Raw genomic sequence first — 55,639 nt, forward strand, 5'->3', positions numbered from 1 at the left:
GGTACTGCAGGGGGGACCCTGTGGGAGAGTAGGACGCCGCCGAACAATCATTGTGAAGAACCCCCGTCGGGAAACCGACGGGGGTTCTTTGCGTTGACCGTTGACGTATCGTCAGGGCATGGACGATGGAACGGCAACAACGGGCGACACGACCGCGGTCCTCGCCTCCGACGTACTGCGGCCGGCACAGCGGGACGTGGCTCTGAAGGTCCTGGCGGAGGCCCAGGTCGCGGACGGCCGGGCGGCCGTGTCCGAGCAGGGACGGCTCCGCCTGCGCTCCCCGGAGACGGCCCGGCCCGGGGTGACCCACTTCCTCGCGCTCGCCGGCCCGGGCGGCGACACTGCGGACGTCGTCGGCTACGGCCAGCTGGAGGTTCCCGAGGGCGGCGGGAGCAACCCGGCCGCCGAGCTCCTCGTCGCCCCGGCCGCCCGGGGCCGCGGCTTCGGCCGGCCACTGGTGGACGCCGTGCTGGCCGAGGCGGGCAGGGCGGGCCGGGACCATGTCGACTTCTGGGTGCACGGCGGCCATCCGGCGGCCCGGCACCTGGCCGATGCCTATGGTGCCGAGCTGGTCCGCGAGCTGCGGCAGATGCGCCGGACCGGCCCGCAGACCGGGGAGGCCCCGCTTCCGGCCGGGATCGAGCTGCGGACCTTCCGCCCCGGTGAGGACGACGCCGAGTGGCTCCGGCTGAACGCGCTCGCGTTCGCCCATCACCCTGAGCAGGGCTCCTGGACCGGGGCGGACCTCGCCGACCGGCTGGCCGAGCCCTGGTTCGACCCGGCGGGCTTCTTCCTCGCGACCCGGGACGGCAAGCCGGTCGGCTTCCACTGGACGAAGGTGCACCCCGCCACCGCCACCGAGCCCGAGCTCGGCGAGGTGTACGTGGTCGGTGTCGATCCGGCGGAGCAGGGCGGCGGCCTGGGCCGGGCGCTGACCGCGGCCGGTCTGCGCCATCTGACGGGTCGCGACGCCGCCGCCGGCGAGCGCGGGCTCGACACGGTGCTGTTGTACGTCGACGCGGACAATCCGGCGGCGGTGCGGGTGTACGAACGGCTCGGGTTCACCGTGCATGAAATCGACCTGATGTACCGCGCCGGAACCGGGTCGGCCGGGGCCGTTCCGCCGACCCCTTCCGCGTAACGGAGAGTGACGGTTGGAAAAGGGCGCCCCGGCGCCGCCTAGCGGAGAGAACGAGGCCGCGGCAACGGTTGTGCACCCGCTGCCGCGGCACCGACCGCCTCAGCTTTCCTCCTGGCCATGCGGTGTTTACCGTGGATTCAATTAATGCCGCGAAGATCACAGGATGAAGTCCGTAGTGTCTCGCTCGTGCAGCGTCGGCCAACACGTGGCCGGTGCTGTGGCGACCGCGCCGGGTGGGTGGGCGTCGGTGACGGGCGAGGGCGACGGCCCGAAGAGTATTTCGTGTCCGGACGCCATCCTGCTGGAGGAGCTGGAGCCCATGAGCATCCCCCGCCCCGTCCCTGCCCCGCCCTCCCCTCCCGCGCGGATGTCCAGCGCGCTGGGGATACCGCCGGAGCCGACCGTCACCGACGAGCAGGATGCCGAGGAACTGCCGCAGGGCCGTTTCCTGGACCGTGAACGGAGCTGGCTCGCGTTCAACGAGCGGGTCCTGGAACTGGCCGAGGACCCGGGGATCCCGCTGCTGGAACGCACCAAGTTCCTGGCGATCTTCGCGAGCAACCTGGACGAGTTCTTCATGGTCCGGGTGGCCGGCCTCAAGCGCCGGATCGCCACCGGCGTGGCCCAGCGCAGTGCTTCGGGCCTCCAGCCGCGCGAGGTGCTGGACCTCATCTGGACCCGGTCGCGCGAGCTGATGGCCCGCCACGCCGCCGCGTTCCAGCAGGAGGTGCTGCCGGACCTCGCGGCCGAGGGCATCGAGGTGGTCCGCTGGCCGGAGCTGGCCGAGAAGGAGCAGGCGCGGCTGCACTCGCTGTTCCGGCAGAAGATCTTCCCGGTCCTCACCCCGCTGGCGGTGGACCCGGCGCACCCCTTCCCCTACATATCGGGGCTCTCCCTCAATCTGGCCGTCGTCGTGCGCAACCCGGTGTCCGGGCACAAGCACTTCGCCAGGGTGAAGGTGCCGCAGTCGCTCGCGCGCTTCCTGGAGGCGTCCCCGCAGCGGTACGTGCCGCTGGAGGACGTGATGGGGGCGCATCTGGAGGAGCTCTTCCCGGGGATGGAGGTGCTCGCCCACCACGCCTTCCGGGTCACTCGCAACGAGGACCTGGAGGTGGAGGAGGACGACACCGAGAACATCCTCAAGGCTCTGGAGAAGGAGCTGATGCGGCGGCGCTTCGGCCCGCCGGTGCGGCTGGAGGTCGAGGAGTCGATCGACCCCTACATCCTGGACCTGCTGGTGCGGGAGCTGAACATCACCGAGGCGGAGGTCTTCCCGCTGCCCGGTCCGCTCGACCTGACCGGACTGTTCGGCATCGCCGGGCTGGACCGGCCGGAGCTGAAGTACCCGAAGTTCGTGGCGGGCACCGCGCGGGGCCTGACCGACGTCGAGTCGGCCTCGCAGCCGGACATCTTCGTCGCGATGCGCGAGCGGGACGTGCTGCTGCACCACCCGTTCGACAGCTTCTCCACCTCGGTGCAGGCGTTCCTGGAACAGGCCGCCGCCGACCCGGACGTGCTGGCCATCAAGCAGACGCTGTACCGGACCTCCGGGGACTCGCCGATCGTCGACGCGCTGATCGACGCGGCGGAGTCCGGCAAGCAGGTGCTGGTCCTGGTCGAGATCAAGGCGCGCTTCGACGAGCAGGCCAACATCAAGTGGGCCCGCAAGCTGGAGGAGGCCGGCTGCCACGTGGTCTACGGCCTGGTCGGCCTGAAGACGCACTGCAAGCTGTCGCTGGTGGTCCGGCAGGAGGGTGACACCCTGCGCCGCTACTCGCACGTCGGCACCGGCAACTACCACCCGAAGACCGCCCGGCTCTACGAGGACCTCGGTCTGCTGACCTCGGACCCGCAGGTCGGCGCGGACCTCTCGGACCTCTTCAACCGACTCTCGGGCTACTCGCGCCGCGAGTCCTACCGCCGACTGCTGACCGCGCCGCGCGGGCTGCGGGACGGCCTGGTGGGGCGGATCCACAACGAGATCGCCAACCACCGGGCCGGGCGTCCGGCGCACGTGAAGCTCAAGCTCAACTCGATCGTCGACGAGGCCGTGATCGACGCGCTGTACCGGGCCTCGCAGGCCGGGGTGCAGGTGGACGTGTGGGTGCGCGGCATCTGCGCGATCCGGCCGGGGGTGCCGGGGCTGAGCGAGAACGTCCGGGTGCGCAGCATCCTGGGGCGGTTCCTGGAACACTCGCGGGTCTTCGTGTTCGGCAACAACGGCGATCCGGAGGTCTGGATCGGCAGCGCCGACATGATGCACCGCAACCTGGACCGCCGGATCGAGGCGCTGCTGCGGATCACCGACCCGGCGCACCGGGCCGAGCTGTCCGGTCTGCTCGACCTCGGGATGTCGGACGAGACTGAGTCCTGGCACCTCGGGGCGGACGGGTCCTGGACCCGGCACGCCCAGGACGCCGACGGCAAGCAGCTGCGGCACGTCCAGGACCTTCTCATCGACTCGCGTCAGCGTCGTCGGGTCGTCACGGCCAGATGACCGCGGGTCGCCGCCACGACCCCGCCGACGCCCGGACGTGACGACGTGAGCCGCGACACCGCGCGGCGTGGCCCGCACCGGACCGAACGGTGCGGGCCACGCGGCCGGGGGACGCGGCGGCACGTGATTCGACGACGCGACCGCGCGACCCACCGACGCGATCCGCTGAGCGGCAGGGACCCGCTGAGCGGTCGGCCACCAGCCCCGGGGACGGCCCCGGGGGAACGGGGATCCAGCTAGCCATGACCGAAGCGCCGATGACGGCCCAGGCGGCCTCCACCGCGACCGCCGGGGACATCCTCTCCAGCCATCTCACCGGCCTGGCGGGCGCGTTTCTGCGCGCCCTGCCGCTGGCGGTGGGCGAGGTCGGCGCGAGACCGGGTGCGGCGGCCGTCCCGGCCGCGGGCACGGGGGACCTGCTGCGGGCGGTGCGGCGGATCGGCGGGCTGCTGCACACCTTCGGCGGGTCCTTCGAGCCGGGCTGGGTGCAGGAGTCGCGCACCGAGCTGTCCTGGTTGCTGAACCTGCTGGCGCTGGAGCCGGGCCTGGTGCGGCGGTCGGCCCGGCTGCTGGGCGCGCTGGACGGGCTGAGCGGCAGCGAGACGGAGGGGCCGGGCATGCTGGCCGGTCACGCGGGGGCGCCCAAGGCGCGGGCGCTGCTGGACCGGCAGCTCACGCTGGCCCGGACCAGGGCGCACTCGACGGTGCTGCAGGAGTTGCGGTCGGCGCGGCTGCACGCCCTGGCGGACCGGATGACGCTGCTGGTGGCGGACGCGCCGCTGGCGAAGCCGGCGGAGGGCCGGGCCGGGGCGGTGCTGATGCCGCAGGCGGCGGCGGCGTTCGGGGCGCTGGCGGCGAGCACCCAGCTGCTGCCCTTGCAGCGGGCGGCGACGCCGTACGGGGGGGACGGTCTGCGCCGGCTGGGGACGGTGCCCAGTGCGCGGGGGGCGCAGGACGCGGACGCGGCGCTGGCCGCGGACGACGCGCCGTGGCACCGGACCGGGGTGCTGGTGAAGCGGGCCCGGTACGCGCTGGAGGTGTGCGGGCGGCCGTCGGCGGTGCTGGACGAGCTGGACCGGGTGCTGCTGCGGCACCAGGAGGCGTCGGAGGCGGCGGTGACGGCGGCGACGGCGGCGCGCACGCCGCGGATCACTCCGGCGACGGCGTACGTGCTGGGCGTGGTGCACGCCGATCAGCGGCTGGAGGTGGAGGCGGCGCGGTACGCCTTCGGCCGGCGCTGGCCGGAGCTGCCGCCGGGGGCGGAGGCGTGGTTGGAGTTGCCGCCGGCCGAGGGCTGGGGGTCGGCGCCGGAATCGCGGACGGCCTGAGGTGGGCGGGCGGCCGGTGCGGGTGGACCGGTGGCCGTCCGGTCGTGGGCCGGTGGTGCTGGCGGCGGGGGCGGTGCTCTGGCTGCCGGGGCGTCCGAAGCGGAGCGGGCGGCTGGGCCGGCCGCGGCTGGCGGTGATCCACCGGCCGAAGTACGACGACTGGAGCCTGCCGAAGGGGAAGCTGGACCCGGGCGAGGGCGTGGTCGAGGCGGCTCTGCGCGAGGTGCGGGAGGAGACCGGGTTCTCCTGCGTGCTGGGAGAGGAGCTGCCGACCCAGCACTATCTGGCGCAGGGCCGGCCGAAGGAGGTCCGGTACTGGGCGGCGGTGCCGACGGAGGGGGCGTTCCGGCCGAACCGGGAGGTGGACCTGCTGGAGTGGCTGCCGGCGGGGAAGGCCCGGGCCCGGCTGACCCACGAGCGGGACCGGCGGCTGGTGGACGCGCTGCTGGAGCTGTTGGGGGCCAGGCCGGTGCGTTCGCGGGGGTCCGAGTCGTGAAGGAAGAATGGAAGTGATCTCCCCGCGCTCTTGCCGTGACGCAACCGTTACTACCTGACGTAGTTTCCTGTCATCCGTCCGAGGTTCACTCTGCGTTCACTTACGACCGGCTGACGCGTCACCTGCCCGGCTTACTTTCGGTATCACCGGCGGGCCGAACGGGCCCCGGACCTCAGCAAAACCCGTGCTGCGTCGTGCTGGCCACGACCCGCGCGTCGGGCAATGCCACAGAAAGGGACACCTGTGAAGCTCCAGCGGAACGGCCGCTCCAAGGCCCTCGCGATCGGTGCCATGGCGCTCGTCAGCTCGCTGTCGCTCGCGGCCTGCGGCTCGGACGATAACAACACCACCGCATCCACCGGCAGCAGCGGCTCCTCCGCCGCCCCGGCGATCGACTGCGGCCCGAAGCAGGCCCCCCTGGTGTCTGCCGGCTCCACCGCCCAGGGCAACGCGATCGACATCCTGAAGAACAACTTCGGCGCGGCCTGCAAGGACACCACCATCAACTACGGTGGCGGCGGCTCGGGTGCCGGTGTCCAGCAGTTCAACCAGGGCAAGATCCAGTTCGCCGGCTCGGACTCGGCGCTGAAGCCGGCCGAGGTCGACGCCAGCAAGGCCGTCTGCACCGGTGGCCAGGGCATCAACCTGCCGGTCGTCGCGGGCCTGATCTCGATCGTCTACAACGTCGAGGGTGTCGACAACCTCGTCCTGGACGGCGCGACGACCGCGAAGATCTTCGACTCGCAGATCACCAAGTGGAACGACCCGGCCATCGCCGCCCTGAACCCGGGCGCCAAGCTGCCGGACGCCGACATCCAGGCGTTCCACCGCACCGACGACTCGGGCACCACCGAGAACCTGACCAAGTACTTCGCCAAGACCTCGGGCGGCGCCTGGTCCTACCCGGCCAGCAAGGCGTGGGCGGGCAAGGGCGGCCAGGGCGCCAGCGGCTCGGCCGGCGTCTCGGCCCAGGTGAAGCAGGTCAAGAACTCGATCAGCTACGCCGAGCTGTCGTTCGCCCAGACCAACAACCTGAAGAGCGCCGCCATCAACACCGGTGCCGCCAAGCCGGTCGAGGCCACCGCGGTCAACGCCGCCAACACCTTCGCCAAGGCGCAGATCGCCGGCACCGGCAGCGACCTGGCGCTGACCCTCGACTACGCGACCAAGGACGAGGGCTCGTACCCGATCGTCCTGGTCACCTACGAGATCGTCTGCGACAAGGGCAACAAGGCCGACACCCTGGACGCCCTCAAGGCGTTCCTGGGCTACTCCATCAGCGACGCCGGCCAGAAGGCGATCGGCGACGCGGGCTACGTCCCGCTGCCGAAGGAGCTGACCAGCAAGGTCACCGCCGCGGTCAAGGCCCTCGCCTGATCCAGTAGCACCTTCCGCTGGGGCGGCCCCGTGAACGAGGGGGGCCGGGGCCGTCCCCAGCGGAACGTACCGACGTACGCACCACGTCCGGGGCACCGCCGCCATGGTGCCGCCCCCTCGGGGCCGCACCACCAGACCGGAGTAGACCAATGACTTCAAACACCCCTGCCGCCCCGCCCGGCGGGGAGCGCCGCCGGCGCGACAGCCGGGTCGGCGACAAGATCTTCATGAACCTGTCCCGCGGGTCGGGCATCCTGCTGCTGGTGGTCATGGCCGCCATCGCGGGCTTCCTGACCTGGCGCTCGGGCATCGCCCTGAGCAAGAACGAGGGCAACTTCTTCACCACCTTCGAGTGGACGCCGGACGCCCCGAAGCCGGTCTTCGGCATCGCCGTCCTGGTGTTCGGCACCATCGTCAGCGCGACGATCGCGATGGCGATCGCGGTGCCGGTGGCGATCGGGATCGCGCTGTTCATCTCCCACTACGCGCCGCGCCGGATCGCCCAGCCGTTCGCCTACCTGGTGGACCTGCTGGCAGCCGTGCCCAGCATCATCTACGGCCTGTGGGGCGCGCTCTTCCTGGTGCCGCACCTGGAGGGCCTGACCAGCTGGATGGACGACTACCTCGGCTGGACGTACATCTTCGACCAGTCCCGGGCGACCACCCCGCGCAACCTGTTCACCGTCGGCATCCTGCTGGCGATCATGATCCTCCCGATCATCACCGCGGTCAGCCGTGAGATCTTCCGGCAGGTGCCGCGGATGCACGAGGAGGCCGCGCTCGCGCTCGGCGCGACCCGCTGGGAGATGATCCGCACCGCGGTGCTGCCGTTCGGCCGCCCCGGCATCATCTCGGCCTCGATGCTCGGCCTCGGCCGTGCGCTCGGCGAGACCATCGCGGTCGCCATCGTGCTCTCCTCCAGCAGCGTCCTGTCGCTGCACGTGCTCGACCCGGGCGGCGGCACCTTCGCGCAGAACATCGCGCTGAAGTTCAGCGAGGCCCAGCCCTTCGGCCGGGACGCGCTGATGGCCTCCGGTCTCGTCCTGTTCGTCATCACCTTGCTGGTGAACGGTGCCGCGCGGCTGATCGTCGCCCGCCGCAAGGAGTACTCGGGGGCCAACGCGTGAGCGAGCGCAGCCAGCGAACCATCGAAAGGCGCGGGTCGCGCGAAAGCGCCCTGACGAGCGAAGCGAGGAAGGCCGCATGAGCGCCGCTACGACGTCCGTCCCGGCGGACGCCCGTCCGCTGGGCCGTCCGCTGACCGCCAACCGGCTGCCCAAGTGGACCCCGCCCGCGGTGGCGGCCGGCTCCATCGCCCTCGGCTGCGGCATCGGCGCGGTCGGTGGCCTGGAGAGCAAGCTCCAGTGGGGCCTGATCTCCGCGATCCTCTTCGTGGTCATCAGCTACGTGCTCTCGGCGCAGGTCGAGGGCCGCCGCCAGGCCAAGGACCGGCTCGCCACCTCGGTGGTCTGGGTCGCCTTCATCCTGGCCGTGATCCCGCTGCTCGCCCTGACCATCTACACCGTCCAGCAGGGCGCCAAGGTGGTGGACGGGAACTTCCTGTCCCACTCGATGCGGGGTGTGCGGGCCTCCGGCCCCGGCGGTGGTATCTACCACGCGCTGATCGGCACCCTGCAGCAGGTCTTCCTGGCCAGCCTGATGGCCGCCCCGATCGGCCTGCTGACCGCCGTCTACCTGGTCGAGTACGGCCGGGGCAACCTGGCCAAGGCGGTCACCTTCTTCGTCGACGTCATGACGGGTGTCCCGTCGATCGTCGCCGGTCTGTTCATCCTGTCCGTCTGGAACCTCGCCCTCGGCTTCAACTACTCCGGCTTCTCGGGCAGCCTCGCGCTGGCCATCCTGATGCTGCCGGTCGTGGTCCGATCCACCGAGGAGATGCTCAAGCTCGTCCCGAACGAGCTGCGCGAGGCGTCGTACGCGCTCGGCGTGCCGAAGTGGAAGACGATCCTGCGGGTCGTCATCCCCACCGCCATCGGTGGCATCACCACCGGTGTGATGCTCGCGGTCGCCCGCATCACGGGTGAGACCGCACCGGTGATGCTGCTGGTCTTCGGCGCGGACTACATCAACAACAACCCGTTCGACGGGCCGCAGCAGTCGCTGCCGATGTACATCTGGCTGCAGTACTCCCAGGTGAACAACCAGTACGGCTACGCCCGCGCCTGGGGTGCCGCCCTGGTGCTGATCGCCTTCGTGATGGGGCTCAACCTCGTCGCCCGGGGCATCGCCCGCTGGCGTTCGCCCAAGGCCGGGCACTGAGCGACCGACTGACGTACGACACAGCATCTATCAGCGGCCCCCGGCCGCGGGCGAAAGAAGACGAACGACCATGGCCAAGCGCATCGACGTCAGCGGACTGTCCGCCTACTACAGCTCCACCAAGGCCATCGAGGACATCTCGATGGCGATCGAACCCCGCTCCGTGACGGCCTTCATCGGCCCCTCCGGCTGCGGCAAGTCCACCTTCCTGCGGACCCTCAACCGGATGCACGAGGTGATCCCGGGCGCCCGCGTCGAGGGCAAGGTGCTCCTGGACGACGAGAACCTGTACGGCAGCAGCGTCGACCCGGTCGCCGTCCGCCGTTCGGTCGGCATGGTCTTCCAGCGCCCCAACCCGTTCCCGACCATGTCGATCTACGACAACGTGGTCGCCGGCCTCAAGCTCGCGGGTGTGCGCAAGAAGTCCGTGCTGGACGGCGTGGTGGAGAAGTCCCTCCAGGGCGCCAACCTCTGGAACGAGGTCAAGGACCGGCTGAACAAGCCGGGCGCCGGCCTCTCCGGCGGTCAGCAGCAGCGTCTCTGCATCGCCCGCGCCATCGCGGTCGAGCCGCAGGTCCTGCTGATGGACGAGCCCTGCTCGGCCCTCGACCCGATCTCGACCCTCGCCATCGAGGACCTGATCGGCGAGCTGAAGTCGCAGTTCACCATCGTCATCGTGACGCACAACATGCAGCAGGCGGCCCGCGTCAGCGACCGCACCGCCTTCTTCAACCTGGCGGGCGTCGGCCAGCCGGGCAAGCTGATCGAGCTCGACGACACCCAGCGGATCTTCTCCAACCCGTCCGTGCAGGCGACCGAGGACTACATCTCGGGCCGCTTCGGCTAAACCGGCCGGACGACCGCGCGAGCAGCGCGTCACAGGCTGCTTCGTGGTGCTGCATGGCGGTGCCGCCGCGAAGCATGGACAGGGCCCGCCCCCCGAGATCTGGGGGGCGGGCCCTGTCGCGTCCGGGCGGCGGTCCGGTCAGCCCCAGAACAGGTGGACGAACCAGTACATCAGCGCCGCGACCAGGGCGGCCGCCGGCATGGTGATGAACCAGCCGAGCACGATGTTCTTGGCGACGCCCCAGCGCACCGCGCGGATCCGCTTGGTGGCACCCGCGCCCATGATCGCCGAGGTGATCACGTGGGTGGTGGAGATCGGCGCCTTGAAGACGAACGAGGTGATGTACATGACGGTCGAGGCGGTGGCCTCGGCCGCGAAGCCCTGCGGCGGGTCGAGTTCGATGATCTTCCGGCCGAGGGTGCGCATGATCCGCCAGCCGCCGGCGTAGGTGCCGAGCGAGAGCATGGCCGCGCAGGAGATCTTCACCCACACCGGGATCGGGTCGCCCTGGTCCTCGTGCCCCGAGATCACCAGGGCCAGGACCACGATGCCCATCGTCTTCTGCGCGTCCTGCAGGCCGTGCGCGAGCGCCATCGCGGCGGCCGAGGCGGTCTGCGCGACCCGGAAGTTGCGCTTGGCCCGGTGCGGGTTGGCCCGGCGGAAGATCCAGAGGATCGCCAGCATGACCAGGAAGCCGCCGACCAGGCCGACCACCGGGGAGACGATCATCGGAATGATGATCTTGTCGATGACGCCGCTCCAGATCACCTCGGTGCCGCCGGCCAGGGCCGCGCCGACCATGCCGCCGAACAGCGCGTGCGAGGAGGAGGAGGGCAGGCCGAAGTACCAGGTGACGAGGTTCCAGGCGATCGCGCCGACCAGCGCGGCGAACAGGATCGCCATCCCCTGGTTGCCGGTCGGGGTCGCGATGATGCCCTGGGAGACGGTGTGGGCCACCCCGCTGCCCAGGAACGCGCCGGCCAGGTTCATCACCGCGGCCATCGCCAGCGCCGCCCTGGGCGTCAGCGCCCGGGTGGAGACCGAGGTCGCGATCGCGTTGGCCGAGTCGTGGAAGCCGTTGGTGTAGGTGAAGAAGAACGCAACGCCGACGACGGCGATGAGTGCTGCCATGTCCACGGGGGTCAGGACTCCTTGACCGCGATGGTCTCCACCGTGTTGGCGACGTGCTCGAAGGCGTCCGCGGCCTGTTCGAGGACGTCCACGACCTGCTTGAGCTTGAGCACCTCGATCGCCTCGTACTGGCCGGAGAAGAGGTGGGCGAGCAGCTTGCGGTGGATCTGGTCGGCCTGGTTCTCCAGCCGGTTGACCTCGATCCAGTACTCGGTCAGGTTGGACATGCTCCGCAGGTTCGGCATCGCCTCGGCGGTCAGCTCGGCGGCGCGGGCCAGGACCTCGATCTGCTGCTCGATGCCCTTCGGCAGGGTCTGGATGTCATAGAGGACGACCAGGTCGACGGCCTCCTCCATGAAGTCCATGATGTCGTCCAGCGACGAGGCGAGGTTGTAGATGTCCTCGCGGTCGAAGGGCGTGATGAAGGACGAGTTCAGCTGGTGGAAGATCGCATGGGTGGTGTCGTCTCCGGCGTGCTCGGCGGCGCGCATGCGCTCGACGATCTCCGCGCGGGCCGACACGTCTGATCCCAGCAGTTCCAGCAGGAGCTTCGAGCCCACGACCAGGTTCTCCGCGGCGGCGGCGAACATGTCGTAGAAACTCGTCTCCTTCGGGGTCAGGCTAAAACGCACGGAAATCTCCGATGTGCGGGGTAGGGGACTGAACGATGCTAGGTGCAACAGCGCGTGGTCGCGCAAACGGGGTGGCCGAAAAGGAGCCGGAACCTCCCCTTCCGTTCGGCTGCCGCAGCAGTGGGTCCGATGCACCACAGGTACGGGCGTGAGTCCCCAGTCTGACGGAACCTCGCCCGGATTGCCCCTGCCGTGCGGGCGGAACGGCGGGGTGTTCCCCGGACGGGGGAACCCGGGGCCGACCGGGAGCCGACGAGGCCGCCCCCGGCCCCGTTCCCGGCTCCGGTCCCGGCCCGGGCCCGCCGTCGCCCCGCCGTCGTCCTGGTGCCGTCCTGTCGCCGTCCCGCCCCGGGCCGGTGGCGCCGGAGGAACACCACGACGGGCCCGGGTGTTGGACACTGGAGGCCGACGCAGCCACCCAGGCACCCAGACGAAGGCGGGCCGATGACCACCACGCAAGCGCGTACCGGGCCGGAGCAGGCGCCCGGGGCGGAACCGCAGGGCGAGCACGCGGTCTCCCCGGACGCGGCCGCCGCCGACGCCCACACCGGTCACGGGCCGCACGGCTACAGCGCCCAGAAGGACGCCCACCTCAAGCGGCTGCGCCGGATCGAGGGCCAGATCCGCGGCCTCCAGCGGATGGTCGACGAGGACGTCTACTGCATCGACGTGCTCACCCAGGTCTCGGCCGGAACCAAGGCGCTGCAGTCCTTCGCGCTCTCGCTGCTGGAGGAGCACCTGCGGCACTGCGTCGCGGCCGCCGCGGAGGAGGGCGGGACGGAGCTGGACGCCAAGGTCGCCGAGGCCACCGCGGCCATCGGCCGACTGCTGCGCAGCTGAGCCCGGCGCGGCCGGCGCGGCCGGTGGTGACGGTCCGGGTGCCGCGGGGCCTACGGGTTCCGCAGGTCCGGCGACGTCCGCGCGTCGGGCACGTCCCGCCCCGGCCCGTCGGTCCGCTCGCCGTCGGTCCGGTCGAGCAGCACCTCGTCGATCCGCTCGGTCGGCAGCCGGTCACCGCTGCTGGCCGTGGCGGCGATCATCAGCTCACCGGCCAGCTCGATCTCGTCGAGGGCCGCGTCGTCGTGGCCGCCGTTGCGGTCGCCCGTGGACGCCATCACCTGCACCACCCCTTCAGCGCCTCACCAGCCCGGGCGGCAGCCACCCGACGTCCAGCCTAGGCACTTCGGAGCCCGTCCACATGGCACGGACGGGCCATCTCGGCGCCGCCGAAACGGGTGGGCTCCCGGACTCCCGGGCCCACCCGGACCGGCGGCCTCCCACGCCGAGCTACTTCGGGTTCTCACCGGGCTTCATGGTGAAGATCTCCGAGGCGGCGGGCTCGGCGGCCTCCACCGGCTTGCCGAAGTCCGACAGCGTGGTGGTCGAGACCACCTTCACCTGGTCCTTCGCCTCCTTGGAACCGGCGACCCCGGCGAAGGTGAAGACCTCGACCACCTTGTGCAGCCGGCCCTGGTCGTCCAGCCAGGCGTCGTAGGGCACGTCCTTCACGGTGAAGGTCTGCGCCCCCATCCGCAGGCCGTCCCCGCCCCGGCCGCCGGTGGCGTCGGCCGCCTTGGCGAGGTCCAGGGTGCCGCGGAAGTGCTTCAGCGGCACTCCGTCGACGGTCTCGGTGCCGACCTGCTCGGCCTTCTGCGCCCCGCGCAGCGCGCCCGCGGCCGAGGCCGGGTCGGTTGCCCCGCCGCTGACCAGGTTGCCGTCCGGCAGCTGGCGGACGTCCAGCTTGACCCACTTGCCCTCCGGCACCTTGGCGCCGCTGTTCTGGAGGTAGACGGTGCCGGGCAGGAGCACCTCGACGATCTTGCCGGTGGTCGCGGCACCGGGCGGCACCTCCACCTCCAGCCGGCCGATCCGCTTCACGTAGTCGTAGCCGCCGGTGCCGGTGAAGACGGCCTTCTTGTCGGCGGACTCGGTCACCAGCTCGGTGGCGGCGCGCGCCGAGCCGGCGCGGCCGGTGATGTCCGCGGTGCCGCGGACCGCCGTCAGCGGATCGGCGGCGAGCTGGTCCGGGGTGCTGCTCGCCTGCTGGTCGGCCGAGGCACCCCCGGCGCCGTCCGGCGAGCAGCCGGCGAGTCCGGCCGTGCCGGCCAGGACGGCGGCGAGCAGTACGGCCCCCGCCGCCGGCCGCCGCCGCTCGGCCCGGCCGACCGTCCGGCCGGTGCGCTGCTGGTCGGTCATCTTCATCCTCGCGAAACCCCCTCGGGCCCGACTGCCCCGCCGGCCACCGGGGGGTGGGCAGAGCTCTTTCCGGGCAAACGAGTTGGGGTGCGAGGGGTTACGCGGGACCCGGCGCGTTCCGGACGTCGCGCGCCGGTGGTCCGGCGCGTTACCGTGAACCACGTGCACAGTGAGCTGCCGGACGTTCCCGGCACCGTCCGGATGCCCGAGCACCGCGTCGAGATCAGTGAACGCGGTTCCTTCTGCTTCGCGACCTGCAGCTGCGGCTGGTTCTCCCCGGCCCGGCGTTCGCGCGACCTGGCCCGCCGCGAGGCCGACGACCATCTGACCGGCGAGGGTGCCTCCCCGGGATAGCGGCCGCCCGGCGGGACGGGGCCGGTCCGTCGGGCGGGTCGTCCGCCGGGTCAGGCCGCCAGGTCGGACTCGGGGCGCGGTTCCTCGGTGCGGACCGGGCCGCGGGCCCCGCCGCCGCGCCGCTCCCGTCCACCGCGCCCGGGACCCCGGCCGCCGCCGGGCCCGCCGCGCCGTCCGGCCCGGATCAGCGGCGCCAGCGGGGTGCGGGTCAGGGCGTGGCAGAGCGGGACCAGTACGGCCATCGCGATCGGCGCCAGCAGCAGCACCACGGCGACGGCGAGCGCGAAGCCGCCGATCACGTCGGTGGGGTAGTGGACGCCCATGTACATCCGGCAGAAGCCCTGCAGCAGGGCCAGGCCGCCGGCGATCCAGCCGAGCCGGCGGTTCACCAGGAAGAGCGCCACCGCGATGCCCATCGACATCGTGGAGTGGTCACTGACGAAGGAGTAGGTGCCGGCCTTGCCCTCGACCAGCACCTCCAGGTCGGGGTGGTCCACGAAGGGCCGGGGGCGGTCGACGATCGCCGCGATCGGCAGGTTGGCGAGTTCGGCGATGGCGACCGACAGCGGGGCCCAGAGCAGCCCCGCGACGGCCACCGGGGCGTCCGGTCGCCGCCGGGCCTGCAGCCAGCCCGCCAGGCCCAGCAGGGCGAGGCCGATCAGGATGCCGTACTCGCCGATCCAGGAGACCAGGTGGTCCAGTCGGGCCGGGGCGTGTTTGGCCAGGCCGTTGACGGCGTAGAGCAGGCCGAGGTCGGGGTTGGTCGTGTCGGCAAGCGGCGTCGACACGCCGTACCTCCTTCTGCTCCGCTGCACCTGGGTCGTTCCGGCCGGTGGCCGTCCGCGGCCGCCCCGATCGGGGCGGCTGACGGGAAGCCAACGGACACAACGTCATGACCGACGGACAGCGTTCCACGGAAACACGCGGTTATGGAAACTTGACTCAGCGTCCACGCCGCACGCACACCGGGCGGGTGGCCGGGGATCAGTTCTTTGTGGGGGTTTGACCGGAACCCGCCGGCCCGGTGGCGGCGACCGCGGTCGGCCGGAGGGCCGGGGCCGCCTGCGCCACCTGGGCCGCCGGGGTGGACGGGGCCTGGGTCGGGGCGGGGGTCTGGGTGGGGGTCTGGGTCGGAGCCGGGTCGCCGGGGCGGCTCGGGGCGACCACGCCGCCCTCGGCGTTGCGGGTCGGCAGGGCCTCGGCGGCGTCGGAGGTCACCCGGGTGGCCCCGATGTACTCCTTGGTGTCGATCTTGTCGTAGCGGATCACCGCGCCGGTGTGCGGGGCGTTGATCATGTAGCCGCCGCCGACGTAGATGCCCACGTGGTGGATGGAGCGCGGATCGGTCAGATCGGTCGCCCAGAACACCAGGTCCCCCGGCCGCAGCTGGTCCCGGGAGGGGTGCGGGCCCGCGTACCACTGGTCGTTGGCGACCCGGGGCAGGGTGATGCCGACGCTCTCGAACGCCGCCCGGGTGAGCCCCGAGCAGTCGAACCGCCCGTTCTGCCAGGCCAGCCCGTCCCCGCCCCACAGGTACGGCGTGCCGAGCTTGCCCTGGGCGAAGTAGATGGCGCCCGCCGACTGCGCGGAGACCTCCACCGGCGCGACCGGGGCGGCGAAGCTGCGGGCCGTGGCCAGGATGTTCCGGACGTAGCCCTGGGTCTCCCGGTACGGGGGCACACCCTGGTACTTCGTCACCGCGCCCGGCCCGGCGTTGTAGGCGGCCAGCATGTTCGACTGGCGGTCGCCCGGGACCTTGCCGACGTAGGTGGCGAGCGCGCAGTCGAAGGTGGCCGCCGAGGCGATCGCGTCCAGCGGCTCCCAGGGGTCCTTCCGGCCGTCGTTGTTGCCGTCCGTGCCGTACGTCGCCCAGGTGCCCGGCATGAACTGCGCCAATCCCTCGGCCCCGACCCCGGAACGGGCCCGCGGGTCGAAACCGCTTTCCTGGTACAACTGCGCCGCGAGCAACGGAGGGGAGAGGTCGGGGCAGAGCCGGCCCCACTGTTCGATCGGCCCTTGGTACGCGGCCGGAACGGTTCCCGGGGAGAGCCCGGCGGCATTGCCCTGACGCTGCGGAGTCCCGCTCGCCGCATACGTCCCGAACGTCACCAGCCCGACAAAGCCGACCAGGACAACTCCTGCGGCAGCGGCGGCCGTAGCGCCCTTCCGGAGTACCATCAGCACCATCCCGACGAATCGTCAGTCGAAGTGTCCCGGAAGGCGTTGCTCACCGCAATCATCAGAGATACAAAGAGTGAGCGCTATCCTTCGTACGGTGGACATCCTCGCGTACATGTCCGATGCCTCACGACCAATCCGCGAGAAGCAGCCAAGTCGACATCAGATCTGGCCAAGAATAGGTACCGACCCTTCGCGCGGGCGGGGTCTGGGCCCTTGAATTTGCCTGATCGGGCGGTGAGATGGAAATGAACCAGAGCAGCGTGCACAGCATCGCGATCGGCCACCTGGCCGAGGACCCTCCAAAGAAGCCGAATATCGACACCATCATCGGTGGGATCGCACCGGACTGGGGTCCGTTCGCGAGTCTCGGCTCCGAGGCCCGGGTGATGGTCGAGGTCGTCATGGCCGTGGCCATCCTGGCCTGCCTCGGTCTCGCTGTCTGGGGTGCGGCCAAGCAGCGGATCGGCGCCACCGCGATGCGTGACAGTTTCGGTGCCGAACAGGGCAAGGGGCTGATCATCGCGGGCCTGACCGGCGTGTTCATCATTGGATCACTTGGCACTCTGTTCACCATTGTCTACGGCATGGCGATCTGACGATCGGGCAGCGCGGGCCGGACAGGCGGAGCGGACAGCCGGGGCGGAGCCGACGGTGCCCACAGGGCGGACCGTCGTGACGCACCGGCGGACGGCGCGGCCTCCTTGCCGGTCGACCTGTCCGATCGTCTGACCGTCCGACTGCCGGACTGTCCGACCGGGCAGCCGTGCATGCCCGGCGCCACGCCGGGAATCCATCCACCACCCCTTCCCTCCCGCCCGTCCACGGTCGGAGGGCCCCCGGAGCCACCCCCCGGCTCCCCGCACCAGGAGGGCCGCCGTGCCGTTGTCCGACGACCAGCCGCACACCCGAACGCGGCTGCCGGTCGGCGAACAGCCCTCGTCGCAGATGAGCGCCCGTCAGGCGCGACCACTGCGGACCCTGCTGACCGTCCTGCTGGTCGTCACCCTGCTGGTGCTGGCGATCTCCATCGCCAACCGGGGCAAACCCGACCCCGGCACCACCGCCGCCACCGGCCGTTCCGCCGACCGGGCCGCCGCGCCCAGCGCCACCTCCGGGGCGGGCCCCGCGCCCAGCGGCGACCGGCCGGCCACCGGCACCGTCAACGGCATCGCCGCCGGCTACCCGCACACCGACCAGGGTGCCCAGTCCGCCGCCGCGAACTACGCCGTGGCCATCGGCTCCGCCGACATGTTCCGCACCGACAGCCGCCACACCATCGTCACCACCATCGCCGACCCGGCGGCGGCCCAGGCCCTCCAGTCCCGGCTCGACCAGGGGTTCGGCGCCGACACCGTGGCACGCTACGGACTGGACGCCCAGGGCCGCGCGCCCAAGGGCCTCACCTTCGTCAGCCGCACCGTCCCGGTCGGCGCCAGGTCGGTCGGCTACAGCGACGCCGAGACCAAGGTCGAGGTCTGGTGCACCGGCCTGAACGGCCTGGCCGGCGAGCGCTCGGTGCAGCCGGTGGTGGCGAGCTGGTTCACGCTCACCCTCGACCTGCGCTGGACGGGTGACGACTGGAAGCTCACGGACTACGCAAGCCGGCAGGGGCCCGCGCCCATGCCGGGCGACGAACAGGCCGCCACCGCCGAGGAGATCACCGGCGCCGTCCAGCAGCTCGGGGGTTTCCGCTATGCCCGTTGACCTGACCGCCGATCCGTCGTCCGGCCGCCGAGCGGGGCGCGGGAGGGGGGCCGCCGACGGTGCCGTCCGGCCCGCCGTCCGCCGCGCGGGGACGCTGGTGGGAGCGCTGGCGACCGTGCAGCTCGCGGCCCTGCTCGCGGCACAGCGCGTCTTCGCCGAGCCGTCACCGACGGGGAGCCCGTCGCCGTCGGGGACCGCCACGCCCAACGCGAACTGTCCTGACCTCCCCATTTCCGGCAACGGGATTCTCTGCGTGGACAAGCCCGGCGGTGGGGCCTCCCTCCCCGGGAGTGGGACCGTCGGGTCCGTGACGGATCCGTTGGGGGCGTTGGCGAAGGGGTGTGCGCAGGCGGCGTCGTGGGTGGTGCGGAAGTTGTCGGGGGCGATCGACGGGACGACGGAGGTGGACTTCACCAACGCGTCGTTCCTGCAGCAGTACGCGGTGGTGTTCGCCGCCTCGACGATCGTCACGCTGGTGCTGTGGCTGCTCGCGGTGACCAAGCGGGCGGTGCGCGGGGCGCCGTTGACGACGGCGATCTCGGAGGCGATCGGGTTCCTCTGGCTGACGGTGGTGGCGTCGGCGTTCACGCCGTTGATCCTCTACACGGTGGTGAGCGCGACCGACGGGCTGACCAAGGCGATCGCGGTGGGGACGAAGTCGGACACCGGGACGTACCTGGGCGGGTTCGCGGACACCCTGGAGAAGGGTGACATCGGCGGCGGGCCGTTGATCCTGATCATCACCTCGCTGGTGGCGGTGCTGGCCGCGGCGGTGCTGTGGATCGAGCTGCTGATCCGGGCGGCGATGCTGTACGTGGGCGCGCTGCTGGGGACGGCGGTGTACGCCGGGTTGGTGGACAAGCAGCTGTGGAAGCACGTGCGCCGCTGGGCGGGGGTGATGCTGGCGGTGGATCTGGCGAAGCCGATCATCGTGATCATCCTCGGGCTGGCCGGCGCGGTGTCGGCCGGGGCGGGGGCGAGCGACGACTTCGCCCGGGTGCTGTCGGGGCTGGCGATCCTCTTCCTGTCGATCTTCGCGAGCGCGGCCGTCTACCGCTTCGTGCCGGGCTTCGGCGACGAGATCATGAACATGCGCCACGCCCGGGCGAGCGCGGTGTCGGCCGGGTCGGCGATGATCAACGGGACCGCGAACTTCATGCGGCAGGGCATCAGCACGCACGGCGACCGGGGACCGGGGGCGGGCGGCGGTGGTGGCGGGGGTGCCGGTGGTGGTTCGGTCGCTCCGGGCATCGCCGCCCACGCCTCCCGGGCGCCCTCGCCACCGCCGCAGGCGGGGCCGCCGGCCCAGTCCGCGGGTCCGGTCCGTGACAGCAATCCAGCGAAGGGAGGGTGACGTCCAGTGAGCAGCGAACCGCTCGGACAGTACGGGGCCCAGTACGCCCAGCCGTACGTGCACCAGCGCCGCACCTACCTGATCGGCAAGGCCCGCCCGAACGCGCCGATCGGCCGGAACCGGGAGTCCGGCGAGATCGTGCTGATCATCTTCGGCGCGTTCCTCGGCATGCTCTGGGGTCTGCTGATGCCGGTGCTGCCGCTGCGCATCGCCGGTCTGGTCGGTCTGCCGATGCTGGCGATCGCCGCCGTGTACGTGCCCTACCGGCGCCGGACGTTCTACAAGTGGGTGGAGATCAACCGCACCTACCGGCGGACGGTCCGCAGCGGTCGGGCGGTGTGGAAGTCGGACGCGGTCGACGCCGGGACCAGGCTGGACGGCCGTGAGGTGGAGATCGGCCCGCCGCCCGGGGTCGGGCGGCTGCGCTGGCTGTCGGCGCCGTTCGGGCCGGACGAGGTCGGGGTGCTGATGCACCTGGAGCGGCGCACGGTGACGGCGGCGATCGAGATCGAGGGCCCGGGTGTCGGGCTGCGCGACTCGGAGGACCAGGAGGCGCTGGTCGACCGGTTCGGGACGCTGCTGAAGCACGTCGCGAACGGGGACGGCTTCGTGACCCGGCTGCAGATCCTGGCCCGGACCCTGCCTGCCGACCCGGACGCGCACGCCAAGGACGTGGAGCGGCGCGGCGACCCGGGAGCGCCGAACTGGTTGAAGGACTCGTACGACCAGTTGCAGTCGATGGTGTCGACCTCGTCCGAGCAGCACCGGGCCTACCTGGTGGCGTGCATGCACTACACCCGGGACCTCGCCGCCGAGGCACACGCGATGGGGCGGACGGCCACCGACCGCAGGGCCCGGGACGACGAGGGCCTCGCCGCGGTGATGGCCCGCGAGCTGACCGACATCTGCGCCCGGCTGGCGGAGGCGGACATCCGGGTGCGGCAGCCGCTGGGCCAGGCCCGGCTCTCCTCGCTGCTGCACTCGATGTACGACCCGGACCACCCGATCGACCACATCCAGGCGATGTCGAGGCGCAACGCCTGGCCGGCCGAGCTGGACGCCACGCACCCGCAGTTCCTCCAGGCGAAGACCCGGGAGTCGGCGACCCGGGAGCCTTGGTGCCACGCCACCGCGTGGGTCAAGGAGTGGCCGCTGACCCCGGTCGGCGTCAACTTCCTGGCGCCGCTGCTGGTGCACACCCCGGACGTGATCCGGACGGTGGCGGTGACGATGGACCTGGAGCCCACCGATGTCGCCATCGAGCGGATGCTGACCGAGAAGACCAACGACGAGGCGGAGGCCAGCCGCGCCGCCAAGATGAACCGCACGGTCGACCCGCGCGACCTGGCCCACACCGGCCGGGTGGACCAGCGGGGCGACGACCTGGCGTCCGGCGCGGCCGGCGTCAACCTGGTCGGGTACATCACGGTCTCCTCGCGCAGTCCGGAGGCGCTGGCCCGGGACAAGCGGACGATCCGGGCCTCGGCCGGCAAGAGCTATCTGAAGCTGGAGTGGTGCGACCGCGAGCACCACCGCGCGTTCGTCAACACCCTGCCGTTCGCCACCGGTATCCGCCGCTGAGCGGATCCCGGCCGAGCGACTGATCTGGAGGCCCCCGTATGGCGATCGGCAACCTCACCGACGCGTTCACCAGCCTGGCGTTCGGCAAGGTGGAGACCACCCGGCTGCCGGTGCGCACCTCGACCGGGCAGGCGCAGGCGGTGTACCTGCCGACCGCCGCGCCCGGGCTGGGCGACTCCGGGGTGATCATCGGGCGCGAGGTGTACAGCGGCAAGGGGTACGTGTACGACCCGTTCCAGCTGTACGGCCAGCAGCTGCCCGCCCCGCACTGGCTGGTGCTGGGGGAGTCCGGCAACGGCAAGTCGGCGCTGGAGAAGACCTATGTGCTGCGCCAGCTGCGGTTCCGGGACCGGCAGGTGGTGGTCCTGGACGCGCAGGGCGAGGACGGGGTCGGCGAGTGGAACCTGATCGCGAACGCGCTGGGCATAAAGTCGATCCGGCTGGACCCGATGGCCGCCAGGGACGGCGGGGTGAAGTTGAACCCGCTGGACCCGGCGATCACCCAGACCGGGCAGCTGTCGCTGCTGCGGACCATCGTCGAGGTGGCGATGGGGCGCGGTCTGGAGGAGCGGGCCGGCTTCGCGCTGAAGGCCGCGCACGCGCACGTGGTGGCGACGGTGCTGGACCGCCAGCCGGTGCTGGACGACATCATCGACACCCTGCGCAGCCCCGAGCTCTCCTCGGTGGAGTCGCTCGGGGTGGCCGTGGACGAGGTGCAGTCCTGGGGCCTGGACGTGGCGCTGGTGCTGGACCGCCTGGTGGACGGTGACCTGCGGGGCATGTTCGACGGGTCGACCACCGACGGCATCGACCTGGACGCGCCGCTGATCGTCTTCGACCTGTCCCACATCGACCGCAACTCGATCGCGATGCCGATCCTGATGGCGATCGTCGGCGTGTGGCTGGAGCACACCTGGATCAGGCCGGACCGCAAGAAGCGGATCTTCCTGGTCGAGGAGGCGTGGCACATCATCAACAGCCCCTTCGTGGCGCAGCTGTTCCAGCGGCTGCTGAAGTTCGGCCGCCGGCTCGGCCTGTCCTTCGTGGCCGTGGTGCACCACCTGTCGGACGTGGTGGACGGGGCGGCGGCCAAGGAGGCGTCGGCGATCCTCAAGATGGCCTCCACCAGGACGATCTACATGCAGAAGGCCGAGGAGGCGCGGGCCACCGGGCGGGTGCTCGGCCTGCCCCGCTGGGCGGTGGAGATCATCCCCACACTTTCGCCGGGCATCGCGGTCTGGGACGTCAACGGCAACGTCCAGGTGGTGAAGCACATCATCACCGAGGCGGAGCGCCCACTGGTCTACACCGACCGGGCGATGACCGAGGACGCGGTGGCCGAACGGGTCCGTGCCGACCATCAGTTGGCGGCCGAGCCGGGGATCTGAGCGGGGGGCCGACCGGCCCGGGGCGCCGTCCCGGGCCTCCGGGTCGCCGTCTCCCGGCGCCCCGTGCGGGGGCGGAGCGGCGGACAGAGTCCGACGACGATTCGTCAGCAGGTAACCCTGTCGTTACGTCCAGGGGCCTGACAGCTACGCGCGTTGACCCTAGGCTGCACTCGCGCAACGACACTCGTCTCGCGCGCCCGGGCCTGTCCACAGCTGGGCGCTCTCACAGGTGCAGGGGACCCCCTACATGCTCTCCGTCAGAACCCGACGGTCGGCGTTGGCCGTCGTCGCCGCCGCCGGCCTCGTCGGCACGGTGGCCATGCCGTCCGCGGCCCAGGCCGCGACCGCCAAGAAGCCCAAGACCGTCAACCTCCAGTTGCTGGCCATCAACGACCTGCACGGCAACCTGGAGCCCCCGGCCGGATCCTCCGGCACCATCCGGGAGATCGACCCGGCCACCGGCCAGCCGGTCAACACCCCGGCCGGCGGCATCGAGTACCTGGCCACCGCGCTGCGCCAGGCCCGCATCCCCGCGGACGACTCGATCACCGTCGCGGCCGGCGACCTGGTCGGCGCCTCGCCGCTGACCTCCGCGCTGTTCCACGACGAGCCCACCATCGAGGCGCTCGACAAGCTCGGCCTGGACGTCACCTCGGTCGGCAACCACGAGTTCGACGAGGGCTCCGCCGAGCTGCTCCGGCTCCAGAACGGTGGCTGCCACCCGACCGACGGCTGCTACGAGGAGGGGCGCACGTTCAAGGGCGCCAACTTCAACTACCTCTCGGCCAACGTCACCAACGAGAAGACCGGCAAGCCCCTGCTGGCCCCGTACTGGGTGACCAAGTCGCAGGGCGTGAAGGTCGGCTTCATCGGCGTCACCCTGGAGGGCACGCCGAACATCGTGACCGCCGAGGGCGTCAAGGGCCTCAAGTTCGCCAACGAGGTCAGCACGATCAACAAGTACGCCGCCGAGCTGAAGGCCAAGGGCGTCAACTCGATCGTCGCGCTGATCCACGAGGGCGGCCTGCCGGCCAGCAGCACCTACAACTACGACTGCGGCGCGGCGGGCGAGGGCATCTCCGGCCCGATCGTCGACATCGCCAAGAAGATCGACCCGGCGGTCGGCGCCATCGTCACCGGCCACACCCACAACGCGTACTCCTGCACCATCCCCGACCCGCAGGGCGTGCCGCGTTCGGTGACCAGCGCGGCCTCCTTCGGCCGGCTCTACACCGAGATCGACCTGAAGCTCGACAAGACCAGCGGCGCGATCGTGCGCCCGTCGGTCAAGGCCGAGAACCACATCGTGCGCCGGACCGTCGAGAAGGCTCCGGACATGACGGAGCTGATCTCGCACTACTCCAAGCTCGCCGCCCCGATCGCCAACCGTCCGCTGGGCTACATCGCCTCGGACATCAACGGCCGTGGCAACAACGACCCGGAGAAGCCGCTCGGCGACGTCATCGCCGACGCCCAGCAGGCCGGCCTCGCGGCGCCCGACAAGGGTGGCGCGCAGGTCGCCTTCATGAACCCCGGCGGCATCCGCTCCGACCTCGTCTACAAGCAGAGCGGCAGCGAGGGCGACGGTGTGGTGACCTACGGCGAGGCGTTCACCGTCCAGCCGTTCACCAACATGATGCAGGTCAAGACGCTGACCGGGGCCCAGCTGATCCAGCTGCTGCAGCAGCAGGTGAGCGGCGCCAACGACGCCTCGCCGAAGATCCTGCAGTCGTCCAAGGGCCTCACCTACACCCTGGACATGCGCAACAAGGGTGCCGACCGGGTCGTCGTCGACTCGATCCGCCTGGGTGGCGCGCCGATCGACCCGGCCGCCAAGTACCGGGTCGCGGCCAATGAGTTCCTGGCCGGCGGCGGCGACGGCTTCCCGGCCTTCGCGGCCGGTACCGACAAGCTCGTCGGCGCCTCCGACCTGGACGTCTTCGCCGCCTACCTCGGTGCCAACAGCTCGGCCGCCGCGCCGCTGAAGGCGCCGGCGCAGGACCGCATCAAGGTCATCGGCCCGGGCGGCGTCACCGACTGAGTCGGGGGTCGCCGGCCGTGAGCCGGCCGGGGCGGGGCGCTGTCGGGGCGTCCCGCCCCTTTTTCGTGCCCGGCGGGCCCGGCCGTGCCCGACCACGGGCGCCCGGGTGCTCGGCCTCAGGAGGGGGAAGGGCCGCCGGGGAGCCGGACCGTGGCCAGCGCGCCGGGACCGCCGTCCTGGGCCGGGCCGAGCGACACCTCGCCGCCGGCCTCCCGGACGCTCTGCGCGACGATCGACAGGCCGAGGCCGGAGCCGGGGAGCTGCCGCGAGGACGGGGAGCGCCAGAACCGGTCGAAGACGTACGGCAGCTCGTCCTGAGGGATGCCCGGCCCGTGGTCGCGGACGGTCAGCACACCCTGGTCGAGCCGGACGGCGATGGTGCCGCCGGGCGGGCTGTACTTGACCGCGTTGTCCAGCAGGTTGATCACCGCTCGCTCCAGTCCGGCGGCGTCGGCGTGCACGAACCAGGGCTCGGTGGAGGTCTCGAAGACCAGCCCCGGGCCGCGCAGCTTCGCGCGCTCGACCGCCCGTTCGGCGATCTCGTGCAGGGCGACCACCGAGAGGGTGCGGACCGGTTTCGGGGAGTCCGGCCGGGAGAGCTGGAGCAGGTCGCCGATCAGCACGGTGAGCTCCTGCATCTGGGCCTTCATGTTGCCGAGCAGCTTGGTGCGGGTGGCTGGCGGGAGCGGGCGGCCGGTGTCGTCGCTGCGGATCAGCAGATCGACGTTGGTGCGCAGCGAGGTGAGCGGGGTGCGGAGCTCGTGGCCCGCGTCGGCGATCAGCCGGGTCTGCCGTTCGCGGGAGTTGGCGAGCGCGGTGCTCATGGAGTTGAACGAGGTGGAGAGCCGGGCGATCTCGTCGTCGCCCTGGACCGCGATGGTGGTGCCGACCTCCTCGGTGCGGGCGATGTGCTCGACGGCGTCGGTCAGCTGGTCGACCGGCTTGAGGGCGGAGCGGGCCACCAGCCGCCCGGCGACGGCGGCGAGGATGATGCCGCCGAGGGCGACGCCGCCGAGCAGGAAGGCGAGTTGGCGGAGGGACTCCTCGACCGGCTTGGTCGAGAGCGCGTTCAGCACGATGACCTTGTCACCGGTGTCGCGGTCGTAGTACCAGGCCACCTTGACCAGCGCGGGGGTGCCGTCGGTGTAGCTGCCCGAACGGGTCCGGGAGTCGCCGGCCTTGAGCGTGAGGATGCCCCGGTCGCCCGGAAGGAGCTCGATCGCCCGCGTCGAGGTGTTCCGCAGGCAGACCGTGGACAGGTCGGTGGTGACCACCTGGGAGTCGAAGCGCGGCGGGTCGCTGGAGACGATCGGCATGGCCTGCACCTTGGCCAGGGCCTCGCGGGGAGTCTTGCCGCAGACGAGCTTGGTGAGGGGCGGCGGGGCCGGGGGCAGCGGGGGAGCACTGGCGAGGTCCTGCTTGACCAGGTCGTACTGCTTGCGTTCGACGATGAACCAGCAGGCCAGCGCCGAAGCGGCGATCGCCACCGCGACCGCCGCCGCCGTGAGGAGGGCGAACCGGCTGCGCAGGGAGCGGGCGCGGTACCAGGTGCCGAGGCGGCCGCGGCGTCGCGGGATGCGCGGTGGGGCGAGCGGCGGCGGCGGGACGGTGGGACTCACGCCGCGGTGCCGGCGGCCGGGCGGAGCGCGTAGCCGACGCCGCGGACGGTCTGGATGACCCGGGGCAGGCCGCCCTGCTCGGTCTTGCGGCGCAGGTACATCACGTACACGTCCAGCGAGTTGGACGAGGGTTCGAAGTCGAAACCCCAGACCGCCTTGAGGATCTGCTCCCGGGTGAGCACCTGGCGGGGGTGGGCGAGGAACATCTCCAGCAGCATGAACTCGGTGCGGGTCAGTTCGACCGGGTGGCCGGACCGGGTGACCTCGCGGGTGGCGGTGTTCATCCGCAGGTCGGCGAAGGCCAGGACGTCGGTCTCCTCCTCGACGGCCGCCGCCCGGGCGGCCGCCTCGGTGGCGAGCGCGTTGCGCCGCAGCAGGGCGCGCACCCGGGCGAGCAGCTCGTCGAGTTCGAAGGGCTTGGCGAGGTAATCGTCGGCGCCGACGTCGAGTCCGGTGACCCGGTCGCCGACGGCGTCGCGGGCGGTGAGCATCAGGACCGGGACGGTGTCGCCGCGCGAGCGCATCCGGCGGACGGCGGTGAGGCCGTCCATCCGGGGCATCATGATGTCGAGCAGGACGAGGTCCGGCCGGTCGCGTTCGACGGATTCGAGGGCCTCGTAGCCGTCGGTGGCGGTGGCGACCTCGTAGCCCTCGAAGACGAGGCTGCTCTCCAGGGCGTCCCGGAGGGCGGGTTCGTCGTCGACCACGAGGAGCCGGGCGGTGGTCTGCTGCCCGGACTCGGCGGGGGTGCGGTCGTCGGCGGACGGGGTCATCGGCGGTTGCCCTTTCTGGTGGCGGGAGGCCCTGCTCGGGTCAATTGTCGGGCGTGGTCAGACGTTCTGGCCGGACTGCAGCTGAGGCAGCACCTGCTTGATGTCGTCGATCGGGATGGCGAAGCCGAGGCCGACGCTGCCGGCCGAGCCGCCGTCGGCCGTGGCGCTCGATCCGCTCGGCGAGTACATCGCCGAGTTGATGCCGATGACCTGCCCGGAGGCGTTGATCAGCGGGCCGCCGGAGTTGCCCGGGTTGAGCGCGGCGTCGGTCTGGAACGCCTGGTAGGTGGCGGTGCTGCCGCCGTTCTGCGGGGTGTTGCCGCGGAGTCCGGGCAGGTCGGGGAGGCCGAAGCCGCCGTTGCCGCTGGTGGTGCCCTCGTCGAGCTGGACGGTGACCTCGCGGTGTTCGGCGCTGATGATGCCGGAGGTGACGGTGCCGGTGAGGCCCTCGGGGTTGCCGATGGCGACGACCGGGTCGCCGACGGAGACGGCGGCGGAGTCGCCGAGCACGGCCGGGGTGAGCTGCTTGGCGCCGCTCGCGGTGATCACGGCGGCGTCCAGGCTCTTGTCGGTGCCGGTGAGGGTGGCGGTGGCGGTCGAGCCGTCGTGGAAGGTGACGGTGATCCGGCCGCCGTCGGCCGCGCCGGAGACCACGTGGTAGTTGGTGAGGATCTGGCCCCCGGCGGTGAGGACCACGCCGGTGCCGGTGGCGGTGCCGTTCGCGGTCCGGACGCTGATCTGGACGACGCTGGGGGAGACGGCGGCGGCGACGGCGGCGACGTCGGCGCTGCCGTCGGAGCGGGCGGCGACCGGGCTGGCCACGGTGCCGGTGCGGCTCACGGAACCGTGGTCCTGGGCGGCGACGACGCCGCCGGTGACCCCGCCGAGCACGGCGGCGACCGCGGCGACGGCGGTGACCAGGGCGAGCCGTCCGCGCAGCAGGCCGCGGCGGGCGCGGTGGCCGGGGCCGTCGGCGGGGGCGGCCGGCTCGGGCGGGAACGGCGGGAGCGGGGGAGGGGGCGGGGTGCCGGCGGCGGGGTGGGCGGCGCTGCCGTACCCGGTGCTGCCGTGCTCGGTGGCCGCGGCGGCCCCGGTGCCCTCGTGACCGGTGCTCTCGTACCCGGCGCGCTCGTACCGGCTGCCGCCGAGGACGGTGCCCGGAATGACCCGGTCCTCGCGGGACCCGGCCGGGGGCTCGGACGGTCCGTCGTACGGGCCGTCGGTGCGGTGCTGCCACTGCTGGTGATCGCTCATGGCCATCAAGCTCCGCCCGGTGGATGAGAATCCGGTGAGAGCGCGGTCAGAAGGATCCGAGAAGCCCGTTGACTTCTCATAAAGCCTGGTCAGACCGGGACCGGCCTCAGGCGCCGGCACCGTCCGGGGAGCAGCCGCAGGAACGCCGTACGACCAGCCGCGACGGGAATTTGCGGACCCGCTCGGTGTCCGATCCGGGCACCATCAGCGAGTCGTCCAGGACGAGGTCCACCGCGGCCCGGGCCATCGCGTCGCGGTCGGAGGCGACGGTGGTCAGCGGCGGGTCGGCCAGCGCGGCCTCCGGCACGTCGTCGAAGCCGGCCACGGCGAGGTCCTCGGGCACCCGCAGCCCCACCTCACGGGCGGCCCGCAGGACGCCGATGGCCTGGTCGTCGGTGGAGCAGAAGATCGCCGGCGGGCGGTTCTCCGAGCGCAGCACGCCGAGCGCGACGTCGTAGGCGCCGTAGCGGTGGAAGGGCGCGTCGATCAGGTGCGGTTCGGTCGGCAGGCCGTGCGCGTCCATGGCGCGCTGCCAGCCCTCGACGTGGTCGATGACCGGGTCGCCGGGGGCGGGGGACTCGACCGGGCCGCCGAAGCAGGCCACGTACGGGTGCCCGTGCACCTCCAGCAGGTGGCGGACGACGGTCTCGGCGCCGCCCACGTCGTCGGTGACGACGGCGACGTCGTCGATCGCCTCGGGGCGGCGGTGCAGCAGGACGACCTTCGCCCCCTCCATGGCGGCGAACTCCTCGGCGGCCCGCTGGGAGGGGCCCTGGCTGACCAGGATCAGACCGGAGACCCGCATGCCGAGGAAGGCGCGGACGTAGTGGACCTCGCGGTCGTCGACGTAGTCGGAGTTGCCGATCAGCACCAGCTTGCCGCGCTCGGAGGCTGCCCGTTCGACGGCGTGCGCCATCTCGGCGAAGAACGGCTGGCGGGCGTCCGGGACGACCATGCCGATGAGGTTGGTGCGGCGGGAGGCCATCGCCTGGGCGACGCTGTTCGGCCGGTAGCCGAGCTGCTCGATCGCGGCGAGCACCTTCTCCCGGGTGGCGGGAGCGACCGGCCTCGGCCCGTTGTTGATCACGTAGCTGACGACCGCGGTCGAGGTACCAGCCAGTCGGGCTACATCGTCGCGCGTCACTTTGGCCACGGGGGGAGTCTACGCGTGTGGCGTGCGGCCGGGCAGTGGGGATCGCCCCTGTCGGAGGCCGTTCCGGGGGTGGTCGGCGGACGGGGTGGGGCGAATCCGGACAGGCCGGGCCGGGCGGTGCGGGGTGGGCCCGCCCGGCCCACCGGGTCAGCTCTCCAGGACCGTCGCCGGGCGACGGACGGCCTGGTCGGGGCGCTCGCCCCGGTCGGGCTTCTCCGGGACGACGAAGCGGTAGCCGACGTTGCGGACGGTGCCGATCAGGCCCTCGTTCTCGACGCCGAGCTTGGCCCGCAGCCGCCGGACGTGCACGTCGACCGTCCGGGTGCCGCCGAAGTAGTCGTACCCCCAGACCTCCTGCAGCAACTGCGCCCGGGTGAAGACCCGGCCGGGGTGCTGGGCGAGGTACTTGAGCAGCTCGAACTCCTTGAAGGTGAGGTCGAGCACCCGGCCCTTGAGCTTGGCCGAGTAGGTGGCCTCGTCGACCGAGAGGTCGCCGTTGCGGATCTCCATCGGGCTGTCGTCGGTGGTCACCTGGAGCCGGCCGAGGGCGAGCCGCAGCCGGGCCTCGACCTCGGCCGGGCCGGAGGTGTCGAGCAGGACGTCGTCGATGCCCCACTCCGCGGTGACGGCGGCCAGGCCGCCCTCGGTCACCACCAGGATCAGCGGCGAGCCGATGCCGGTGGAGCGCAGCAGCTGGCAGAGGCTGCGGATCTGCGGCAGGTCGCGCCTGCCGTCGACCAGGATGACGTCGGCGCTGGGGGTGTCGACCAGGGCGGCACCCTCGGCGGGCGCCACCCGGACGCTGTGCAGGAGCAGGCCGAGCGCGGGCAGTACCTCCGCGGAGGGCTGCAGCGCGTTGGTGAGGAGGAGCAGAGAACTCATACCCGGTAGTCCCCTTTCCGGGTCGTCGCGGTCGCGTTCCGGCTGCCGCCACAGCCGGATGGCGCACGTGCTGGTGAGGGGGAGGAGAGGGACGCCCGGTGGGAACCGGAGGACAGGCCGACGCGGGCGGCCGAACGGGGGGCGCGCCGGGGGTCCCGCGACCCGTGATGCACCGTTTCTGCCCTGTTCATCCCGCGAACCTTCCGGTCCTGGCCCGTTCCGGGCGGCGGCCCGGAGCCGGGGTTGTCCGACGCCCCTGCCGGGAACGGCACGTCGTTGTGCCGTGTGCGGCGGGGGCGGTTCCCGCGGACCGTCGGGGGTGGGCCGACGATTCGCACGAACGTCCGTACTGGCGTCCTGAAAGCACAAAAGGACCCGGGGGCGACTCTGCCCGGATCCCTCAGGGGTCGAGGATAGCCGACCGGTCCGCGGGCCGGGAGGGCCCCGGACCGGCGGTTCGGCCCTTTTCGGGCGCGCCCCGGGTGAGCCCCGACACAGCTTCGCGACGGCGCCGCCGGGCGCCGGGCCAGGGCGATTGCCGCTCGCGCGGGCGAACACGACATCATGGGACGCACATCGGCGGCCCGGTGCGCGTACACCTTTCGGGCGAGGCGCGGCCGCCTCCGGTGGTGGACCCGGCCCGGGGTACCCGGGAACGGGCGAGGACGACGAGAAGGGGTTGCCATGGGCGCGACCACCGGGCACGACCCGGCGGCCGCCGTTCGGGTGAGCGGAACGATCCGCTACTGGGCGGCGGCGAAGTCGGAGGCCGGGTTGGCCGAGGAGCCGTACCTGGCGGCGACCCTGGCCGAGGCGCTGGCGCAGGCAAAGGAGCGGCACGCCGACCGGCCGAAGCTGGTCCTGCTGCTCGGCCACTGCTCCTACCTGGTGGACGGTTCGCCGGTGGGTGGCCGTGACCACGCGACGGTGGCGCTCAGCGAGGGCGGCAGCGTCGAGGTCCTCCCGCCGTTCGCGGGCGGGTGAGCGGCGTGACCGGGACGAACGGGGCCCCCGAGGGCCCGCCGCGGCGGCAGCAGCCGCAGCAACCGCAGTACCCGTACGGGCAGCCGCAGCAGGACCAGCAGCCGCCGCAGGGGTACCACCCCCAGCAGCCGCCGTATCCGTACGCCCCGCAGCAGGGGCACGCGCCGGATCCTTATGCGCAGCAGGGGCTCGCGGCGCAGCCGCACGCCCCCGGGGCGGGCGCGCCGCCGTACGGCGGACCGTCGGGCCAGCCGCCGGGGTACCCGCAGCAGCAGGCGTACGGGCAGCAGTCTTACGGACAGCAGCCGTACGGGCAGCAGGGCTATGGGCAGCCGCCGTACGGGGCGGGGCCGGGTGGTGCTCCGGCCGTGGACGACGCCGCGACGGCGCTGCTCCCGCCGGTGCCGCCGCAGGACGACGCCGCGACGGCGCTGCTCCCGCCGGTGCGGGTGTCCGGCGCGGTGCCGCCGGGCGTTCCGGGTGCGCCAGGTGCCCAGCCGCGGGCCCGGCACGGCAGGCCGCAGGGCCAGGCCCCGGCGGCCGGCCCGTACGGGCAGGCTCCGGCGCAGCCCCACCACCCGGGCCGTGCCCCGGCCCACGCGCAGCCGCAGGGCCCGGCGCAGGCCCACGCGCAGTCGCAGGGCCACGCCCCGGCCCACGCGCAGTCGCAGGGCCACGCCCCGGCCCACGCGCAGTCGCCCGTGCCGGACCAGGGGCAGTCGCTCGACCAGCCGACCATGACCCTGAAGCTCCCGGAGCCGCCGGCCCCGGTGCTGACCGATCCGGCCGCCGCCCGTGCGGCCAGGGCGGCCCGAGCCGCCCAGAACGCGCACCCGGCGCCCGGCGGCCGCGGCGTCCCCGCGGCTCCGGCCGTGCCGTTCACCGCCCCGGCGCCGGTCCCGGCCGGTCCGGCTCCGGCCCCCGTGCCGGCTCCGGCGCCGCCCGTCGTCCGGACCGGTTCGCCGATCAACGACCCCGGCCTCCGACCGGCTCTGATCACCGCCGGTGCCGCCGCCCTGCTGGCCGGCGGCGCGGCACTCGGCCAGATCCCGCTCGCCCTGGTGCTGGTGCTGCTCCAGGGCCTGACGGCGGCCGGCTGGTTCCGGCTGAACGGCATGTGGCCGGCCCGGCAGGGCATCGCGCTGGCCGCGCTGTCCGGTGCGGTGGCCGACGTGGCGGTGCTGCTGGCCGACGCGGACGGCGGCATCGCGGCGGTGGTCGGCACGCTCGGCGGGTTCTTCCTGCTGGTCATGGTGCTGCAGACGTTCCGGCCGGCCGATCCGAAGGAGCGCTTCTACGCGCTCACCGTGCTCGGTTCGGCGACCGTGGTGACGGCGCTCTGCACGGCGTTCCTGCTGGCCGAATGGGTGCCGGCGGCGGTCGGCGCGGTCGCGCTGGCGACGCTGCTGGCGGCCGCGCCGCTGCCCGGCCCGAAGTGGCTGGGCCCGCTGCTGGGGCTGCTCGCGGCGGTGGGTCTCGGTCTCGCGGTCGGCGCCCCGCCGGCCCTGGGCGCGGCGGCCGGCCTCGGCGCGCTGATCGGCCGCCGGGTGGCGGGGTACGACTTCCCGTCCCGGTTCGTGCACATGACGGCGGGCGTGGCGCTGCCGCTCGCGGTGTCGGCGCCGCTGGTGTGGATCGCCACGGACCTGCTCGGCTGACCGCCGCCGCCACGGCGGCCTTCCCTACGACGTCCCGTCCCGGAACCATGCTCCGGGGCGGGACGTCGTACGGTCGTGCGGAGCGGTCGTACCGGACTACCCGGGTCCGCCGCGTGCGGACCGGCCGTCGTACGAAGGCGGCGAGGGGACGGCGCACCGCAGCGAACGACAGCGAACGACAGCGACCGGCGACGACGGGGGAGAGCGATGCGCGGCTGGCTGAAGGCGACCATCGGCCTGGTGGTGCTCTCGGGGGTGCTGGTGGGCGCCGACCGGATCGCCGTGGGGGTCGCCGAGGACGAGGCGGCCGACCAGATCCTGAAGAGCGGCCGGATGAGCCAGAAGCCGCATGTGTCGATCGAGGGCTTCCCGTTCCTCACCCAGGTCGTCTCGCAGAAGCTGGACGACGTGCGGATCTCCGCGGACGGCCTGACCGTCGGCGAGGGCAAGGACAAGGTCGCGCTGCACTCCTTCGCGGCGAAGCTCTCCGGTGTCGAGGTCAGCGACAACATGAGCAGCGCCACCGTGGACACGGGGTCCGGGTCCGGTCTGATCGACTACGCGGACCTGTCGCGGCTGCTGCCGCCCGCCTCGGAGCTGGTGCCGAACGCGGGTCGGCTCTCGCTGGGCGCCAACACCAGGCTGAGCCTCTCCTACGGCGGGCCGGGCAAGGTCAAGGCTTCGCTCGGGCCGTTCCCGGTCGGTGAGGCGTCGGTGCACAACAAGGGCAACACCGTGACGGTGGACGGCTTCCGGCTGAGCTCGATGGCCTCGCTGCTGGCCGGGCTCTCGGACCAGGCCATCGACCCGATCAGCTTCACCCTCGCGGCCCTGCCCGCCGGTCTGAACCTCGCCTCGGTGGCGCCGCAGGAGGACGGCTTCCGGCTGTCCTTCGAGGGCAAGGACGTCAAGCTCATCGGCTGACCGGCCCCCGCCGTCCACCGTTCCGCTCCGCGAGACAGGCTGTCCAGCGCCGGCCGCGGAGCGGTGCTGTTCCCGCCCCCGGACCGGCTCCCGGGGCGCCGTCGTCCGGGCCGTGGCCGGTTCCCGACGCCCATGGAAGGGTCAAATCCCAACATTCGAGCCATCTGGTCTCGGTATTCGATACGCTGATGACAGCGGGCCTCGGGTGTCCCTAGCATCGTCGGCATGAAGCGACGGACGGACCTCACGAAGCGGCGGGCGGTAGACCTGTGCCGCGTGGCCGCCTGTCTGTGTCGAATGCGCTGACTCGGCGTCCTGGTGGGGCAGTTGCCGCCCGCCGCCGATTTCTCCGGTGACCTGTGCCGGCCCCTCGGGCCGGGCGCGGCCGCCCGCACCGCATCTCCCCGCCCGCTCGTACCGTGAGCCGCCGTATGTCCCATCATTCGGACAGGAATTCGGACCGGTGTCCGACGGGCGACCGCACCCCCGCTGCGCCGCAGCACCCGAAGCAGCCACCAGCACCACCTTCCGCCAACCGCCCCCGGATGGAGAACACCACCATGAGCCGCAGCGACGTCCTGGTCGACGCAGACTGGGTCCAGGCCCGCCTGGACGACCCGAAGGTCGTCATCGTCGAGGTCGACGAGGACACCTCCGCGTACGACAAGAACCACATCCGCAACGCCGTCCGGATCGACTGGAAGTCCGACCTCCAGGACCCGGTCCGCCGCGACTTCATCGACCAGGCCGGCTTCGAGGCGCTGCTCAGCGCCAAGGGCATCGCCAACGACGACACCGTGGTGCTCTACGGCGGCAACAACAACTGGTTCGCCTCCTACGCCTACTGGTACTTCAAGCTGTACGGCCACGGTGACGTCCGCCTGCTCGACGGCGGCCGCAAGAAGTGGGAGCTCGACTCCCGCGACCTGGTCTCCGAGGTGCCGCAGCGCGCCGCGACCGCGTACACCGCGCAGGCCGTCGACTCGTCGATCCGCGCCTTCCGCGACGACGTGATCGCCGCCATCGGCACCCTGAACCTGGTCGACGTCCGTTCGCCCGACGAGTTCTCCGGCAAGCTGCTCGCCCCGGCCCACCTCCCGCAGGAGCAGTCGCAGCGCCCCGGCCACGTGCCGTCCGCGCGCAACATCCCGTGGGCGAAGAACGCCAACGACGACGGCACCTTCAAGAGCGACGACGAGCTCAAGGCCCTGTACGAGGCCGAGGGCATCGACCTGGCGAAGGACACCATCGCCTACTGCCGCATCGGCGAGCGCTCCGCGCTCACCTGGTTCGTCCTGCACGAGCTGCTCGGCCAGGAGAACGTCAAGAACTACGACGGTTCCTGGACCGAGTACGGCAGCCTCGTCGGCGTGCCGATCGAGCTCGGCAACTGAGCCGCCCGCTCCACCCGTAAGGCTGAAGGGAAGACAAGACATGTGCGGTGCGAAGGCCGGTGGGCCGGACCTGGCAGGAGTTGACGTGGCGAACGAGACGATCATCCAGGGTTCCGTGACCCGCGACGGCGAGCCGGTCAACGGCTACGTCCGGCTGCTCGACGAGGGCGGCGAGTTCACGGCGGAGGTCCCCACCTCGGCGACCGGCCAGTTCCGGTTCTTCGCCCGCCCGGGCAAGTGGACCCTGCGGGCGCTCATCCCGGGCCAGACCGTGGACCGCCAGGTGGTCGCCTCCCAGGGCAACCTGACCGAGGTCGCGATCGCGGTCTGACCGTCCACGACGGATCGGCGTCACCGAGGGCCCCTGCCACGCGGGGGCCCTCGGGCATACCGTGGACTGGTGCAGGCACGCCGGCGACACCGCTACTACTTCGCCATGATGGGCGTCTGCCTCGGGCTGTTCGTGCTGGCCTGGGGCGTCGTGCGGTTCTGGTCCGTCCCGGCCGCGATCGGCATGTGCGTGGTCGCGATGGTGATCCCGCCCGCCGCCGCGGTCTTCGCCAACAAGCGGGACCCCGAGGACGACTGGTGGAACGACCCGCGCTGGGAGGACCCGAAGTGGGACGAGCCCGGCCACGACCGGGACCGCCCGGACCGGGACCGTCCCGGGGGAAACCGTCCGGACCGCCCCGACCGCGGCGACCCGCGCGGGGATCAGTAGACGAGCGCCTGCACGCCGTCGGCCATGATCTCGCTGACGAAGACCTGGGCGCCCGCGATCCGGACACCCGCGACGGTGTCCTTCTGCTCGATCCCGCGCCGCACCGCGCACTGGGTGCAGAGGGTGACCGTGCCGGCCGCCAGGACCGACTCCAGCAGCTCCGGCAGCGGCGCCGCGTGCGGCAGCTCGAACTCGGCCGCGCGCCCGGGCAGGGCGAACCAGGCCGACTCCCCGGTCAGCCAGAGCGAGACCTCGACCCCGCTGGCGACGGCGACCGCCGCCACCGTGAACGCCTGCGAGCACCGCTCCGGCGCGTCCGCTCCGGCGGTGACCTTGATGACCAGCTTCTTCGACATGCCGCCACACTAGGGCGTGCCCCGGCGTCACGGCCCCGGCGGTGATCCGCGGGACGCGCCCTGAACCGCCGAGGTGGTGGGGCTCACCGAGACCCGTCGGTGCCCTCCGGATAGAGTGAGCGGCAGCAAAATCCACACACTGTCGCCGCCCTGGGAGCCCCCCGTGTCCGGTCTGGAAATCTTCTTCGACGGTCTGCTGGCCCTCATGGCCGTGCTGATCACCTGGTTCGCCGTCTTCTCGGTGATGAAGCTGTACCAGGGCCAGCGCTGAGCGACTGCCGTACGGTTGAAGTGATCCCGCACCGACGACAGCGACCAGGAACATGATCGAGATCCCCTCTGACCTCCACAAGGACGTCGTCCCGCTGGCCTTCCTCCTCGGCACCTGGGAGGGCGCGGGCGTCTACGCCCCCCTGCCGGGCGCGGACGGCCAGGACACCGAGAAGTGCAACTTCGGCCAGGAGATCGTCATCCGCCACGACGGACGGCCCTTCCTGGAGTTCCGCTCCCGCACCTGGGTGCTGGACAACGAGGGCGAGAAGGTCCGTCCGCTGGAGAACGAGCACGCCTTCTGGCGTGTCACCAGCAACCAGCACGGCGCCAGCGGTGCCCGCGGGATCGAGATCTCCTCCGTCCGCGACGACGGCACGGTGGAGATCTGGTACGGCGAGCTGGCCGACGGCAAGCCGCAGATCGACGTCTCCACCGACGCGGTGGCCCGGATCGAGGGCTCGCCGGAGTACTCGGGCGGCAAGCGGCTCTACGGCTTCGTCAACGAGGAACTGCTCTGGGTCGGCGAGAAGGCCGCCCCGAACGTCCCGCTGCGTCCGTACATGTCCGCCCAGCTGAAGAAGGTGCTCTCGCCGGCTCAGCTGATCAAGGACATCAACGACCTGCCGGACGACGGCATCGCGTTCTTCAAGTAGGAAGCGCGCGGCGCCCGTCGCGGCGCACAGGTACGGATACAGGTGCAGGGACCGGCCCGTCGGCCGGTCCCTACACTTGTTCCAGGACCCCCGACGTTTGGCAGGGAACAGGACCGTGGCGGACACCGGCACCACCGACTGGCAGCTCTCCGGCGACTGGAAGGCCGACCTGCGCGAACGCGGCTACCGGCTCACCCCGCAGCGCCAGCTCGTCCTGGAGGCGGTCGACGCGCTCGACCACGCCACCCCGGACGACATCCTCTGCCACGTCCGGCGGACCGCCAGCGGCGTCAACATCTCCACCGTCTACCGGACCCTGGAGCTGCTGGAGGAACTCGGCCTGGTCTCGCACGCCCACCTCGGCCACGGCGCCCCGACCTACCACCTGGCCGGCCGCCACCACCATCTGCACCTGGTCTGCCGGGACTGCGAGCAGGTCACCGAGACCGGCACCGAGATCGCCCAGCCGCTGATCGACAGCCTGCGCGCCGCGCACGGCTTCGACACCGACCTCAAGCATTTCGCCATCTTCGGCCGCTGCGCCGACTGCTCCGCGAAGCGCGCCGCCGAGCGGTCGTAAGCTTGCCGGTATGACCGGTCTGAAGAGTCCGCTGCTTGCGTTGCCCGGAGCCGTTGCCGCCGAGGGAGCCGACGAGGGCGTCGCCGCCCATTACGGCGACCTCTTCCGCGAGCAACGCGACCTCGCCCGGGGGACGGGCTTCGTCGACCTCTCGCACCGCGGCGTGCTCACCGTCACCGGCGACGACCGGCTGACCTGGCTGCACCTGCTGCTCACCCAGCACGTCAGCGCGCTGCCCTCGGGGCAGGCCACCGAGGCGCTGGTGCTGTCCCCGAACGGGCACGTCGAGCACGCCCTCTACCTGGTCGACGACGGCACCACCACCTGGGCGCACGTCGAACCGGGCACCCAGCAGGCGCTGATCGCCTACCTGGAGAGCATGAAGTTCTTCTACCGGGTCGAGGTGGTCGACGCGACCGCCGACTACGCGGTGGTCCACCTGCCGGCCGGCTCGACCGCCTCCGCCGAGGGCGCGGCCGCCGTCCGCGAGCTGACCCACGGGCGGGACCTCTTCCTGCCCCGGGCCGAACTGGCCGGGCTGACCGCGGGCTACGGCCCGGCGGCCGGTGTCTGGGCGTACGAGGCGCTGCGGATCGAGGGCCACCGGCCGCGGCTCGGCTTCGAGACCGACCACCGGACCATCCCGCACGAGGTGGACTGGCTGGGCACCGCCGTCCACCTGCAGAAGGGCTGCTACCGGGGCCAGGAGACGGTGGCCCGGGTGCACAACCTGGGGCGGCCGCCGCGCCGGCTGGTCTTCCTGCACCTGGACGGCACCGAGGAGGTGCTGCCCCCGCACGGGACCGAGGTGCGGCTCGCCTCGGACCCGGACGGGCGGGCGCTGGGCTTCGTGACCTCCTCGGCGCGCCACCACGAGCTCGGGCCGGTCGCGCTGGCGGTCGTGAAGCGGAACGTGCCGGTGGACGCGGTGCTGCTGGCCGGCACGGTGCCGGGGACGCAGGACGTGATCGTCCCGCAGTAGCGCGGGCCCGGCGGGGTGCGGCGGGTCCGGCGGAGGTCCGGCGGGGTCCGGCCCCGCGGGACCGTCGGGCCTCGGGCCTTCAGACCTCGACCAGGACGGTGAACGGGCCGTCGTTCACCAGCGCCACCTTCATGTCGGCGCCGAACCGCCCGGTCCCGACCTCGGCGCCGAGCGCGCGCAACTGGGCGACCACCTCGTCCACCAGCGGCTCGGCGACGGGGCCGGGCGCGGCGGCGTTCCAGGTGGGCCGGCGGCCCTTGCGGGCGTCGCCGTAGAGCGTGAACTGGCTGATGACCAGCAGCGGCGCCGCGATGTCCGAGCACGACCGCTCGACGCCGTCCGCGCCGGCGGGCAGCAGCCGCAGGGTCCAGAGCTTGCGGGCGAGCTGGGCCGCCTTGGCGGGGGTGTCGTCATGGGTGACGCCGACCAGGGCGCAGAGCCCGGGCCCCTCGATCGCGCCGACGGTCTCCCCGGCGACCGTGACCCGGGCCTCGCTCACTCGCTGCACCACTGCTCGCATGCGGTCATTGTGCCGGAGGCGGTGGGGGCGCGAGCAGGCCCCCCATGGGCGCTCGTCGACCTGGCGCGCGCCGGGTAGCGTGCGCCTGCGCGCTCCTTGGCGCCGCTCTTGCTGCGAAAAGCTTCGGTCGTATCAGCCACCCCTCTTCGCCAGGGGGCCGTTCGGGTGCACGGGCGGTGCGGCGGCGGCGGGCGGGGTGGCACGCTGGGGGACCGTACAAGGGCGGATCCGGCCGTCCGCCGCGTCATGCGGAGGGAGCCGGACACGTCCGTGGTCCGGGGCGCCGAAGGTCCGCCGCGCCCGGGCCCGGTTCGGCCGGGCGGTCGAGCCGGTAGGTCAGGCGTTCTGGTCGTGTCGCCCCGGTGGGTGGCCGCGGCCGGGGGAGGGAACCATCGCGGGCGTCCGGGCGTGCCTCCGGACGGGAACGCGCCGACGGCGCGCGCGGCGGTGACGGGCCGGACCGGCGGCAGACGACGGGGTGCCGCGAGCGGGCGGGATCGGGACGACGGCAGGTGGGTTGGTTGATGGACGCGATCGGCACGGCACAGGACCGGTACGAGCGGGCGCCCGAGGACTCCGGGGCGGGGCCCGACCTCGGGCGGCTGGGCCTGGACCAGCTGCGGGTCCTGCGCCGGGAGACGCTGGAGCAGGAGGAGGACCTCTCCTACCTGCGGCGGCTGCTGCACGGCCGGATGGACATCCTGCTGGCCGAGCTGGACCGCCGGCCCGACGGCGGCACGGCCCGCCCGGTGGACCCGGCGGACCCGGCCGGGGCCCTGCTGGAGCGGTTGCCGGCCATCCTGACGGACGCGGCGCCGACCGTCCGCCGCTCGGCCCGGCACGTCACCCTGGGGCCGCCGCGGGGGCAGCAGTCCCAGCTGGAGGCGGACACCTTGATGGGGGACGTGCAACTGGCCGACCTGGCCGCGCACCCGGTGACGGAGCTGCTGGCGGCGCTGGAACGGCTGCGCGCCCACGAGCGCGAGGTGTCCGGGCGGCGGCAGCTGCTGCTGCGGACGGCGGACGGCTGCAACGCCGAGATCACCCGCAGGTACCGTGATGGGGAAGCACGGGTCGAGGACCTGCTCGCAGGCGGCCCGCTCTGATCGGACGAGGCACCCGGGGGCGGGGACGGGCCCGGCTCGCCCCCGGCCCACCCTCACCTCCGGAAGGCTCTTCGCCATGTCCAACCCCGCCCTGCCCGTGCTCGCCGAGGTCGTCCGCTCGGGCTTCGTCGAGGGCCGGCACCACGGCTCCCTGGTCCTGCTCGCCGCCGACGGCTCGGTCGAGTTCGCCCTGGGCACGCCCGACGCCCCGGTGTTCCCCCGCTCCTGCGCCAAGCCCTTCCAGGCGGTGGCCACCCTGCGGGCGGGGCTGGCGCTGAAGGGCGAGCTGCTGGCGCTGGCGGCGTCCAGTCACTCCGCAGAATCGTTTCACCTTGCCGGTGTGCGGCGGATACTGGCCGATGCCGGCCTGGACGAGTCCGCCCTGCGGACGCCGGCAGACCTTCCGCTGGACGCGATGGAGGCCGAACTGCACCTCCGCTGGGGCGGTGACCACGAGCCGGTGCTGATGGACTGCTCCGGCAAGCACGCCGGCTGGCTGGCCGCCTGTGTGGCCAACGACTGGCCCACCGACAGCTACCTCGACCCGGCGCACCCGATCCAGCGGCTGGCCCAGGAGGCCCTGGAGGAGGCCGTCGGCGAGACCTCCGCGCACGCCGGGGTGGACGGCTGCGGCGCGCCGCTGCTGGCCGTCAGCCTGACCGGCCTGGCCCGCGGCTACCGCTCGCTGCTGCTGGCGGAGCCCGGCACCCCGCAGCGCCGGGTGGCCGACGCGATGCGCGCGCACCCCGAGTACGTGGCCGGCACCCGCCGCGCCGACACCCGGCTGATGCGGGCGGTGCCGGGCGCGCTCGCCAAGATGGGCGCCGAGGCCGTCCAGGCGGTCGCGCTGCCGGACGGCCGGGCGCTGGCCTTCAAGATCGAGGACGGTGCGGAGCGGGCCCGCGGCCCGGTCCTGGCCGCCGCCCTGCGCCGGCTCGGGGTCACCACCGAGGACGGCACCCTCGACCGGATCGCCGCCGCGCCGCTGCTGGGCGGCGGCCTTCCGGTGGGCGAGGTCCGCGCGGCGTTCTGAGTTGTCGCCCGCTCGCCTCCGGGGCGCTTCTGCCCGGTGCCGACGGTCGCGCTCCGAGGCCCCTTCGTTCCTCAGGGACCTCCTCGCCGCTCCCTTTCGGCACCGGCGCGCCCCTTCGGCTCGGGGCGGGAGTCGCCCGCTCGTGGGTGAAGGGGCCCCGGGACGGGACGCCCGGTCCGGGGCCCCGCCCCGCTCCGTCCGGCGGTTGCCGGAGTGCGGACGGGCGGGGCCCGGTGCACGGTGGACCGGGGGCCGTCGCACAGCTGAGGGAGTCCGTCATGAGCGAGCACGTGTACCGGGTGACCGAGATCGTCGGGTCCTCGACCGAGAGCGTCGACGCCGCGATCCGCAACGGCGTGGACCGGGCCTCCCGGACCCTGCGCAACCTCGACTGGTTCGAGGTCACGCAGATCCGGGGGCATCTCGCGGACGGCGGGGTCCAGCACTTCCAGGTCGGCCTGAAGATCGGCTTCCGGCTCGACGACGAGAGCTGACGAGAGCTGACGAGAGTGGGCCGGAGACGACCGGAGCCGACGAGGGCTACCGGCGCTCCGGCAGCACCAGCGGCGCGCCCGTCCGCGGATGCGGCAGCACCTCGACCGGGTGTCCGTACACCTCGCTGAGCAGCGGCGCCCGCAGCACCTCCGACACCGGCCCGTCGGCGACGGTGGCGCCGTCGGCCAGCAGTACCACCCGGTCCGCGTAGGCCGCCGCCAGCGACAGGTCGTGCAGGACGACGACCACGCCGTCCCCGGCGGCGGCCCGGGTCCGGGCGAGGCGCAGCACGAGCTCCTGGTGCCGCAGGTCGAGCGCGGCGGTGGGTTCGTCCAGCAGCAGCAGGGCCGCGCGCTGGGCGAGCACCCGGGCCAGCGCGACCCGGGCCCGTTCGCCGCCGGAGAGGGCGGTGAACGGCCGTCCGGTGAACGCGGCGGACTCGGTGACGGCCATGGCCTCGGCGACCACCCGTTCGTCCTCCTCGGCGGCGGCGGTGCCGGCCCAGGGGGCGCGGCCCATCCGGACCACCTCGTCGGCGGGGAACGGGAAGGACAGCGCGGCCGCCTGCGGGAGCAGCGCGCGCCACCGGGCGAGGTCGAGGGGCCGGTAGTCGGCCAGCGGGCGGCCGTCCAGCCGGACTTCGCCCGCGCTCGGGACGAGGTCGCCGGCGAGCACGGAGAGCAGGGTGGACTTGCCGGCGCCGTTCGGTCCGAGCAGGGCGACCACTTCCCCGGCGGTGACCCGGACGTCCGCGCCGGCCAGCAGTTCGCGTCCGCCGAGGGTGAGTCGGACGGCCTTGGCGGTGAGCAGTTCGGTGCCCGGGGCGGGGCGTGCGGGCACCTCGGGGCGGTTGCGCGGTCCGAGCCTCATGCCCAGCCTCCCTGCTTGGTCCTGGTGCGGCGCAGCAGCCAGAAGAAGAACGGGCTGCCGATCAGCGCGGTGAGTACGCCGAGCGGGAGTTCGGCCGGTTCGGCGAGGGTGCGCGCGGCGAGGTCGGCGGCGACCAGGACGAGTGCGCCGGCCAGCGCGGAGGCGGGCAGCAGGAAGCGGTGGCCCGGTCCGGCGAGCATCCGCAGCAGGTGCGGGACGACCAGGCCGACGAAGCCGATGATGCCGCTGACCGCGACCGCGGCGGCGGTGAGCAGGGCGACGACGGTGATCAGCACCAGCCGCATCCGCTCGACGTCCACGCCGAGGTGCCGGGCGGGCCGTTCGCCGAGCGCCAGCAGGTCCAGCGAGCGGGCGTAGCGGGGGGCGACGGCGAGGCCGACGAGCGCGAACGGGAGTACGCCGAGGACCTTGCCCCAGGTGGCCTGGGAGAGCGAGCCGAGCTGCCAGAAGGTCACCTGGCTGATCGCGGCGGTGTCGGCGGTGAACAGGAACAGGCCGATCAGCGCGCCGCAGAAGGCGTTCACCGCGACGCCGGTGAGGATCAGGGTGACCACCTCGGAGCGGCCGCCGGAGCGGGACATCGCGTACACCGCGAAGACCGTCAGCAGGCCGGTGGCGAAGGCGGAGGCGGTCACCGTCCAGGTGCCGAAGGCGTCCAGGCCGAGCACGATGCACCCGACGGCGCCGACCGCGCCGCCGGAGGAGACACCGATGACGGCCGGTTCGGCGAGCGGGTTGCCGAACACGCCCTGCATCAGGGCGCCCGCGCAGCCGAGCGAGCCGCCGACCAGCAGGGCGAGTACCACCCGGGGCAGCCGGACGTTCCAGAGCACGGACTCCGGGACGCGGTCGAGCGCGTGGCCGCCGAGGCCGAGCCGGTGGCCGAAGGAGGCGAGGATGTCGCCGAGCGGGATGCGGTAGGCGCCGATCCCGGCGGCGAGCAGGGCGAAGAGCACCAGGGCGGTGGCGAGTCCGACGGTGAGCAGGGTGGTCCGGGCGGGCCGCCGCGCGGTCGTGGCGGCGCTGCCGCCGGTGGCGGCGGCGGTCACTTGGCGGTCCCGGGGTAGAGCTGTTCGGCGATCTCGCGGATCACCTGCGGGGTGCGCGGGCCGTAGCTGAGCAGCTGGCCGTCCTCGATCGAGACGATCCGGCGGTCCAGGCCGGCCGGGGTCTGGGCGACGCCGGGCAGTTTGAGCAGGCCGTCGACGCCGCCGACGGAGTCGAGGCCCTTGCTCATCACCAGGATCGCGTCGGGGGCGGCCTTGACCAGGGCCTCGCTGGTGAGCGGGGTGAAGTCGCCGCTGAGGCCGGCTGCGGTGCCGGCGTCCTCGCCGCCGACGGCGCTGATCAGCGAGCCGGCGCCGGAGGCCGGGCCGCCGAGCAGGTAGACCGAGGCGCTGCCGCGCAGGTAGAGGAAGGCGACCTTGGGGTGGCGGTCGACGGGGGGCAGGGCGGCCCGGGCCTCGGTGGTCCGCTGTTCGGTGCGTTCCTTCAACTGCCGTCCGGCGTCGGGGACTCCGAGGGCGGCGGCGACGGTGTCGATGCGCGGGCCGATGTCCTCCAGTCGCTTGGCGTCGTCCAGGACCAGGAGGGGGACGCCCGCCGCGCGGATCTGGGCGACGGCCTCGGCGGGGCCGGTGGAGCGGTCGGCGAGGACGACGGTCGGGTGCAGCGAGAGCACGCCCTCGGCGGAGACGTCGTGGGCCTGGGTGATCACGGGCAGGGCGGCGGCCTGCTGGAAGGTGGTGGAGACGTCGCGGGCGACGACCTTGGGGCCGAGGCCGAGGCTGAAGACGATCTCGGCCAGGCTGCCGTTGAGCGGGATGATCCGCTCGGTGCTGGTGACGGTGACGGTCCGGCCGTCGGCGGAAGCGGCGGTGGCGGGGAGGGCGGGGACCGGCGCCTCGGGCAGCGGTTCGACCGCGTCCGGGGTGCGTGAGGCGCCGGCCCCGGCGGCCGATCCGGCGCTGCCGGAGGCGGCGCCGCAGGCGGTCAGGGCGAGCAGCAGACCGAGGAGGAGCAGCAGGATCGCGGGCCGGCGGGCGGCCCTGGTTCGGGTGGTACTGCTGCTCAAGGTCGTTCCCTTCGATGGGAGTTGTCTCCGCCGGTGAGTGGGGTGCGGGGGTGCCCGGCGGGGCTCTTGACTCATATATTAGGTTAGCCTTACCTAAAGCTCGCAAGGGGGTCGGTCCCGTGCCGACCCCGAGTCCGCCCTGCCTTCCCCGTCGCGCCGAGGAGTGATCCGCGTGCCTCTGCCCCATCGGTTCCGCCGCCTGGCCGCCACCCTGGTGGCCGCCCTGGCGGCCCTGCTGACCGTCGTGGTCCTCCCCGGCCAGGCGGTGGCGGCCGAGGGCAAGGTGTCCGGCGGGCGGTTGGACTGGGGGATCAAGCAGTCCTTCCTCACCTACGTCACCGGTCCCATCGCCAAGGGGACCTGGGCGCTCACCGGGGGAGCGGCCACGGTGTCGGGCAGCGGCTTCCGCTTCCACTCGGCCACCGGTTCGTACGACCCGGCGAACGGCGCGCTGACGGCCGCGTTCTCGGGCGGGGTCCGGTTCACCGGGCACCAGGAGAACGGGGCGAACGCGCTCGACCTGAGCATCGGCCGGCTCACCTTCCGGGCCGCCGCGGGCGGCTCGGCCGGGCTGTACGCGGACGTCAGCAGCAAGTCCCGGGAGACCGGGCAGGTCAGCAACGCGAGCCAGGCCAAGCTGGCCGAGCTCTCGCTGGCCGGGGTCGACCTGCGCGGCGCGGCCGGGACCCTGGCGCTCAGCAACGTGCCGGCGACCCTGACCGACGCCGGGGCCAAGGCGTTCGGCGGCTTCTACACCGCCGGGACGGCCCTCGACCCGGTCAGCCTCTCGGTCAATCTCCCGGCGGCGGCTCCGAGTCAGCCGGCCCCGACGACCCCGTCGGCTCCGGCGGCCACCGCGCCCTCCCCGGCCGCGAGCACGCCCGCGGCCCCCGGCACGCCCGCCGCGCCGACCACGTCGACCGCGACGACCCCGCCCGTCACGCCGGAGAGCCCGGCCGCCACCCCGCAGGCCGCTCCCGCCGCCGAGTTCGGCAACGGCGCGCTCGACTGGGGCGTGCGCCGGACCTTCCGCGACTACGTCACCGGCTCGATCGCCCAGGGCCGTTGGGAGACCTCCGGCGGCGCGGCCGACGGCGGCGCGTTCTTCCGCTGGACGCCCGCCAAGGGCAGCTACGACCCGGCCACCGGCGCGCTCACGGCCGCCTTCACCGGCAGCGTCCGCTTCACCGGCCTGAAGAGCGGTGACGCCTTCGGCCTGGACCTCACCCTGGCCAACGCCGCGGTCACCGTGGCCGACGGCAAGGGCGTGCTGCGCGCCGACGTCTCCGGCCGCACGCCGGACGGCGGTACCCAGCAGCTCACCGGCGTCGAGCTGGGCACCTTCGACCCGGCCGGGCTGACCTCCGAGGGTGGCCTGCTCAAGGCCGTCGAACTCCCGCTCACGCTCACCGAGCCGGGCGGCAAGGCGTTCGGCGGCCTCTACCCGGCGGGCACCGCGATGGACCCGCTGAGCTTCGCCGTCGCGCTCGACCCTGCCGCCGCGCTCCCGCCGCTGCCGGACCTCGGCAGCGCCCCGGCCACCGCGCCCAGCCCCTCGGCCACGACCGCCTCGCCCGCAGCGGCGCCGGTCGCCGCCGGGACGGGCGACTCGGACGGCGTCCCGACGGCTGCCCTGGTCGGCGGGGGCCTGCTCGCCGCCGCCCTGGCCGTGGCCGCCGGCCTGTTCGTCCTCCGCCGCCGTCGCGCCACCCCCGCCGACGCGGCCTGAACCCCCCTCTCTTCCCCGCTCACCGAACGGAGTCCCCCATGTCCCGCAACCGCACCCGGATGGCCGCCCTGGCCGCCGTCACCGCCGGTCTCGGCCTGACCGCCTTCGGCGCCCCGGTGCTGGCCTTCGGCGCCGGCGCGCCGAGCAGCATCACCTACGACACCGGCGCGCTGGACTGGGGGGTCAAGGCCAGCTTCCGGAGCTACGTCACCGGGCCGGTCGGCCAGGGCGCGGTGGAGCTGAGCGGGGGCGCGACCACCAACGCCGACGGCAGCTTCCACTTCGGGCTGGCGAGCGCGAGCTACGACATGGGCACCCACGCCCTGACCTCGGCCTTCAACGGCGGGGTGCGGTTCACCGCCCACCACGGCGCGCTGGACGTGGGTCTGAGCGATCTGAAGATCACCACCGCCGGAACGACCGGCACGCTCACCGCCGACACCGCCTCCAAGGAGACGGTGGGCGCCCCCGAGGTCACCCGGCGCGACGACGTCCCGCTGGTGACCTTCACGGTCGGCCGGGACACCACCAACGGCGTGCCGACGGCGGCGAAGCTGACCGAGGAGGGCGCCAAGGCGTTCGCCGGCTTCTACGCGGGCGGCTCGGACATGGACCCGCTGTCGCTGCTGCTCAAGCAGAGCCCGGCCACGCCGTCCCCGACGGCCACGCCGACCGTGACGCAGTCGCCCACGGCCACCCCGACCGCTACCGGCTCGCCGACGGCCACCGCCTCGCCGACCGCCACCCCGACGGCCACCGGCTCGCCGACCGCCACCTCCTCGCCGACGGCCACCTCCTCCCCGTCCGCGACCTCCTCGCCGACGGCCACCGGCTCGCCGACCGCGACCAACTCGCCCTCCGCGACCGGTAGCCCGAGCACCACGCCGAGCGCCGGCGCCGGTGAGCTCGCCGTCGTCAACGGCACCCTGGACTGGCAGGTCAAGGAGAGCTTCCGCAAGTACCTGCAGAGCCCGGTGGCCAACGGCAAGGTCGAGTTCGCGGGCGGCGCGGCCGACTACCGCTTCTCCGGCGCCAAGGGTGCGTACAACACCAAGAGCCACGCGCTCTCGGCGGGCTTCGCGGGCTCGGTGCGCTTCCTCGGCCACCCGGGCGAGGGCGGCGGTTACCAGCTGGACACCACCTTCTCGAAGCTGGGCCTGAGCATCGACAAGGACGGCGCGTTCCTGACCGCCGATGTCAACGCCAAGTCCCTGGACGGCAAGACCACGACGCTGTCCGGCGCCCGGATAGCCGAGCTGGACCTCTCCAAGGCGAGCCTCGCGCCGGTCAACGGCGTGGTGACGCTGAACGCCGTCCCGGCCAAGCTGACCGCCGAGGGTGTGCCGGCCTTCGCCAACTACAAGGCGGGCGAGGCCCTCGACCCGGTCACCGTGTCGCTGGCCTTCGACAAGAACGCCCAGCTGCCCACCGGCCCGGCGGGCAGCGGCTCGGCGGGCGGCGCGGCCGGCTCCGTCGGCGGCACCGGAACGGGCACCGGCACCGGCACCGGGACGGTCGGCGGTTCCGGCGCGGGCACGGTCGGCGGCGCGTCGCTGACCACCGGCGGCTCCTCCATCGGCGGCTCCGGTGTGCTGGCCTCCACCGGTTCGGACACCCCGGTGGCCCCGATCCTGGCCACCGCGGCCGGCCTGCTGCTGCTCGGCGGCGGCGCCACCGCCCTGGCCCGCCACCGGAAGTCGCTCAGCGTCTGACACCCGGTCCGAAGTGCGCCGCGGCCCTCGCTCGGTTCCGAGCGAGGGCCGCGGCGCTGTGTGTGGGAAGTCGGCCCGGCCGACGTCCCACGCCGGGGCAGCTCGATGGGTTCGGAGAGGGCGGATGACGCTGTTTCACGTCCGTGACAGTTGCCGCACAGATCGGGGAAGCTCGGCTGAGAGGCTTCTCCCATCGCACAGAGCGCGAACAGCCGAACGGGTGGACGACAGTCCCCGGGGGGTGGTGGACACGGCTCTGGTGCGGCATCGCATCAGCACATCGTTCCCGGGGGATACACGACCATGAGCAAGGCCCTTTCGTTCCGCAAGTCCTCGTCCCGCATCGCGAAGCTCGCCGCCATCGGCGCCCTGACGGTCGGCCTCGTGGCCGCCGTCAGCCCGGCGGCCCAGGCGGCCTCTCGCGGAGCCGCGGGTCCGAAGGGGCTGAAGCACAACGTGCTGACCGTCAGCAACGGCACCCGGTACGTGCAGATCGACGGCAAGATCGTCGACTTCCGCACCGTCGTGCGGGACCTCTCCTGGTCCCCGGACGGCAACAAGGCCGTCTTCATCGACGGCTCGGGCAGCCTCAACATCTCCGACGCGGACGGCGGCAACCGGGTCGTCGTGGCCAAGAACCCCGGTGGGCAGAACTGGAACCACCCCACCTGGCAGACGGTCCCGGCCGTTCCGGCGGCGGAGGTGCCCGCCAGGAGCAGCATCACCTTCGTCGCCAGGAAGAACGGCGTCTCCCGGCTGAAGACCGTTCCCGCCGCGGCCGTCCAGGGCCAGCCGACCGATCTGAGTGTCTGGGGCGGCGAAGACGCCGCGCCCCTGCCGCAGACCGGCAACATCTGGCCGAACGCGGCCAGCAGGACCGGCACCAGCGTCTTCGCCAACGCCGACAACGGCACTGTCTACATCCGGGACGAGGTCCTGCGTTCGCAGACCGACGTGCTGGCCAAGGGTTCCGAGCCCGCGGTCTCGCCCGACGGCGACGACGTCGTGTTCGTCCGCTCGGTGCAGGGGCACGACCACCTCTTCGTGCAGGGCCGGGGCGACAGGACCGCCAAGGACCTCACCCCCAAGGCGACCACCGACTACACCGAGCCGACCTTCTCGCCGGACGGCCGGACCATCGCGGCCCGGACGCCCAAGGGCATCGTCACCGTCCCGGTCAGCGGCGCCACCAAGCCCGTCGTGGTCACCAGCCGGGTCGGCCTGCCGGCCTACCGCGGCTGAGACCGGCGAGCACGAGGACCGAGGGACCGCCCGGCCGGGTCAGTTACCGGCCAGGCGGTCCAACTCCTTTTTGAGGTCCGGGAGATGCTCGTCCGCGTTGTCGTGGGGCAGGAACTCCACCACGTCGATGAAGCGGAACAGCACCCGGGTGTCGGTGATCCCGTACTCGTAGTCGGCGAACCCCACCACGGCGCCCGTCGTGCCCCGGGCCGCGCCCCGGACGACGTGCTCTGTCATCTCTCCGGGCTGCTGGGCCGACTGCCGGCGCCGCGCGTTGGGCCGGGCCAGGTACGGGCAGACCATCGAGGCGTAGAGCATGCACGCCCGGTGGCCGGGGCCCTCCAGGGTCGGAGCGAGATTGCGGTAGGGACGGCCGGCCGCCAGCGCCTCGGCGATCGCGGCGCTCTCCGTCTCGCCGACCACCCGCCACACCGGGCCCTTGGGCATCAGCGCGTTGCAGACCGAACAGAGCCGCTCTCGCGCGCAGTCGGCGCTGCGGCCGTAGTCCGTCAGCGCGAACTGGGGCTGGTCGCCCTCCCACGGCGTGATCGCCGGAACGGGATAGCCGCGCTCGTCGCGGGGTCGGGCATCGATGGACGGGGGTATCGGGACGGTGTCGAAGCGCACGCCCCATCAGTACCAGGAATCGGCCGCTTCGCACACCGCCGGAGCCCGGTGGGCGGAAGCGAACTGTGGCCCTCGCCCGGTTTCGGGCGAGGGCCACAGTGTTGCGCGCAGGAAGTCGGACCGGTCGACTTCCTGCGCGAGGGGAAGGATCGCTGGAGCTATGCGTGGTGGTCGAGCCGGTCGGCCTTGACAGCGCGGAGGAGGCCGGCGAAGGCGGCCGGGGTGGTGTGGAGGACGACGTCGCCGTCGTCGGATTCCCGGAGTTCGACCAGGCCGTCCCCAGCGCGGACCTCGACACAGTTGGCCTGGTCGCCGCTGAAGCTGGACTTCTGCCAATCGAGCTCTGACATGTGCGCCTTCCTTAGAGGGTGTAGCGGAGATGCTGAATCAGGCCCCAGGAGTCTTGATCGACTCGGGAGCGTAGGGCGAGAGAGACATCCAGCTCCGGAAGCGCAAGGGACTTGAGGCGTTCGAACTTCGAGCGATAAGCGATGAGTGACTCTGGATCGCCATGGTACGAGGAGCCGCCCGGGTGCTCCATCAGTACTGTGTCCAGGTCGGCGTTCGGACCGTGCACAATCATGAAAGACGTGTCCGTGGATACGTACTCGGCGCAGCGGAACGGCAGGATCTGGATCGTGATGTGGGGAAGTTCGCTCGCCTCGACCAGCGAGTCCAACTGCTCCCTCATGACCTCGGGGCCGCCGAATCGAGCGTGAAGTGCCGCTTCGTGGATCACGGCATGAAAGTGAAGAGCCCCGTCAGCGCTTATGGCCTGCTGGCGGCTACGACGGAACTCCATCTTCTTCTCGTCGCCGCTGAGGATGACCTCGCTGTAACGAGGCACCTGGAGCAGTCCTGGGATCAGCAGGGTCTCGTAACTGGAGAGTGAAGTGGCGCCCGATTCGGACTCGGCCAGATCGAGGGCCGAGGCCGTGACCGACCCCTTGAAGGCGCTCCACCAGCCCTTGCCGTTGCTGAGCCCCATCTCTTGGAGAGCGGTCACATAGGTCTCATCCATGTGACCGTAGGCGTTCAGAAGCGTGGTGAGTCGGTCCGGATCCAGCCCGGTGCGTCCGGCCTCGATGTGGCTGAGTTGCGGGCCGCCCATGCCGACGAGTGCTCCAGCGTCTTTGACCGCCAGTCCGGCGCCCTCGCGCAGGCGCCTCAGCTCGGCGCCGAAGCGGCGCTGCCTCTCACTGATCTGGGTCCTGAGTGCCAAGAGGTGTCCTTCCGTGTCCGGGCAGTCTCTCGCTGTGAAGGCTCGGGATGCCACTCGCGCGAGTGAGACCTCTCGTCCCTGCCGGGCCATCTTTGCGGATCGTGTTGCACGCGTGGAACCAAATGACCTACCGTCAGTGTTGCGTCGGTCACATGACTGACCGTCATCAGTGCCTTTTTCGTGGGCAGTAGGCGCGTGCTGCCCGCTTCTTGCCGCGCATCAGCCGGGTCCGGACTGGCCTCGCTCGTGGCGTCTCTCCCGCCCTCTCCCTGCTCCTCCCCTGGAGGTCTGTCATGCGTGCCCTCAACCCGCCCGACTGCTCTCTCGCCCGTGTCGAACTCCGGGCCGCCCTCTCCTCCGCCGGCTGGCCTCCGGATGTCATCGACGATGCCGAACTCGCCTTTCAGGAGCTGTACATCAATGCCTGGCAGCACGGGGGCTGCCAGGCACCGCCCGTCCTCGTCTGCCTCCGGCCCGCCGTGCTTCGGGTCTCGGTGTGCGACGACTGCCCCGATCTGCCCTCGCCCCGGATCTCCGCCGACCCCTACGCCGTCTCCGGGCGCGGTCTCCACCTCGTGCGCGCCCTCGCCGACCGGGTCGGCGCCGACTCCACCAAGTCCGGCAAGGTCGTCTGGTTCGAGCTGGACTTCGCCGCGTGAACGCCCCCATCGGCCCCCACGACAAGATCCTCCGCACCTGCACCGAACCCGAGGTCACCGCCCTTCTGCGCGAACTCCACGAACGCGGCAAACCCCTCGGCCTCCGCTGGGGCTCCGCCCACGTCAACGGCCGAACCATCGACGGCCGCCTCCTCGTGAACTTCGGTGACGCCCCCGTCTCCACCCTTTTCAACCTCCTCGAACTGATGCGGGAGACGGCCCGGAAGTGAGCGCCTTCCTCATCGGCGCGGCCTTCGCCGTCCTCCTGGCGCTCGCCATCGCCACCGTGATCACCGGCGTCCTCACCGCCCTCAGGATCGGCCCGCCCCCGCCGCCCATCACCCGCCACGGACGCTGGGAAACCCACACCCACCCCGACGGCACCATCGAACACACCTGGACCCCCCACCAGGCCGACCCCGAGACCCCGCAACCCCACTGACCCCCAAGACCGCACCCCACCACCTCGCCTGATCCTCGATCGCACCGCAGGCGGCGGATCACGAGTGGCTGCCGCGCGCTCGGGCCGAGCGAGCGGCAGCCGGGGAACCCACCTCTCGCTTGCGCTTCCCAGCTCGCCCCTTGTGAGCGGCAGGGTCCACCGGAAGAAGAGCCCCTGGGGTGGGAAGTCGGGACCGCCGACTTCCCACCCCAGGGTGCTGTGGGGGCGCTGCTCGTTTGGGTGGTCGGCGGCGGTCGGATCGTGGAGTGGGAAGTCGGACCCGTCGTACTCCCGCTCCGGCCGATCTTCTGGTGAGCGGCTGCCAACGCTCCGACCGGGCGACCCGCGCGGACCGTGACGTGCCGATGGCCCCCTTGCGGCGGCAAGGGGGCCATCGGGAAGGACGTGCCGGACGGTGAGCCGGCCGGCACGAGCGCGGAGCGGGAAGTCGGCAGCTCCGACGTCCCGCTCCGAGAGGTTCAGGCGCTCAGCGGGTACCGGGTGTCCAGGTCCTGGAACAGCGCGCCGTTCAGCTGGAAGGCGCGCTTGCACTCCTCGACCACCCGGCGGCTCTCGACCTCGTCCAGGGCCAGCCCGGCGGCGTCCAGCTTGGCGCGGTAGTCGCGCTTGAACGCGGCCGGGTTCTCCACCTGCTCGAAGACGTAGAACCGCACGCCGTCGCCCTTGCGCTCGAAGCCCCAGGTCTTCTCGGCGATGCCGCGGATGATCTGGCCGCCCGACAGGTCGCCCAGGTAGCGGGTGTAGTGGTGCGCGATCCACCCCGCCGGCCACTGCTCGGCGAGCTCCTCCAGGCGGGCGACGTACGCGGCGGTGGCCGGCAGCGGGGCGAGGCCCTCGCGCCAGTCCGGGCCCCGCAGGTGGGCCAGGTCGCGCTCGATGGCCTCGGTGCGCAGGATCGTGCGGTCCACGAAGGGCCCGGCCACCGGGTGCTCCGCGAGTTCGTCCGCCCGCTGCTCCAGGGCGCGGTAGACGAACCACAGCTGGCCGGTGAGGTCGGCGTACGCCTCGATGCCGAGGTGTCCGCCGAGCAGGCGGCTCATGAACGAGGACTGCTCGGCGGCCTCGTGCTCGGCGGCGCTCGCCGTGCGCAGCACGGTGGAGAACGGGACGACGGGCTGCTCGGGTATGGGCATGCGGGCCTCCAAAGGTCGACTACGTCCCCGATTGCTTCGGTTAGCCTAACCTAATCCCGCATCATGCCGACAGGGTGTCGGGAAGAGTCGGCCGATCCGGGGAACGGCGAAGGCCGGGGCCCGCGGAGGAAACTCCGCGAACCCCGGCCTTCGACTGCCTCGCCTACCTCGAAGCGTCCGGGCGGACGGACCGCCGGACGAACGAGACGGGGAGGACGGCTCAGTGGCCGCCCTGGTCCGCCAGGCGCTTGATCGACGCGGTGACCTCGGCCTCGGCCTCGGCGCGGCCGACCCAGTCGGCACCCTCGACGGACTTGCCGGGCTCCAGGTCCTTGTAGACCTCGAAGAAGTGCTGGATCTCCAGACGGTCGAACTCCGACACGTGGTGGATGTCCTGCAGGTGCTCCCAGCGCGGGTCCGTCGCCGGGACGCAGAGCAGCTTGTCGTCGCCGCCGGCCTCGTCCGTCATCTTGAACATGCCGATGACACGGCACTTGATCAGGCAACCGGGGAAGGTCGGCTCGTCCAGGATGACCAGGGCGTCCAGCGGGTCACCGTCGTCCGCCAGGGTGCCCTCGACGTAGCCGTAGTCGGCCGGGTAGCGGGTCGAGGTGAAGAGCATCCGGTCGAGCCGAAGGCGACCGGTCTCGTGGTCGACCTCGTACTTGTTACGAGAGCCCTTAGGGATTTCGATAAGGACGTCGAACTCCAACGGTTCCTCCAAGGTAGGGACTGACAGAATCCAAGTGTCTCCTACGGGAGTGTGTGCTCAGGAAAGGGGCCGGGTCGGTGCGAGCAGGGGCTGGGTCGGGGCGCCGGCGCGGGGGGACGGCCGCGGGGCTGTTCGGGGCGTCGTTGCTGGTCGCCGCGACGGTGCTGGGGGCGGGCGGCGCGTCCGCGCTGCCGTCGGCGCCGCCGTCCGGATCGGCCTCGCCCTCCGGGACGGGGGCCGGCGGCGCCCGGGGCGACCAGGACGAGGGCAACGGCAGGAAGAACGACAAGCACGACAAGCACGACAAGGGCGACAGGGAGAACGGGGGAGGAAGGGGCGACCGGGACGAGGACCCGGGCCGCCCCGGGGGGCCGGGCAGCACCTCCGGCCGCCCCGCCACCACTCCGCCGTCCACCCCGCCCACCGCCTCCGGCACCTCGCCCGCCGCCACGTCGGGGTCCACACCGGCATCTCCGCCCGCGTCCGCCTCCGGGGCCGCGTCCTCGTCGCCCAAGCCCGCCGCCGCTACCGCCGCTACCGCTCGGCCGGCCCCGGCCGGGGCCGTGCTGGCCGCCGCCGAAGCCGGTCCGGGCGCCGGACTCCCGACCGCGCAGGCCCTCCAGCAGGCGCTCGCCACCGTGCTCGCCGACCGGAACCTCGGCACCGTCGGCCTCGCCGTCGCGGACGCCGCCGAGGGCCAACTCCTCTACGGCGCGGCGGAGAACACCGCCGCCACGCCCGCCTCCACCACCAAGCTCGCGACCTCGGTCGCGGCCCTCTCGCTGATCCCGGCCGACACCCGGCTGACCACCCGGGTCGTCAAGAACGCGGCGACGGGCGGGATCACCCTCGTGGGTGGTGGTGACCCGACGCTGACCGCGCTCCCCGCCGACCAGGTGCAGATCGCCGGCGTCCCGGCCGACCCGGACACCGCGCCCGCCTCGCTGGACGCGCTGGCCCGGCAGACCGCCGCCGCGCTGAAGGCCGCCGGCACCTCCACCGTCGCGCTCGACTACGACGTGTCGCTCTACACCGGCCCGCTGCTGCACAAGAACCACGACGGCGAGAACATCGCCGCGGTGACGCCGCTGATGGTGGACGAGGGCAAGACCGATCCGAAGAGTCTCGCCGACGCCCCCGCCCGGGTCACCGACCCGGCCGGCGCGGCCGCCGAGACCTTCGCCAATCTGCTCAAGGCCCAGGGCGTCACCGTCCAGGGCAAGGCGAAGGCCGCCACCGCCCCGGCCGCCGCCGACGCCCCCGTGCTCGGCCGGGTGGACTCGCCGA

General features: G+C 72.6%; 56 protein-coding genes and 1 pseudogene (1 of these 57 cut by a window edge). 36 read left to right on the forward strand and 21 right to left on the reverse strand.

Annotated elements, in window-relative coordinates:
* Positions 1–118 precede the first annotated feature (118 nt).
* From mshD to pstB, 8 genes are all read left to right on the forward strand, one after another.
* Positions 119–1,141 (forward strand): mycothiol synthase, encoded by a 1,023-nt coding sequence (mshD, locus tag ACIQ9P_RS36465; protein WP_402365992.1) that lies wholly within the window; start codon positions 119–121, stop codon positions 1,139–1,141.
* Between the two features lie 319 nt (positions 1,142–1,460).
* Positions 1,461–3,638: an RNA degradosome polyphosphate kinase gene (locus ACIQ9P_RS36470; protein WP_402365994.1), complete on the forward strand. Its 2,178-nt coding sequence runs from the start codon at positions 1,461–1,463 to the stop codon at positions 3,636–3,638.
* A gap of 242 nt (positions 3,639–3,880) precedes the next feature.
* Positions 3,881–4,966, forward strand: coding sequence for a CHAD domain-containing protein (locus tag ACIQ9P_RS36475; RefSeq protein WP_402365996.1), 1,086 nt, complete (start codon positions 3,881–3,883; stop codon positions 4,964–4,966).
* A gap of 16 nt (positions 4,967–4,982) precedes the next feature.
* A complete protein-coding gene (locus ACIQ9P_RS36480; RefSeq protein WP_402365998.1) occupies positions 4,983–5,462 on the forward strand; it encodes an NUDIX hydrolase in 480 nt (159 codons plus the stop codon).
* A gap of 243 nt (positions 5,463–5,705) precedes the next feature.
* Positions 5,706–6,839 (forward strand): phosphate ABC transporter substrate-binding protein PstS, encoded by a 1,134-nt coding sequence (gene pstS / locus ACIQ9P_RS36485; protein ID WP_402366000.1) that lies wholly within the window; start codon positions 5,706–5,708, stop codon positions 6,837–6,839.
* A gap of 149 nt (positions 6,840–6,988) precedes the next feature.
* The gene (pstC, locus tag ACIQ9P_RS36490) at positions 6,989–7,966 is read left to right on the forward strand and encodes a phosphate ABC transporter permease subunit PstC (protein WP_093861441.1); all 978 of its coding nucleotides are present in this window, start codon (positions 6,989–6,991) and stop codon (positions 7,964–7,966) included.
* A gap of 76 nt (positions 7,967–8,042) precedes the next feature.
* On the forward strand, positions 8,043–9,119 hold the full coding sequence (pstA, locus tag ACIQ9P_RS36495; protein WP_402366002.1) for a phosphate ABC transporter permease PstA: 1,077 nt from the start codon (positions 8,043–8,045) through the stop codon (positions 9,117–9,119).
* A gap of 70 nt (positions 9,120–9,189) precedes the next feature.
* Positions 9,190–9,966: a phosphate ABC transporter ATP-binding protein PstB gene (pstB, locus tag ACIQ9P_RS36500; protein WP_402366004.1), complete on the forward strand. Its 777-nt coding sequence runs from the start codon at positions 9,190–9,192 to the stop codon at positions 9,964–9,966.
* 138 nt (positions 9,967–10,104) lie between these two features.
* Here the strand turns inward: pstB and ACIQ9P_RS36505 are convergent, their stop codons facing one another.
* Both ACIQ9P_RS36505 and ACIQ9P_RS36510 read right to left on the reverse strand, forming a co-directional pair.
* Positions 10,105–11,103, reverse strand: a complete 999-nt coding sequence (locus ACIQ9P_RS36505; protein ID WP_402366006.1) for an anion permease — start codon at positions 11,101–11,103, stop codon at positions 10,105–10,107.
* A gap of 5 nt (positions 11,104–11,108) precedes the next feature.
* Positions 11,109–11,729 (reverse strand): DUF47 domain-containing protein, encoded by a 621-nt coding sequence (locus tag ACIQ9P_RS36510; protein ID WP_030312623.1) that lies wholly within the window; start codon positions 11,727–11,729, stop codon positions 11,109–11,111.
* Between the two features lie 444 nt (positions 11,730–12,173).
* Here ACIQ9P_RS36510 and ACIQ9P_RS36515 point away from each other — a divergent pair, with 444 nt between their 5' ends.
* Positions 12,174–12,569, forward strand: coding sequence for a metal-sensitive transcriptional regulator (locus ACIQ9P_RS36515; protein ID WP_402366008.1), 396 nt, complete (start codon positions 12,174–12,176; stop codon positions 12,567–12,569).
* A 50-nt stretch (positions 12,570–12,619) separates the two neighbouring features.
* Here ACIQ9P_RS36515 and ACIQ9P_RS36520 read toward each other — a convergent pair whose 3' ends face one another.
* Both ACIQ9P_RS36520 and ACIQ9P_RS36525 read right to left on the reverse strand, forming a co-directional pair.
* On the reverse strand, positions 12,620–12,844 hold the full coding sequence (locus ACIQ9P_RS36520; protein WP_402366010.1) for a hypothetical protein: 225 nt from the start codon (positions 12,842–12,844) through the stop codon (positions 12,620–12,622).
* A 172-nt stretch (positions 12,845–13,016) separates the two neighbouring features.
* A complete protein-coding gene (locus ACIQ9P_RS36525) occupies positions 13,017–13,925 on the reverse strand; it encodes a hypothetical protein (RefSeq protein WP_402366012.1) in 909 nt (302 codons plus the stop codon).
* A 162-nt stretch (positions 13,926–14,087) separates the two neighbouring features.
* Between ACIQ9P_RS36525 and ACIQ9P_RS36530 the strand changes: the two genes are divergently transcribed.
* Positions 14,088–14,279, forward strand: coding sequence for a hypothetical protein (locus ACIQ9P_RS36530; RefSeq protein WP_402366013.1), 192 nt, complete (start codon positions 14,088–14,090; stop codon positions 14,277–14,279).
* 50 nt (positions 14,280–14,329) lie between these two features.
* On the opposite strand, the gene ACIQ9P_RS36535 is transcribed toward ACIQ9P_RS36530, so the two are convergent.
* Positions 14,330–15,067, reverse strand: coding sequence for a phosphatase PAP2 family protein (locus tag ACIQ9P_RS36535; RefSeq protein ID WP_402366015.1), 738 nt, complete (start codon positions 15,065–15,067; stop codon positions 14,330–14,332).
* Between the two features lie 397 nt (positions 15,068–15,464).
* Positions 15,465–16,457: pseudogene (locus tag ACIQ9P_RS36540) on the reverse strand (NlpC/P60 family protein); the annotation flags it as partial.
* Between the two features lie 248 nt (positions 16,458–16,705).
* Here ACIQ9P_RS36540 and ACIQ9P_RS36545 point away from each other — a divergent pair.
* The 6 genes from ACIQ9P_RS36545 (at position 16,706) to ACIQ9P_RS36570 (ending at position 24,528) form a co-directional block, all read left to right on the forward strand.
* Positions 16,706–17,056 carry a hypothetical protein gene (locus tag ACIQ9P_RS36545; RefSeq protein WP_045941228.1) on the forward strand — a complete coding sequence of 117 codons (351 nt, stop codon included), beginning with the start codon at positions 16,706–16,708 and terminating at the stop codon, positions 17,054–17,056.
* A gap of 280 nt (positions 17,057–17,336) precedes the next feature.
* Positions 17,337–18,164: a hypothetical protein gene (locus tag ACIQ9P_RS36550; RefSeq protein WP_402366017.1), complete on the forward strand. Its 828-nt coding sequence runs from the start codon at positions 17,337–17,339 to the stop codon at positions 18,162–18,164.
* 373 nt (positions 18,165–18,537) lie between these two features.
* Entirely contained in the window at positions 18,538–19,518 is a 981-nt protein-coding gene (locus ACIQ9P_RS36555; protein WP_402366019.1) for a hypothetical protein, read from the forward strand.
* A gap of 6 nt (positions 19,519–19,524) precedes the next feature.
* Positions 19,525–21,099, forward strand: a complete 1,575-nt coding sequence (locus tag ACIQ9P_RS36560) for an SCO6880 family protein (RefSeq protein WP_402366021.1) — start codon at positions 19,525–19,527, stop codon at positions 21,097–21,099.
* A 38-nt stretch (positions 21,100–21,137) separates the two neighbouring features.
* Entirely contained in the window at positions 21,138–22,487 is a 1,350-nt protein-coding gene (locus ACIQ9P_RS36565) for an ATP-binding protein (RefSeq protein ID WP_402366023.1), read from the forward strand.
* Positions 22,488–22,734: 247 nt separating this feature from the next.
* Complete coding sequence (locus tag ACIQ9P_RS36570) at positions 22,735–24,528, forward strand: bifunctional metallophosphatase/5'-nucleotidase (RefSeq protein ID WP_402366025.1); 1,794 nt, start codon at positions 22,735–22,737, stop codon at positions 24,526–24,528.
* A 116-nt stretch (positions 24,529–24,644) separates the two neighbouring features.
* On the opposite strand, the gene ACIQ9P_RS36575 is transcribed toward ACIQ9P_RS36570, so the two are convergent.
* From ACIQ9P_RS36575 to ACIQ9P_RS36595, 5 genes are all read right to left on the reverse strand, one after another.
* Positions 24,645–26,147 (reverse strand): sensor histidine kinase, encoded by a 1,503-nt coding sequence (locus tag ACIQ9P_RS36575; protein ID WP_402366027.1) that lies wholly within the window; start codon positions 26,145–26,147, stop codon positions 24,645–24,647.
* Positions 26,144–26,920, reverse strand: a complete 777-nt coding sequence (locus ACIQ9P_RS36580) for a response regulator transcription factor (protein WP_402366029.1) — start codon at positions 26,918–26,920, stop codon at positions 26,144–26,146. Before ACIQ9P_RS36580 ends, ACIQ9P_RS36575 begins: the two co-directional genes overlap by 4 nt.
* A 57-nt stretch (positions 26,921–26,977) precedes the next feature.
* On the reverse strand, positions 26,978–28,174 hold the full coding sequence (locus ACIQ9P_RS36585) for a S1C family serine protease (protein WP_402366030.1): 1,197 nt from the start codon (positions 28,172–28,174) through the stop codon (positions 26,978–26,980).
* Positions 28,175–28,280: 106 nt separating this feature from the next.
* A complete protein-coding gene (locus tag ACIQ9P_RS36590; RefSeq protein ID WP_402366032.1) occupies positions 28,281–29,327 on the reverse strand; it encodes a LacI family DNA-binding transcriptional regulator in 1,047 nt (348 codons plus the stop codon).
* 147 nt (positions 29,328–29,474) lie between these two features.
* Positions 29,475–30,209, reverse strand: a complete 735-nt coding sequence (locus ACIQ9P_RS36595) for a response regulator transcription factor (RefSeq protein WP_402366034.1) — start codon at positions 30,207–30,209, stop codon at positions 29,475–29,477.
* A 684-nt stretch (positions 30,210–30,893) separates the two neighbouring features.
* Between ACIQ9P_RS36595 and ACIQ9P_RS36600 the strand changes: the two genes are divergently transcribed.
* The 7 genes from ACIQ9P_RS36600 (at position 30,894) to ACIQ9P_RS36630 (ending at position 35,890) form a co-directional block, all read left to right on the forward strand.
* Positions 30,894–31,193 (forward strand): MoaD/ThiS family protein, encoded by a 300-nt coding sequence (locus ACIQ9P_RS36600; protein WP_402366036.1) that lies wholly within the window; start codon positions 30,894–30,896, stop codon positions 31,191–31,193.
* Between the two features lie 5 nt (positions 31,194–31,198).
* Positions 31,199–32,851: a hypothetical protein gene (locus ACIQ9P_RS36605; protein WP_402366038.1), complete on the forward strand. Its 1,653-nt coding sequence runs from the start codon at positions 31,199–31,201 to the stop codon at positions 32,849–32,851.
* Between the two features lie 207 nt (positions 32,852–33,058).
* Positions 33,059–33,775, forward strand: a complete 717-nt coding sequence (locus ACIQ9P_RS36610) for a DUF2993 domain-containing protein (protein WP_402366040.1) — start codon at positions 33,059–33,061, stop codon at positions 33,773–33,775.
* A 225-nt stretch (positions 33,776–34,000) separates the two neighbouring features.
* On the forward strand, positions 34,001–34,081 hold the full coding sequence (locus ACIQ9P_RS36615) for a putative leader peptide (RefSeq protein WP_396325443.1): 81 nt from the start codon (positions 34,001–34,003) through the stop codon (positions 34,079–34,081).
* 254 nt (positions 34,082–34,335) lie between these two features.
* A complete protein-coding gene (locus ACIQ9P_RS36620) occupies positions 34,336–35,169 on the forward strand; it encodes a sulfurtransferase (protein WP_402366042.1) in 834 nt (277 codons plus the stop codon).
* A gap of 40 nt (positions 35,170–35,209) precedes the next feature.
* Positions 35,210–35,500 carry a DUF1416 domain-containing protein gene (locus ACIQ9P_RS36625; protein ID WP_030397542.1) on the forward strand — a complete coding sequence of 97 codons (291 nt, stop codon included), beginning with the start codon at positions 35,210–35,212 and terminating at the stop codon, positions 35,498–35,500.
* 69 nt (positions 35,501–35,569) lie between these two features.
* Entirely contained in the window at positions 35,570–35,890 is a 321-nt protein-coding gene (locus ACIQ9P_RS36630; RefSeq protein WP_402366045.1) for a DUF3099 domain-containing protein, read from the forward strand.
* On the opposite strand, the gene ACIQ9P_RS36635 is transcribed toward ACIQ9P_RS36630, so the two are convergent.
* Positions 35,884–36,246, reverse strand: coding sequence for a DsrE family protein (locus tag ACIQ9P_RS36635; RefSeq protein WP_402366047.1), 363 nt, complete (start codon positions 36,244–36,246; stop codon positions 35,884–35,886). The two genes, ACIQ9P_RS36630 and ACIQ9P_RS36635, sit on opposite strands and share 7 nt — an antisense overlap.
* A gap of 323 nt (positions 36,247–36,569) precedes the next feature.
* Here ACIQ9P_RS36635 and ACIQ9P_RS36640 point away from each other — a divergent pair, with 323 nt between their 5' ends.
* From ACIQ9P_RS36640 to ACIQ9P_RS36650, 3 genes are all read left to right on the forward strand, one after another.
* Positions 36,570–37,172, forward strand: coding sequence for an FABP family protein (locus ACIQ9P_RS36640; RefSeq protein WP_402366049.1), 603 nt, complete (start codon positions 36,570–36,572; stop codon positions 37,170–37,172).
* 115 nt (positions 37,173–37,287) lie between these two features.
* Entirely contained in the window at positions 37,288–37,752 is a 465-nt protein-coding gene (locus tag ACIQ9P_RS36645) for a Fur family transcriptional regulator (protein WP_402366051.1), read from the forward strand.
* A 19-nt stretch (positions 37,753–37,771) separates the two neighbouring features.
* Positions 37,772–38,734 (forward strand): YgfZ/GcvT domain-containing protein, encoded by a 963-nt coding sequence (locus tag ACIQ9P_RS36650; RefSeq protein WP_402366120.1) that lies wholly within the window; start codon positions 37,772–37,774, stop codon positions 38,732–38,734.
* A gap of 79 nt (positions 38,735–38,813) precedes the next feature.
* Here the strand turns inward: ACIQ9P_RS36650 and dtd are convergent, their stop codons facing one another.
* The gene (dtd, locus tag ACIQ9P_RS36655; RefSeq protein WP_402366053.1) at positions 38,814–39,254 is read right to left on the reverse strand and encodes a D-aminoacyl-tRNA deacylase; all 441 of its coding nucleotides are present in this window, start codon (positions 39,252–39,254) and stop codon (positions 38,814–38,816) included.
* A 524-nt stretch (positions 39,255–39,778) separates the two neighbouring features.
* Between dtd and ACIQ9P_RS36660 the strand changes: the two genes are divergently transcribed.
* The 3 genes from ACIQ9P_RS36660 (at position 39,779) to ACIQ9P_RS36670 (ending at position 41,887) form a co-directional block, all read left to right on the forward strand.
* Positions 39,779–40,360, forward strand: coding sequence for an ABC transporter substrate-binding protein (locus tag ACIQ9P_RS36660; protein WP_402366055.1), 582 nt, complete (start codon positions 39,779–39,781; stop codon positions 40,358–40,360).
* A gap of 76 nt (positions 40,361–40,436) precedes the next feature.
* A complete protein-coding gene (locus ACIQ9P_RS36665; protein ID WP_402366057.1) occupies positions 40,437–41,393 on the forward strand; it encodes an asparaginase in 957 nt (318 codons plus the stop codon).
* Positions 41,394–41,671: 278 nt separating this feature from the next.
* Positions 41,672–41,887: a dodecin gene (locus tag ACIQ9P_RS36670; protein WP_402366059.1), complete on the forward strand. Its 216-nt coding sequence runs from the start codon at positions 41,672–41,674 to the stop codon at positions 41,885–41,887.
* A 46-nt stretch (positions 41,888–41,933) separates the two neighbouring features.
* On the opposite strand, the gene ACIQ9P_RS36675 is transcribed toward ACIQ9P_RS36670, so the two are convergent.
* From ACIQ9P_RS36675 to ACIQ9P_RS36685, 3 genes are read right to left on the reverse strand one after another with little or no spacing between them, the layout of a single operon-like run.
* Positions 41,934–42,758, reverse strand: a complete 825-nt coding sequence (locus tag ACIQ9P_RS36675; RefSeq protein WP_402366061.1) for a heme ABC transporter ATP-binding protein — start codon at positions 42,756–42,758, stop codon at positions 41,934–41,936.
* Complete coding sequence (locus ACIQ9P_RS36680) at positions 42,755–43,828, reverse strand: FecCD family ABC transporter permease (protein ID WP_402366063.1); 1,074 nt, start codon at positions 43,826–43,828, stop codon at positions 42,755–42,757. The genes ACIQ9P_RS36675 and ACIQ9P_RS36680 overlap by 4 nt, the downstream gene beginning before the upstream one ends.
* On the reverse strand, positions 43,825–44,928 hold the full coding sequence (locus ACIQ9P_RS36685; RefSeq protein WP_402366065.1) for a hemin ABC transporter substrate-binding protein: 1,104 nt from the start codon (positions 44,926–44,928) through the stop codon (positions 43,825–43,827). Before ACIQ9P_RS36685 ends, ACIQ9P_RS36680 begins: the two co-directional genes overlap by 4 nt.
* Before the next feature lie 97 nt (positions 44,929–45,025).
* Here ACIQ9P_RS36685 and ACIQ9P_RS36690 point away from each other — a divergent pair, with 97 nt between their 5' ends.
* The 3 genes from ACIQ9P_RS36690 (at position 45,026) to ACIQ9P_RS36700 (ending at position 49,536) form a co-directional block, all read left to right on the forward strand.
* Positions 45,026–46,582: an HtaA domain-containing protein gene (locus tag ACIQ9P_RS36690; RefSeq protein ID WP_402366067.1), complete on the forward strand. Its 1,557-nt coding sequence runs from the start codon at positions 45,026–45,028 to the stop codon at positions 46,580–46,582.
* A 38-nt stretch (positions 46,583–46,620) separates the two neighbouring features.
* On the forward strand, positions 46,621–48,294 hold the full coding sequence (locus ACIQ9P_RS36695) for an HtaA domain-containing protein (RefSeq protein ID WP_402366069.1): 1,674 nt from the start codon (positions 46,621–46,623) through the stop codon (positions 48,292–48,294).
* A gap of 303 nt (positions 48,295–48,597) precedes the next feature.
* Entirely contained in the window at positions 48,598–49,536 is a 939-nt protein-coding gene (locus ACIQ9P_RS36700) for a hypothetical protein (protein ID WP_402366071.1), read from the forward strand.
* 39 nt (positions 49,537–49,575) lie between these two features.
* Here the strand turns inward: ACIQ9P_RS36700 and ACIQ9P_RS36705 are convergent, their stop codons facing one another.
* The 3 genes from ACIQ9P_RS36705 to ACIQ9P_RS36715 form a co-directional block, all read right to left on the reverse strand.
* Positions 49,576–50,163: a hypothetical protein gene (locus ACIQ9P_RS36705; RefSeq protein ID WP_402366073.1), complete on the reverse strand. Its 588-nt coding sequence runs from the start codon at positions 50,161–50,163 to the stop codon at positions 49,576–49,578.
* A gap of 158 nt (positions 50,164–50,321) precedes the next feature.
* Entirely contained in the window at positions 50,322–50,513 is a 192-nt protein-coding gene (locus ACIQ9P_RS36710) for a DUF397 domain-containing protein (RefSeq protein WP_402366075.1), read from the reverse strand.
* 11 nt (positions 50,514–50,524) lie between these two features.
* On the reverse strand, positions 50,525–51,385 hold the full coding sequence (locus ACIQ9P_RS36715) for a helix-turn-helix domain-containing protein (protein WP_402366076.1): 861 nt from the start codon (positions 51,383–51,385) through the stop codon (positions 50,525–50,527).
* A 293-nt stretch (positions 51,386–51,678) separates the two neighbouring features.
* Between ACIQ9P_RS36715 and ACIQ9P_RS36720 the strand changes: the two genes are divergently transcribed.
* The 3 genes from ACIQ9P_RS36720 to ACIQ9P_RS36730 are packed head-to-tail and all read left to right on the forward strand — an operon-like array spanning position 51,679 to position 52,486.
* The gene (locus ACIQ9P_RS36720; protein WP_402366078.1) at positions 51,679–52,044 is read left to right on the forward strand and encodes an ATP-binding protein; all 366 of its coding nucleotides are present in this window, start codon (positions 51,679–51,681) and stop codon (positions 52,042–52,044) included.
* Positions 52,041–52,274: a hypothetical protein gene (locus ACIQ9P_RS36725; RefSeq protein ID WP_402366080.1), complete on the forward strand. Its 234-nt coding sequence runs from the start codon at positions 52,041–52,043 to the stop codon at positions 52,272–52,274. The genes ACIQ9P_RS36720 and ACIQ9P_RS36725 overlap by 4 nt, the downstream gene beginning before the upstream one ends.
* Positions 52,271–52,486 (forward strand): hypothetical protein, encoded by a 216-nt coding sequence (locus tag ACIQ9P_RS36730; protein WP_402366082.1) that lies wholly within the window; start codon positions 52,271–52,273, stop codon positions 52,484–52,486. Before ACIQ9P_RS36725 ends, ACIQ9P_RS36730 begins: the two co-directional genes overlap by 4 nt.
* Before the next feature lie 479 nt (positions 52,487–52,965).
* Here ACIQ9P_RS36730 and ACIQ9P_RS36735 read toward each other — a convergent pair whose 3' ends face one another.
* A complete protein-coding gene (locus tag ACIQ9P_RS36735) occupies positions 52,966–53,640 on the reverse strand; it encodes a heme oxygenase (biliverdin-producing) (protein WP_402366083.1) in 675 nt (224 codons plus the stop codon).
* A gap of 220 nt (positions 53,641–53,860) precedes the next feature.
* Entirely contained in the window at positions 53,861–54,352 is a 492-nt protein-coding gene (locus tag ACIQ9P_RS36740) for an inorganic diphosphatase (RefSeq protein WP_402366085.1), read from the reverse strand.
* Between the two features lie 143 nt (positions 54,353–54,495).
* Here ACIQ9P_RS36740 and dacB point away from each other — a divergent pair, with 143 nt between their 5' ends.
* Positions 54,496–55,639 carry the 5' portion of a D-alanyl-D-alanine carboxypeptidase/D-alanyl-D-alanine-endopeptidase gene (dacB, locus tag ACIQ9P_RS36745; RefSeq protein WP_402366087.1) on the forward strand. Its footprint extends 542 nt past the window's final position, so the window shows 1,144 of its 1,686 coding nt (coding positions 1–1,144); its start codon is at positions 54,496–54,498; the stop codon falls past the right edge of the window.

The organism is Kitasatospora sp. NPDC094019 (assembly GCF_044764505.1).
Lineage (GTDB): Bacteria > Actinomycetota > Actinomycetes > Streptomycetales > Streptomycetaceae > Kitasatospora.

Coding starts and splice junctions, on each gene's coding strand:
- mshD (WP_402365992.1), top strand. CDS start 119: ATGGACGATGGAACGGCAACAACGGGCGACACGACCGCGGTCCTCGCC.
- ACIQ9P_RS36470 (WP_402365994.1), top strand. CDS start 1,461: ATGAGCATCCCCCGCCCCGTCCCTGCCCCGCCCTCCCCTCCCGCGCGG.
- ACIQ9P_RS36475 (WP_402365996.1), top strand. CDS start 3,881: ATGACCGAAGCGCCGATGACGGCCCAGGCGGCCTCCACCGCGACCGCC.
- pstC (WP_093861441.1), top strand. CDS start 6,989: ATGACTTCAAACACCCCTGCCGCCCCGCCCGGCGGGGAGCGCCGCCGG.
- pstA (WP_402366002.1), top strand. CDS start 8,043: ATGAGCGCCGCTACGACGTCCGTCCCGGCGGACGCCCGTCCGCTGGGC.
- pstB (WP_402366004.1), top strand. CDS start 9,190: ATGGCCAAGCGCATCGACGTCAGCGGACTGTCCGCCTACTACAGCTCC.
- ACIQ9P_RS36515 (WP_402366008.1), top strand. CDS start 12,174: ATGACCACCACGCAAGCGCGTACCGGGCCGGAGCAGGCGCCCGGGGCG.
- ACIQ9P_RS36520 (WP_402366010.1), bottom strand. CDS start 12,844: ATGGCGTCCACGGGCGACCGCAACGGCGGCCACGACGACGCGGCCCTC.
- ACIQ9P_RS36525 (WP_402366012.1), bottom strand. CDS start 13,925: ATGACCGACCAGCAGCGCACCGGCCGGACGGTCGGCCGGGCCGAGCGG.
- ACIQ9P_RS36545 (WP_045941228.1), top strand. CDS start 16,706: ATGAACCAGAGCAGCGTGCACAGCATCGCGATCGGCCACCTGGCCGAG.
- ACIQ9P_RS36565 (WP_402366023.1), top strand. CDS start 21,138: ATGGCGATCGGCAACCTCACCGACGCGTTCACCAGCCTGGCGTTCGGC.
- ACIQ9P_RS36570 (WP_402366025.1), top strand. CDS start 22,735: ATGCTCTCCGTCAGAACCCGACGGTCGGCGTTGGCCGTCGTCGCCGCC.
- ACIQ9P_RS36580 (WP_402366029.1), bottom strand. CDS start 26,920: ATGACCCCGTCCGCCGACGACCGCACCCCCGCCGAGTCCGGGCAGCAG.
- ACIQ9P_RS36585 (WP_402366030.1), bottom strand. CDS start 28,174: ATGAGCGATCACCAGCAGTGGCAGCACCGCACCGACGGCCCGTACGAC.
- ACIQ9P_RS36595 (WP_402366034.1), bottom strand. CDS start 30,209: ATGAGTTCTCTGCTCCTCCTCACCAACGCGCTGCAGCCCTCCGCGGAG.
- ACIQ9P_RS36600 (WP_402366036.1), top strand. CDS start 30,894: ATGGGCGCGACCACCGGGCACGACCCGGCGGCCGCCGTTCGGGTGAGC.
- ACIQ9P_RS36610 (WP_402366040.1), top strand. CDS start 33,059: ATGCGCGGCTGGCTGAAGGCGACCATCGGCCTGGTGGTGCTCTCGGGG.
- ACIQ9P_RS36615 (WP_396325443.1), top strand. CDS start 34,001: ATGAAGCGACGGACGGACCTCACGAAGCGGCGGGCGGTAGACCTGTGC.
- ACIQ9P_RS36620 (WP_402366042.1), top strand. CDS start 34,336: ATGAGCCGCAGCGACGTCCTGGTCGACGCAGACTGGGTCCAGGCCCGC.
- ACIQ9P_RS36625 (WP_030397542.1), top strand. CDS start 35,210: ATGTGCGGTGCGAAGGCCGGTGGGCCGGACCTGGCAGGAGTTGACGTG.
- ACIQ9P_RS36635 (WP_402366047.1), bottom strand. CDS start 36,246: ATGTCGAAGAAGCTGGTCATCAAGGTCACCGCCGGAGCGGACGCGCCG.
- ACIQ9P_RS36640 (WP_402366049.1), top strand. CDS start 36,570: ATGATCGAGATCCCCTCTGACCTCCACAAGGACGTCGTCCCGCTGGCC.
- dtd (WP_402366053.1), bottom strand. CDS start 39,254: ATGCGAGCAGTGGTGCAGCGAGTGAGCGAGGCCCGGGTCACGGTCGCC.
- ACIQ9P_RS36660 (WP_402366055.1), top strand. CDS start 39,779: ATGGACGCGATCGGCACGGCACAGGACCGGTACGAGCGGGCGCCCGAG.
- ACIQ9P_RS36665 (WP_402366057.1), top strand. CDS start 40,437: ATGTCCAACCCCGCCCTGCCCGTGCTCGCCGAGGTCGTCCGCTCGGGC.
- ACIQ9P_RS36670 (WP_402366059.1), top strand. CDS start 41,672: ATGAGCGAGCACGTGTACCGGGTGACCGAGATCGTCGGGTCCTCGACC.
- ACIQ9P_RS36675 (WP_402366061.1), bottom strand. CDS start 42,758: ATGAGGCTCGGACCGCGCAACCGCCCCGAGGTGCCCGCACGCCCCGCC.
- ACIQ9P_RS36685 (WP_402366065.1), bottom strand. CDS start 44,928: ATGAGTCAAGAGCCCCGCCGGGCACCCCCGCACCCCACTCACCGGCGG.
- ACIQ9P_RS36695 (WP_402366069.1), top strand. CDS start 46,621: ATGTCCCGCAACCGCACCCGGATGGCCGCCCTGGCCGCCGTCACCGCC.
- ACIQ9P_RS36700 (WP_402366071.1), top strand. CDS start 48,598: ATGAGCAAGGCCCTTTCGTTCCGCAAGTCCTCGTCCCGCATCGCGAAG.
- ACIQ9P_RS36710 (WP_402366075.1), bottom strand. CDS start 50,513: ATGTCAGAGCTCGATTGGCAGAAGTCCAGCTTCAGCGGCGACCAGGCC.
- ACIQ9P_RS36720 (WP_402366078.1), top strand. CDS start 51,679: ATGCGTGCCCTCAACCCGCCCGACTGCTCTCTCGCCCGTGTCGAACTC.
- ACIQ9P_RS36735 (WP_402366083.1), bottom strand. CDS start 53,640: ATGCCCATACCCGAGCAGCCCGTCGTCCCGTTCTCCACCGTGCTGCGC.